The organism is Marivirga sp. (genome assembly GCF_051117495.1).
GTDB lineage: Bacteria > Bacteroidota > Bacteroidia > Cytophagales > Cyclobacteriaceae > Marivirga.
In genome coordinates, this window is sequence record NZ_JBNPEF010000028.1 from 89,675 (window position 1) to 147,345 (window position 57,671).

The window sequence follows — 57,671 nt, forward strand, 5'->3', positions numbered from 1 at the left end:
TACCTTTTAAAACACTTGCTAAGCTGATCTTATCTTTATTGTATTTCGCTAGTAACCAAAAAAACAGAATACTAATAAGTTCCGCTATAATAATGACAAATATAAATATCAGTCCAAAGTTCACTTTAAGTACAATTTAATGAGCTCCTTTGCCACTTTGAATTCCTTCAGATTTAGACTTTTCTCTTTTCTCCACATACTGGAATTATCTTTTTGAAATATTTCAGCTACTGATTTATAGTTTTTTCCTGAAAGAAATTCAAATGCAATTAATTTTTCCGTATCTGACCATTTCTGATAAAAATGATCGTAAAGTAAAAATGATTTATTAAACATTTCATTCTTCAAAGCGCCATATCCAGAAATATTAAATCTTTTCTGTTCCTCTTTTCCATATTGCAGATTTTCCCTTGCCAAAGTCAGCCCCTTACCTAACATACCATGAGCGATATATTCATTTACAGGAGTTTCAATTTCACCTAATTGCAATGCATATCTTAATTGATAATCTGCTTTTAATAATTCTTGGTCAAGATAAAAAACCAGATCAATAGATGTTCTTAAATCTATCACAACTCCCTGAAATTCATCTCCCAAAGTAATAGTCAAAGGAGAAATAATTTGCTCTTCAAATAACTTATTTGCCTTCTTAATTAAAATTTTAAAATTTTCCATCAATTCAGCTCCTGAATAATCAGAACTATTGATGATATCAGCCATTATAACATGATTTTTCATATTGTAAATATATTGCAAAATATACTTTATTGCAATTTTTTTACAATAAACTAGACCTCTGCCAATTCCTCTTCCAAATCTTTCTCCACTCTTAGTTTATCAATTATAAACTGTTGTCTTTCAATGGTATTAGTTCCCATATAGAAAGTTAAGAGGTCTTTTATCTTTGTTTGGTTATTTAAGATTATGGGATCCAACTTTATATTTTCATTGATAAATTCACCAAACTCTTCAGGTGAAATCTCTCCTAACCCCTTAAATCTTGTGATTTCGGCTGATTTACCAATTTTTTCTATAGCTCTTATTCTTTCTTCATCAGAATAACAATAGAGGGTTTCCTTTTTATTTCTCACCCTAAAAAGTGGCGTATCTAAAATATATAAATGACCATCACGGACTAAATCTGGAAAGAACTGTAAGAAAAATGTCATGAGCAGTAACCTAATATGCATGCCGTCCACATCCGCATCAGTTGCGATAATCACTTTTCTATAACGAAGTCCTTCAAGACCTTCTTCTATATTCAAGGCATGTTGCAAAAGGTTGAATTCCTCATTTTCATACACGAGTTTTTTCGTCTTACCATAGCAATTTAGTGGCTTACCTCTCAAACTAAATACAGCTTGTGTCTGTACGTCTCTTGATTTGGTAATAGAACCTGAGGCAGAATCTCCCTCAGTGATGAAAATCATGGTATCATCCTTTCTATCATGCTTATTATCATCATAATGCACGCGGCAATCTCTCAATTTTTTATTGTGGAGATTAGCTTTTTTAGCTCGTTCGTTGGCTAGTTTTTTGATACCCGCCATGTCCTTACGTTCCCTTTCAGACTGCATGATCCTCTTTTGCAATGCCTCTGCAGTTTTAGGATTTCGATGCAAGAAATCATCCAATGCTTTCTTTACAAAATCATTGATGAAGGTCCGCATGGTAGGACCATCTGGCGCCACATTTTGAGAACCTAATTTTGTTTTGGTTTGGGATTCAAAAACGGGTTCCTGAACACGAACAGCCACTGCAGCCACTATGGCCTGTCTAATATCAGAAGGATCATAGTTTTTACCATAAAAATCACGCACGGTTTTTACAATAGCTTCCTTGAAAGCGGTTAAATGCGTACCTCCCTGCGTGGTATTTTGACCATTTACAAAAGAATAATACTCTTCGCCATATTGATTCGCATGGGTCATGGCCATTTCAATATCATCCCCTTTCAAATGAATGATTGGATAGCGATTGGTTTCTTCATCAGATTTTCGATCCAACAAATCCTTCAAGCCATTGGCTGAATGAAATTTTTCTCCATTAAAGTTGATAGTTAAACCTGAATTCAGGAAAGCATAATTCCACATTTGCTCTTCCAAAAAACCCGGAATGAAGTGGTAGTTTTTAAAGACTGTTTCATCAGGCTCAAATGCAATGAGCGTACCATTTCTACCACTGGCTGAAGTCACTTTTGCATCATTGGTCAAAATTCCTTTTTGAAACTCAGCTACTTTGGTTTGCCCTTCACGGAAGGCCTGTACCTTAAAATAATTGGAGAGGGCATTCACCGCTTTGGTACCCACTCCATTTAATCCTACTGATTTTTGGAAAGCTCCCGTGTCGTATTTACCGCCTGTATTGATTTTGGACACACAATCCACTACTTTACCAAGTGGAATGCCTCTTCCGTAATCTCTGACTTCAACTCTTTGGTCGGTAATTTTAATCTCTATTGTTTTACCAAACCCCATCATGTGTTCATCAATGGAGTTATCAATCACTTCTTTCACCAGAACATATATACCGTCATCAGGGGAAGAACCATCTCCTAATTTACCAATATACATACCAGGACGCATACGAATATGCTCCCGCCAATCCAGTGATTTTATACTGTCCTCATCATATTGAAATTCTGCCATCGTATTTATGGATTGAAAAGTTTATGCTTACTCAAATTTTAAAATTACAAAGCTTTTTCTAATTGTAAAGCTTTTTGGATTTTGTGCTATCCGTTTTTAGACACAAAACCATTCCTAAACAGATAAAGTCCTACATCAAGCAAAGCCAATAAAATATTTGAATATGAGTTGATTAAAGTGATTTGAAATTCATTTTAATCAGCAAGAAAAATAATTGAAAAAAATTATTTATTTCTTCTTAAAATAAAAGGCAACCAAAGTACCCAAAAGAAAATCACCAAAAGACTTACTATGATCAAAGGTAAATAACCACTTTGGGTTAAACCTTCTTCATTGTTCACGAAAATAAAAACTGTTAATAAACTGGCAAAAAATAAATTGAATGTTCCAGCCAAGCTTCTAGCCCATGAGGCTAGAGTATTTCTTGCTTTTTCATTTTTGAAATAAAAATTAGGACCAAATGGTTGACTTTTGATAACAATGGCTAAAGCAACACAGATAAGTACAATTATGATGGGGATGATTAAACCAGTATAAAATAATGTATTGTTACTGAATTGGATTTTATTATCTAACAACTTGATTTTCACTACAGATAACTCTGCAAAATATGCATAAGTATAAAATAAAACCGCTAAATAAGCTATGCTTGTACCAATTAAAAAAGCCCTTGAAATCCTTTCCATAATTTTTATTTGCTCGCAAAATTAATCGGATTCATGAGTATTTCAGCATTTTTTCGAGGAAGTTTTTATTCAAAATGTTATATTTCGAAACGAAGCAATATTTATTATTGTTTATTCATAAATAAAACAAGATGGATTTTAACCCAATTATATTATCAATCCCTATTTATTTTGCCCTCATAGGGATTGAATTACTTATTCAAGCTGTAAAAAGATATAGGATTTATAGATTAAATGATGCGATTACCAACATCAGTTGTGGTATAACACAGCAAGTAACTGGTATCTTTTTCAAAATACTGAGTGTAGCGGCCTACCAATGGGTATTTGAAAATTTTGCTTTATTTTCCATTGCTCCCACTTGGTATAATTTAATATTATTATTCATTTTAGCAGATTTCTTTTATTACTGGGCGCATAGAAAAAGTCATGAAATCAACCTCTTTTGGGGTGGTCATGTAGTCCATCACCAAAGTGAGGATTATAACTTCTCAGTAGCACTGAGACAAGGCTCATTTCAAATTATTTGGACATTCTTCTTTTATTTTCCTTTGGCTATTTTAGGTTTTGATACCTTAAGTTTTGTATTGATGTCTGGTTTGGTGACCGTTTATCAATTTTGGATTCATACAGAAACCATTGGGAAAATGGGCGCTTTCGAATGGATTTTCAATACGCCTTCACATCATAGAGTGCACCATGGTAGAAACCCAAAGTACATAGATAAGAATCATGCGGGTGTTTTTATAATCTGGGACAAGATGTTTGGCACATTTCAAGAGGAAGAAGAGCGACCTACCTATGGTATTACCAAACAAACGGCCAGCTGGAATCCTGTTTGGGTGAATTTGCAACATTATGTGGAAATGGGAAAAGGAATCAAGCAAATGAAAGGCTTTAAAAATAAATTGAAATACATTTTCTATCCTCCAGGTTGGCAACCAAAGGAAATGGGAGGTCAATTGGCCATTCCTGAAGTTGATCCTGAAAATGACCAAAAATACGATAAGCAAACTTCCGGGGCATTTAGTTTATATGTATTGGTTCAGTATATCATAATTTTAGGAGGTACTGCCCTATTTCTTTTTAATGCTGATAAATTTAATATTTGGGAACAAGTATTAGCTGTCTCATTAATAATTTTGGGTGTAACCAGCTTGGGTGTGGTTTTGGAAGAAAAGAAATATTCCTTCGGTTTAGAAATATTTAGAGTATTAGTCACACCAATCGTACTAACATTTGTATTGCTTCCTACAATAGGTAAAATATTTATGGTCGCAATATTAGCTTATGGAGTAATTTCATTTGCTTCATTAATATTTATTAAAAAATCTTACTCAACAGTCAAAAAACCTACTACTAAAACAATTTCATGAACTTATATCGCATAATCCCATTTGCATTTTTAATTTTTATTATAGCATGTGGAAAATTACCCGAACTCGAAAATATTGACCAAAAAAAATGGAAAAACGATAAAAATGGCTGTTTAGAATATAGAATTGAAGTTGTAGAGGCATTACTTTCTCAAAAGGAAAAATTAAAAGGCTTGTCACAAAATGAGATGATCAGCCTTTTGGGAACTGCAGATAAGCATCAATTATATGAAAGAAGTCAGAAATTTTTTATCTATTATTTAGAACCTAACGAAAATTGTGACCAATACTCGGAAGGTTATATAAAAGCTTTATATATTCGTTTTAATTCATTGGATCAAGCAATTGATTTTAATATACAAGAAGTAAAATAATTATAAATAGATTTTTTAAACGCAACATTAACAGTTTATCATGGCAAATTGGAGAAGAAAATTGTACGACTGGAAAATTAGAAATTTAGCCTATTCAATGGGCTTGGGCATTTTACTTCTGGCCATCGCTATTTATTTGGTAATATCTCACACGGGTGTAAATCAACAAAGCTTATTGAGAACCAAAACACTAGGGAATTTAGATAATATAAGTCTTCCGTTGGCACCCCAATATTTGGCTGAAAATAAAGAAAATATCAGTTCAAATATCAGGGAGGTAGAAAGAATATTGTTTGCCTATACCAAAGGTGGGCAATTGGGCACTGATAAAATTGAAGTAAAAACGCAAGCTGAGATTAAGTCGGCAGTTGAAGATTTAATAAAATATTGGAGCCCTTTAAAAGAAGAACTCTATAAAATTCAAGATGGTGAAAATTCTATTGATGATGCACGTTCAGAACTCGAGAAAAAATACTCGTTATTCATAAAAGAGTTAGGAAAGGTTGAAAATTTAGTAGAAAGAGTAAATAAGGAAGAAGAAAAGAATGAGACTTTCTACACTATTCTTCTATTTGTTTATATTTTATTATTGAGTTCGTTTATTTATTGGATAGTAAAATATTTAATTCTCAATCCTATTTATAAAATATCATTATCAACAAGGGAATTAGCCAAAGGAAATTTAAGCAAAAAGATTGAGTATAATAGTAAAAATGAATTGGGCTATATAGCTCAGAATATAAACTCAATGGCAGAAATATTAAAAAATGCCACTGATTTTACCACCAAAATTGGAGAAGGCAAACTTGACGCAGAATACCAAGGATTAGATGAAAACCATGATAATTCATTAGCTACTTCCCTACTTCAAATGAGAGGAAAGATGCAGGAATCTGCCAAAGCAGATAAAGAGCGTAGTTGGGTCAATGAAGGCTTGGCGAAATTTGCGGATATCCTGAGAAATAATAATGATAATATTGAAGAACTATCTTACCAAATCATCTCCAATTTGGTGAAATTCATGGAAGCCAACCAAGGCGCTTTATTTGTATTAACAGAGCCTGAAGATGAAAACGAAGAGGTTAAAATCATCTTGGAATCAGCCTATGCTTATGAAAGAAGAAAAAGGATTAAGAAGGAAATTTCCATAGGCGAAGGATTAGTTGGACAATCTGTGCAAGAAGGTGATAAACTGTATTTAACGGAAGTTCCCGAAGATTATGTAGAAATAAAGTCGGGATTGGGGGACACACTACCTAGATGTGTTTTGATTGTTCCGCTTAAAATCAACGATGAAACCAAGGGAGTTGTGGAAATAGCCTCCATACAAGAAATTCCTCCCTATAAAATTGATTTTGTAGAAAAATTAGGGGAAAATATTGCCTCTACCATTGCCAGCACAAAAACCAATGAACGCACTAAAAAGCTTTTAGCTGAATCTCAAGAGATGACTGAGCAAATGCGTTCGCAGGAAGAGGAAATGCGTCAAAATATGGAGGAGATGGAAGCCACCCAGGAAGAAATGGGCAGGGCTCAAACCGAAATGGCTGAAAAAGAGGCTAACCTTAACGCATTAATCAACAACACTACTGATTCTATTATTTTAATCGATACTGATTATAAAATCATTTTGATGAATGATGTCATCAAAAATAGATATAAAGGCACGCAGTATGAAAAAATGAAGGAAGGTAGCAATGCGCTTGAAATGCTAGGTGATGTAAGAGATGAATGGAAAGGCTATTATGATCGTGTTTTCAAAGGTGAATTTCTTTCGTTTACTATTAAAAGTAGTGTTAAAGGAGAAGATTCTTATCGTCATTATGACATACATCCTATCAAACAAAAAGATGGCACCATAACGGGTGCTTCAGTATTCTCTCGGGATATTACCAAAGAGAAACAAATGGAAATGCAAAGGGAAGAAAACGCTAAAAAATTAGCGCAGAGGGAATTTGTATTGAATGGCATGATCAACAATACTGAAGACACCTATTTTGCAATCAATACCAATTATGAAATCCTAGTAGTAAATGATGTGCTCAAAAATAGGTTCAAAGAGTCAGGGGTTGATCTAAAACCTGGCTTGAGCATTTTAAGTATTCTTCCTGAAGACCAATTGGAAAAATGGAAAGCCCGTTACGATAAAGCACTTGCAGGTGAAAAATTAAGAATCGAAGAAGAAAGAGAACTAAAAACGGGGAACTTAACCATAGAAACTCGATGTGAACCTATTCTTGATGATAAAGGACAGGTAATTGGTGTTTCAACTGTTTCAAAGGATATTACCGAACTTAAAAAAGCCCAAGAGGAAAAGGAAAAACTGCAAAAGGAATTGGATAAGCTTAAAGGTAAAAAGTAACTGATTCTTTTATTTCTGATTTTTGCATTTACCAAAACCTGTCAGGTTTGCACATTAAATTAATGATAAAATAATGTTAATATTTTACTTCTTTAATTTTTAAAAACCTGACAGGTTTCTTTCATATTTCAATACTTACAACATTTTTAATATACGATAGATTATCGTATATTTGCTATTGAATCAAACAATAATAAAAATATGAAAGTAACAGCCTTAATTCCAGATGAACTAATTGAAAAAGTGAAAGCTAAAAGTGGTGGTAAAAACATTACTGAAAGTCTGATAATTGCACTTAAAGAGTATCTTAATGAAAAAAAGGTTGATGATCTTATCAATCGAGTTAATGAAGAGCCTATAGCTTGGAACAAAAACTATACAGCAGAAGGTATTCGCAAAATAAACAGAAATAGATGATTATAGTGGACACTTCTGTTTGGATTGAATATTTAAAGGGAAACGAACATTATCGCAATGTCTTACCCAAATATCTGAAAGATAAACATGTAGTGGCCATTAGTGCTGTTTTTGGTGAATTACTGCAAGGGGTAAAAAATAAAAGAGAACATGAAATCATCATGGGTTTTTGGGAGAGTTTACCTAAATTAAATGAAGAGGATTTGTTTATTGAAGCTGGTAAACTTTCTCATGAATATAAGCTTTATAATGCTGGTGTAGGTTTAATTGATACCTATCTACTGGTTGCTGCATTGAAAAATGATTATGCGGTTTGGAGTTTAGATAAGAAATTAAATAAGGCTATTGACATTATAGAACAGCATTAGATTATAAAAGCTAAAATAAAAGACAAAACCCTTAGAAAGTTTTACGCTAAGGGCTATTCAATTTCATTCTATAACAAAATTTTAAGGTTCCATTACTTCTTATCAATTTATGAATATATTGTATATTAATTAATGGATAGAATGGATTTAGATTATGATTACATTATAATAGGAAGTGGTTTTGGGGGATCCGTAAGCGCACTCAGGCTTTCGGAAAAAGGCTATAAGGTATTAGTAATAGAGAAAGGCAAATGGTATCAATCAAAGGATTTCGCTAAAACTAACTGGAATTTTAGAAAATGGTTCTGGATGCCGGCCATCCGCTTTTTCGGAATCATGAAACTTACAGTTTTCAGACATGTAGCAATACTGTCAGGAACTGGAGTAGGAGGAGGATCTTTAGTATATGCAAATACATTACCCATTCCCAAATCTACTTTTTACAAGACAGGGACTTGGGCTAAACTCAATGACTGGGAAAATGTATTGAAACCCTATTATACATTAGCCTATAAAATGTTAGGTGCCACACCAAATCCAGAATTATTCGATGGAGATTTAGCCCTTAAAAAATTAGCTCAAGAAAGAAATATCAGCCATCAATTCGAACCCACAAAAGTAGCAGTCTATTTTGGTGAAGCAGGTGTAGAGGTAGATGACCCTTATTTTGGTGGTAAAGGGCCTAAAAGAACTGGTTGTATTCATTGCGGAGGATGTATGACAGGCTGTAGATACGATGCCAAAAACACTTTGGATAAAAACTACCTTTATTTAGCCCAGCAAGAAGGTGCAAAAATTTTGGCAGAACAAGAGGTAATAGATGTAATGCCAATAGGTGAAAAAGATGGTTCCGATGGCTATCAGGTTGAAATTAAATCGAGTACAAAATTCATTAAAAAGAAGAAAAAGATTAGTGCAAAAGGCATAGTATTTTCTGGAGGTGTAATGGGTACGGTTAAACTTTTATTAAAGCTTAAAAAAACTGGTTCTTTACCATTATTATCAGAAAAAACTGGTGAAGAAATCAGAACCAACAATGAAACCCTGATCAGCGTTTCCAGTCTAAAGAAAGACATCAATGTATCAAAAGGCATCGCCATTGGAAGTATTTTACATGTGGATGAAAATACCCATTTAGAAGTTTGCCGCTATTCGGAAGGTTCTGGTGCATGGAAGCTTTTGCATTTACCATTATCTGAAGGCAATACCATATTTAAAAGGATCGCCAATACAATCATAAAGACGTTGAAATCACCATTACGATATTTCAAAAGTTATTGGCTCAGTAGCTGGTCTAAAAAAACTGTAATTCTCCTTTTCATGCAGTCTGTGGACAGTACTATTAATTTCAAAAGAGGTTGGTTTGGACAAATGGTTTCTAAATTAGGAAAGGGAAAACCGCCAAGTCCTGACATCCCAGAATCAGCTAGTCTTACCAAAGAATATTCAAATATAATTAATGGGAACCCCACGACTTTTGCATTAGAAACATTGGCAGGAATACCATCTACCGCCCATATTTTGGGAGGAGCAGTCATGGCAGAAAATAGTTCGGAAGGAGTTATTGATAAAAATAATAAAGTTTTTGGCTATCAAAATATGATGGTGATTGATGGCGCCATGATATCAGCCAACCCAGGAGTAAATCCTTCTTTGTCCATTACTGCTATTGCCGAACATGCAATGGAGCAAATTCCTGTAAATAATTAACAATTGATTTTTATCTAAATTATTATGTTTATTATGGAGATAATATCACACGGCTTTGTTTAAAGTTATGAATATGACAAAGTAGAGTTAATAGATAAAAATTGAATTATCTCTTGAATATTTAAGTTGTTCCTTGACCCATTATCACCAAAACATTTAAGTAAATTAGAAGTTTCAATGAACCTAAATTATTTATTAATTTTATATAAATAAAAAATAGATTGTATGATTAAAAACACCTCACGCCTATTCATCTTTTCTATATTACTATTGGCTTGTCAACCCAATGAGCAAAAAGAAAGTGCAAGCGAAGAAAAATCTAAACCAGTTCCAAAAGTTGATATAGCAGATATCGAGACAGGAATTAAATCCTATATAGACAATAAAACCAAAGAAGCTGATGGCTATTTTCATGTAAAAGATGAGAATAAGGAATTAAGGTTGAAACTTGTTCGTGTGCATACAGAATATTTATCGAACCTTGGTCCCAATCGCCACTTTGCCTGCGTAGATTTAGCCGATGAAAATGGAGATGTTTATGATGTGGATTTCTTTATGGAAGGAAAACCAGGAGCTATGGATGTTACCGAAACTACGGTTCACAAACTCAATGGTAAGCCATTTTACAGCTGGAAACAAAAAGAAGATAAAACATGGCATAGAGTACCGATTGAATCCGCCTCCAATGAGTTATTAGGAGTGATTGAAGGAGAAGATGAATTTGAGTTTTATTATGAAACCACTTTACCTAAAATTGAAAAGGAAGCCAAGGTATGGATACCCATAGCTCAATCGGATAAATTTCAGGATATTGAAATTAAGCGCATGGAAATTCATGGTGAGGATCAAATGCTATCTGAAAAAGAGTATGGTAATAAAATTTTGTTATTGAATTTAAATAAAGAGGATAGTAAAAAGCCAATAAAAATAACTTACCACGTGAAAAGAAAGGAAAAAAGTGCATATCCAGAGAAAAATGTCGATCTCAATAAATATTTAAGTGGAAATGTATTGATGCCTGTAGGAAATGAACGATTTAAAGAAATAGTAGCAGAAGCTACAGCCGGAAAGGAAAATGATAGTAAATTGATTCAAGCCAGGGCGATATATGATTATATCATTGACAATATGCGATATGCCAAAAATGAAAAATACGGTACAGGTGATGCGGTTTACGCCTGTGATTCCAAAACCGGAAATTGTACTGAGTTTCATTCATTATTTATTTCACTGGCTAGAACTGCCAATATTCCAGCTCGTTTTGCCATTGGAGCAGGTATCCCTTCCGATAGAGATGAAGGAGGCATTGATGGATACCATTGCTGGGCAGAATTTTACGCTGAAGATAAATGGTGGCCCGTTGATATTAGCGAAGGTAATAAATACACTGCTTTAGCAACTTATTATTTCGGGAGACATCCCGCCAACAGAATTGAGTTTACAAAGGGAAGAGATTTACAATTTGAACCATCTCCACAATCTAGCCCAGTGAAATTTATGGCTTATCCTATTTTTGAAGTGGATGGGGAAAGCAAGGTCAGTAATGCTAAATTCAGTTTTCAAAGGATAAAAACAAAAGAGATTTAAAAATTGGCATTAAAAAAACCCGAATTTTTGAAATTCGGGCTCTTTTAATGAGTAATCCGTTAATTAATTTTCAGGATGCTCTCCACCTTCTTCCTCAGAAGGATGTTCCTCTTCAGATGATTCCTCTTCACTAGGATGTTCTGAACCTTCATCATCAGAAGGATGCTCATCACCACCATCGGATGGGTGCTCATCTTTTTTCTTTTCCTCTTTTTCCATTACTTCTTCTGTTGCTTCATCATCAGAAGAAGCTTCTTTCTTTTTATCACCACATGAAATTAATGTAGCTGACAAGAAGAAAATTGCTGCTAAAGCAATCAGACTAAGGGATTTTAATTTTTCTAATACTTTCATAGTTTGTTAGTTGGTTTAAATTCAAATAGCAATTTATGAAAATATGCTTTTAAATCAATTTTTGAATACTTTATTTTTTTATTCAATCGAATCTCGATTTACAGTTAAAAATAATTTTTCTAATTGATTGAATTGTTTTTGGTTCCAAAATCTAATATTTTTCAAGCTTTTATTCTGTTCCTCTAATGCAGTATTTAATAAATTAAAATCATCTTTTAGCTGCTTATTTATTTTATTTTGCTTTTTCCCCTGACTTTGAATTTGATCAGATAATAACCCGATTTTTAGTGATTGTTTTTCTAAATCAGCTCCTATAGCTTCTTGCTTTAACTTTAGTTTATTATGGTCTTCATAGGACTGATAACCTATAGCACCAATAAATAAAAACAATAGCATTAAAATGATACTAGGAATAATGAAATTAATTTTAGACTGCTTAGGTTTTTGATAGAATTGCTCTGAAATATTGGGTACCATAACATACTTCTTTGCTGCAAAATGGAATAATTGAATCAATAAATCTCCATCTGCTATGGTATTTTGTTGATATTCCTCAAAATCAGTATTTCCAATTTGAATAGAGTTATCTTCCAGGGGAGTATAAGAAATGGAATAACAAGCTCCGTTTTTTTCCATTTTCTTTAGAAATACCACTAACTGAAAATACTCGGACAAGGCAGTTTGCATATTATCCCCCACCTGAATGTAGGAAGTTTGCGTATAGGTTGAGATTTGCAATAAACTTTTGGAAATGAAATAAGGTGCAATATCCTTTAAATACAAAACATCCCCTGCCCTTTTTTCGAGTTCATTAATGACGGTTTGTTCGTGTTTTGTAAAATCCATTTCTCCAGTTTATATACTTATTTTACGATTGTTCTTGGTATGGCTGAGGGCAACCTACTTAGCATTTCATTATTTAAAAGTTGAGTTGTATTTGTAAAACTACTTACATTAATCACATTATTTTTTTGTCTGCCAATCAAAACTACCTCATCTCCTACTTTGGCTTCAGGGATATTGGTAATATCCACCATAAAAAGATTCATATTAATTAAACCCACTATGGGCGCTTTTTTTCCGCTAATCAATACATATCCTCTATTCGACAATGCTCTGGGATAACCATTGGAATATCCTAATGGCATCACCGCTATCTTCATTTTATGGCTGGCTTGAAATGCCGTGCCATATCCAATAAAATCACCTTCTGGAACATCCCGAATATCCATGATATCTGTTTTCCAGCTAAAAATTCTTTTTAAAGCACCATCCGATTTTTTATCCGTTTCCGTTAAATGATGATAATAAATATCAGGGCTCGGCCAAAACCCGTATTGTGCTACCCCTACCCTCACTAAATCATAAACGGTATCAGGCATAGCCAAGGCTGCGGCAGAGCAGGCTATATGTCTCAAATTAGGTTCAATTTTCTTTTCTTTACAAACTTTCAAAAAATCTTTATACTTTGCCTTTTGACGGTCAATTTTAAATTGATTACCTAAACTCTCTGCCCCGCCAAAATGCGTACATAAGCCCTGGAAAGTTATATGTTCCTTATTTTTCTTCAAAAATGTTAAAGCCTTAGGAAATTCTTCTTTTGGCATACCCGTTCGATTAGCTCCGGTTTCTACCTCAATATGTACTCTGGCGGGTTTACCCACTTTCTTTGCGGCCGCTAAAGCCACTGGCAGACGGTCATAATTATAAACAAAAAATTCAATATTATTTTCAATGGCCCAGGGAATATCCTCTTCATAAATAATCCCCATAATCATAATTTGGCTTTTTTCATTGCAGGCGTTCAAAACTTCTTCTGCTTCAAAGGAAGAAGCCACCGAAAAGTGATGGACTCCTGCCTTTTCAGCCATAGGTATGAAAGATTCAATACCATGACCATAAGCATTGGCTTTAACTACTGAAGAAAAGATCACGTCCTTTCCGATTTTTTTCCTAATGAAATTTATATTTGCTTTTAAGGCTGATTGTTTCAGCTCTATTCTTGAAGAGTGTTTTACCATTTTTTCTTTGTTTCCAGCCAGGTATATGATTTCCCCCAACTATCTTTTGCTAATTTTTTAACTTTTTCAACTTCTTCCAAGGGCACATTGTCGATCATTTGCGCTGCCTCTAAATCATTAAAATGAAAAGCATAAGTTCTAGCGGCAAATTCATGCAGTGGAAGTGATGATTCCCCATGATATTCGCCATTAACAAAGACCGAAGGTTTTATTTTTTGTCCCCAGTCTTGTCTTCCTTCATTATTTGGGTTCAGAAAATAGGCCCTGTAATTTCCTTTAGGATCTTTATCAACTCTCAATAAAGATACCGCATGAAAACCTAACATATCCCCTTTCGAACTTGTTATAAAAATGCCTACAGGATTTGGATAAATCAATTTATGTCCGTCATTGTATAAAGGATGACACATGGCATAGAAGACTCTTACAAAACCATCAAAATCTACGATGGCATTCGAAAAATAATCGTAGGCAGAAGCAAAGCCGATTTGAATCCATTGCCCATAAAGTGCAGGATTAACCCATTTATGAGGATCTTCTGCCCTTCCTGAACCTCTAATCATCATTTCATTATAGATACGATCCAACATAGGCACCAAAGTCACAGAAACTGCATCCAAATTGTAATCTAAATTCTGAACCAATCCTTGCCCTGTTGTGGAAGCTTTAATTTCCTGCCCTTCAAATCTAAAGGTAATATCATCAGTTACTGCAGCGGTTTGCACCATATTTATCAATTTAGCTGGTGCATGCTGACTCCACATACTAATGCCCCTAGCACTTTGGCAAGTAGGATTGTTTCCTTGTCCGACTCCTAAAGGTTGGCCTAAAATACGGAATAATGCGCCTATCAAATATTGACGCGCACTAACGGCTTGATGTGGATTTCGGGTAGATTTTAAAATCCTTTCTTCCACTTTTGGATGAATTTTGATTCCACTGATATTGGATAAACCCGATCTCACCGATTCTCTAGCAATTGTTCCATTCTCCAACATCTTTGATAATCCATAAATACATTGTGCATTGTAAATGTGGGCGGTCTTTAGGATTAGATCAGCCAAATAATCCGTATGTTCATTCCATCGAGTTTCTCCCACTGGAGTTAAGCCTAAGCAAACAGGAACGGTCTGAAAATATTCGCTGTCAATTAGATATCGCAAGAGAACTGCATGATATTGACTTACTAATCCATATTTTAACATGGACTCTCCCATTTCCTGGGCTTCTACATATAAATCGGAGCTATTCAAACTTTCTAATAAAGCCTGATATTCCGTCACATTTTTTTCATCTGTATTTTTAGTGGGTCTATAAATACATCTTTGAAAACTCAATAGCTTCTGGTCTCCTTCTTTTTTGGGGTCTAATTCAATTTTTTCTTTTACTAAAGCAATAATTTTTCTTTGCTTTTCTGTAACCACTGGTCGTTGTTCACAGATTAGGGTTAACTCCTCTGCTAAAGTTTCTTTTACATCATCCAAATGAATGTGTTCAGAAAGAAATTTAAAAAGATTATGGACTTTATGAAGTTCATGTTCGCTCATGGTAAGACGAGTTTCTTCAACAGGATCATTGAAAACAAACTCTAAATTAGCTACGATTACTTCCTGAATAAAAACTTCTGCTTCTTCCTTGGATATAACATCGGTTTTATAATCACCTTTAGCAATGGCCAATAATCTTAATTCACTTAAAATTTCGATAGTGGAATTGGGATGTCCACTTTTTAAAGTACCGTTCACTAAACCGGCCACTAATTTTGATGGGTCAGCCCAAGGAGAATCATTGAAAATGCCAGCTTCTGATAATTCTCCAATAAGATTGTAAACCAATTTAATACCTTCCAATGAATCGGCTAAGATATCAATTTGCCCCATCAAACGATTGGCTTTTTCTCCTTTAGTCAAAGGAGTGGATGATTTAAATTCATCTAAAAGCTCATTAAGCTTGTTGTTACTATTATCTATTAATGTTTGATCCGACATGGTATTCTAAAAATTTATATGATTCATTGCCAAAATTAAAAAATGACAAGCGTTAATAATATTCAATTTCGCATCAAATAATGCTTAGAATATGAAAGTAAAGAAAATTAGCACAAGTTTTGGCTTGCGCTAATTTTAATTCTATAGTCACAAGCCAGACGCTTGTGTCAGATATTTGTTACTTAATTTGTAACAGACATTTTATTCTTAATGATAGAAGTCCACATTTTCATAATGTAATAATAATTCAGTCATTCTATCAGGATCTTCCCCTTTAAAGTTCACGGTACCAAAATGGTTCCCAAAACCATCTCTGTCACTAATTTTTTGTGTACTCATTGGTGGTACCAAATTATGATCTAGAAAATATGGTTCTTCTTTCAATTCTTCAGGAATTTCCAATTTGGAAATCGAACTTTTATGCGGATAAATCATCACATTTCCATAAAAGTTTTTGGGTCTTGCATCTAAAGGAGGCAAAATTTCATTTAACTCCTCCTCTGATAAATTGGGATCATGGCATAAAACAAATGCCCCTAAAGCATCGAAATCATAAGCTTTACCAGCTAATTCCAAAATATGCCCACCAGGAATTCTGCAAGCCACCTCTCCAAAACTTAAGGTATCATCTTCAGTCAAAAACCACTCTGGATGAATCATCCCATATTCAATACCGAAAAGGTCAACCAGTTTTTGCATTTCCTTCATGATACGATCACGCTTGGTATGCAGTAAATTTCCTTCCGGTATAAAATTGGAATAGCCCAATTTCACATATTCTGTAATATTCAAGAACCTGATTTTGCCTCCGTGAACAAAAGCTTCGCAAGAGAATTCTTGTCCTGGTAAGTGGCTTTCTGCCAAACAAGGAAAATCATCTTCCTCACATTTCTCGTCAATATCTGACATGGAGCGAAGTAATCTGTGACCTACCGTTCCAGCTGAAGCGAAAGGTTTGATATGCACCCAGCTATCCTCTTCACCATCTACTTGTAGATTGGCTTGATTTAACCTTTTCATAAAGGCTTTTACCCCTTCTTTATTATAAACCTCTTCAAATAACCCAACTCTTAGGCCTCCGATTAAAGCTTTTCGCTTCATCATGGCTTTATTTCTAAATAAAAATGCACGATTTAGTACACGTGGATCATCTCTGTAAATTGAATTTAGAGCTCCAGCCCATTCCACAGTTTCCTCAAATAATGGAACTGCCACATCTACATTGAAGGGTTCTAATTTTTCATGCAGATCTAATGAATTGGAAGTATCGCTCCACTCATCAAATTGGTAAGAAACAAAGGGTATATCATTATCTTTTGCGTACTGCTCAAAATCAGGAAATGATACCACTACATAAGGTTTATTGAGTTTTTGCATGCTTTCGATAACAGGTAAACTCCAACCCATAAGTGCAAAACATTTAGCCATAGTTAATATAGTTTAGTTTAAAATTTTAGTAACTACTTAATATAAACTATAAAATTACCAAGTCCGATATAATACTATGATATCTGTAAATATGAACAACATAACATAAATCTCTTTATTGAGTCAATAATTTCAGCTTTACATTTCAAATAATACCATAAATTTTAATTGAAGACTAAAGCAAATATTGTAATTTTGAAAGAATATATAACAGACGAGCTATCTTGATTTAAGATAGGAGATTTTTCAATTCAAAGTTTCAAATGCAGGATATCATTATAATTGGCGGTGGAATAGTGGGTTTAGCTACAGCCCTTAAAATTAAGCAGAAAAATGCTAAACTTTCAGTTCTTTTATTGGAGAAGGAAACTCAATTAGCACAGCATCAAACCGGTAATAATAGTGGGGTTATTCATTCAGGAGTATATTACAAGCCGGGCAGTTTAAAAGCCAAAAACTGCATAGATGGATATAATCAATTAATTAAATTCTGTGATGAGGAAAATGTTCCTTATGAGTTGTGCGGAAAAGTGATAGTCGCGACAGATAAAAGCGAGCTCCCTACTCTTTCTATGATTGAAGAGCGAGGGGCACAAAATGGGTTGAAGAACTTAAAAAGGCTTACTAAAGAGGAAGTAAAAGAACATGAGCCTTATGTAAATGGAATTGCAGGCATTCACGTTCCACAGACTGGAATAATTGACTATACTGCTGTTTCTTTAAAATATGCTGAAAAGTTTCAGGAATTAGGAGGAGAAATCTCTTTAGGTCAGAAAGTCACGAACATTCAAGAAAAGAATGGAGTAACCACAGTTGTTACTAATAAAGGTAGTTTTGAAACTAAATTAGTGGTGAATTGTGCCGGTTTATATTCTGATAAAATAGCTAAGCTAACTTCTGAAAAGCTTGATTTAAAAATTATACCTTTCCGGGGGGAATATTTTATGATTAAGCCCGCAAAACAGTATTTGATCAAGAATTTAGTCTATCCTGTGCCTGATCCAAATTTCCCTTTCTTGGGGGTTCATTTCACCAGAATGATCAAGGGAGGAATAGAAGCCGGACCCAATGCAGTATTGGCATTTAAGCGGGAAGGCTATCGTAAATCATTATTTAATTTAGTTGAATTAGGTGAGTCATTAGCTTGGCCCGGATTTCAAAAAGTAGCAGCTAAATACTGGAAAACAGGCTTTGGAGAAATGTACCGCTCCTTTTCGAAATCAGCTTTTACTACCGCCCTTCAAAAACTATTGCCTGATATTACAGAAAGTGATTTAACTCCGGGTGGAGCAGGCGTTCGTGCTCAAGCATGCGACAGAAATGGAGGATTAATAGATGATTTCTTAATTTTGGAAGAAAGTAATGCTATCAATGTCTGTAATGCACCTTCGCCTGCGGCAACTTCTTCCTTATCTATTGGAGATCATGTGAGTGATTTGGCATTGAAGAGATTTTAAAGTAAGAGAAAAAAGCATTTTAATTCATCTTTTTAATGTTAAATTTATGCCTAAACTTAAATCAGAATTATTCCATTTTCGCCACTCACCGTTGGTATATGAAAATATAATATTTGGACCATTATTTTTATATAATTTAATCGAGGGGTAATATTCATTCACTGTTACTTCTTGATTGGTATTAAAATCTGTTTCCTCTAAACTGATTTTATTCTGCCCAATAATCAATTTTTCAATCCCGATAAAAATCCGTTTTCAGGAATTCTAATATCCAAGTCTTTCACATTAATTTTATGAACTTCTTTTCCAACATTAATTGTTCTAATAATATCGTTAAAATAAAGCAATTTCCCTGGTTTTTGATCCACAGTCGCTTCATAAATTCTAATATTTATTAAACTCTTTATTCTATTTTTCAAGCTTAAATTAATTTTATCTAATTGATATGAGTGAAATTCATCAGCTGCAAAATATTGCGCATTAATAATAGGTTCAGATTTAGTTGTGCTTAGTGAAGCAATTGAAGTCAAATTTTCAAAATCAATACCAATTCTTCCTCTTCTTGGCCCATGCAATTCCTCAGTTAATAATTGCCGATTTTCTTTAAGCCTATTTAAGTAAATATCAAAAACATTAGAATCTGGTTTTAATGTAATTACTTCATACCCAACCTTATTAAAGGTTAAGAATCTACTCGTATCCAATTCATCAAATTTGTAGCGTCCTTCCTCATTTGCTGTAGTACCTAAACTGACTTCATCATTAGAGTACCATATATTAACATAAGATAGTTTTTCTCCATTAGCTTTATCATATATAGAACCAGATAATTGTCCTTTCAAATTATTGGAAACTAGAAGAAAAATCAAAACTACAATTACTCGCATATTTATTAAAGAATTAATTAAATTGAAGCCCAAAGCATAAACATAGCAATTAAAAAATGACCGAAGAAATTATTTCATATTTTGAAGAATATTGGAATATTAACCCTGATATTCAAAGCAAGATTCTATATAGTGCAATAGCTATAATTGTTTTAGTTATTCTTCGTTTTTCCGCTCTAAAATTAGTCTTTAAAAGATTTCACGATGCAAAGGAGCGATATCTATGGAAAAATGGTGTTAAAAACATTTATTATATTTTACTACTAATCATCTTGCTTAATATTTGGATTGATAAAATTGATTCGATTGGTACTTTTCTAGGTTTAGTGAGTGCCGGTTTGGCCATTGCATTGCAAGTACCCATCGTCAATGTTGCAGCTTGGCTTTTTATCATCATACGCAAACCTTTTGAAGTTGGAGACCGCATAGAAATAGGAAATGTTGCAGGAGATGTAATTGATATTCGATTTTTCCAATTTACAATAAATGAAATTGGAAATTGGGTTGGTGCTGATCAAAGTACAGGGAGAATTATTCATGTCCCCAACGGAGAGGTTTTCAAAGTAACTCAAGCAAACTATAACCAAGGATTTAGTCATATTTGGCTCGAAATGCCAGTCTTGGTCACTTTTGAAAGTAATTGGAGAAAAGCAAAGGAGTTATTAGAGAACATTATAAATAATCATGCAGAGGAATTATCTTTTACTGCCAAAAGAAAACTATTGGAAGCTTCTAAAAAATTTATGATTTTCTACAGCAACCTTACTCCCATCATATATACCTCTGTGAAAGACAGTGGTGTTGAACTTACGATTAGATTTCTGTCGGAACCTAAAAAGAGAAGAGTAACAGAAAATGCAGTTTGGGAAGAAATTCTCGATACTTTTGCTGAACAAGATGATATTGATTTCGCATACCCTACGCAAAGGATTTACTATAATCATACAGAGGGGAAGTCCGATACAAGGAATAAATAACAGTTTTTGTGGTTTGAAGAAGCCTTCTAAGTACTATATTTTGATTCCTTATGTCATAATCATAATTAATTTATATTTTTGCCTAAACACAATACAGAAAACTATGTCGAATAACTTATTAGCAGGAAAAAAAGGAATTATCACGGGTGCTTTAGATGAAAACTCTATTGCCTGGAAAGTAGCTTTAAAAGCAAAAGAGCAAGGTGCTCAATTTGTTTTGACAAATGCTCCAGTAGCTTTAAGAATGGGAGGCATCCAAGAATTAGCTAAAGAATGTAATACCGAAGTAATTCCAGCTGATGCTACTTCAGTTGATGATATCACAAAACTATATACTGAATCAAAAGAAATTTTAGGGGGTAATTTTGATTTCCTTTTACATTCAATCGGCATGAGCCCAAATGTGAGAAAAGGAAAAGCTTATAATGACTTAAACTACGATTGGCTACAAAAGACCTACGATATTTCAGCAATATCTTTTCATAAAATGATGCAAACTGCTGATAAAATGGATGTAATGAATGAATACGGATCTATTTTAGGTTTATCTTATATTGCAGCTCAGCGTACCTACCCTTTTTATAATGATATGGCCGATGCTAAAGCATTATTAGAATCCATTGCTCGTAGTTATGGTTATCATTTTGGAAAAAGGAAAAATGTAAGAGTAAATACTATTTCTCAATCCCCTACTCCTACTACAGCCGGTTCAGGAATTAGCGGATTTGATTCTTTCTACAACTTTGCCGAAAAAATGTCTCCATTAGGAAATGCAACGGCAGAGGAATGTGCTGATTATATCATCATGATGTTCTCAGACTTTACTAAAAAAGTGACGATGCAGAATTTATTCCATGATGGTGGTTATTCTTTCACGGGTATTTCCGAAGAGTTGATTGAGGAAATGAAATAATACATTTAATACATATAACCCTGTCAGGTTTTGAGAATTAATGGTTAGTGTGCCACTAACCATGGAGCGAACTCCCTGGTCGGTGGCACACCGACCAGCATATAAATTAATCAAACCTGACAGGCTTTAATTTCCACAAATGCTAACATTCCCCAATGCCAAAATTAATTTAGGACTTAATATCACCGCCAAACGAGCTGACGGCTATCATGATATTGAATCATGCTTCTATCCTATCCCAATGAAGGATGCATTGGAAATTATTTCTTCAAAAAAACTAAATTTCAGCTCTACGGGCATTCCAATTCCTGGGAATACGGAGGATAATTTGGTTATAAAAGCTTATCATTTGATTAAAGCAGATTTTGATATTCCGGCTGTGGAAATTATCCTTCATAAAAACATTCCCATGGGAGCCGGAATGGGTGGTGGTTCCGCAGACGGGGCCTTTATGCTGACTTTGCTTAATGATTATTTTAAACTCAATATTTCCAAAGAAAAATTAGAGGAATATGCCTTAAAACTAGGTAGTGACTGCCCATTTTTTATTGAGAATAAACCAAAATTGGTTAGTGGAAGAGGTGAAATATTTGAAGATTCCAAGCTTGATTTATCTGGCTATTATTTAGCATTAGTTTTTCCTGCTATTCATATTAGTACAGCAGAAGCATATAATGGAATTATACCACTAAAAGCAGAAACCTCCGTATCCGTAAAAGAAACCATTGAAAACCATCCTATTGAGGAATGGAAAATGATTTTAAAAAATGATTTCGAAAAAGGGATTTTCAGAAAACATCCTGAATTACAAGCAATTAAAAATAACTTTTACGATGATGGAGCAGTTTATGCCAGCATGACGGGAAGTGGCTCAACTATTTTTGGATTGTTTGATAAATCTATTGATTTAAATAAAATCCAAGCCGATGAACTCATTGAGCTATAAAATTTCAATAAAAAACCTCGAAAATAATTCCGAGGTTCAGTAATCAAATCAAATATCGAATAAAATTATTTCATTGATGGAGGTAAAATCACTTTATCAATAACGTGAACAACTCCATTTGATGCTTTTACATCCGCTTTTGCCACTTTGGCTCCATTTACTGAAGCACCATATTTTAAGCTGATAGTTACTTCTTCACCTTGAACGGTTTTGGCTTTTTGTCCTTCTTTCAAATCAGAAGACATCACTTCTGCACCAATAACGTGGTAAGTTAATACTGCTACTAATTGGTCTTTATTTTCTGGCTTCAATAAGGACTCTAGAGTTCCTTCCGGTAAAGCTTCAAAAGCTTCATTTGTAGGAGCAAAAACCGTAAAGGGGCCATTTCCACTTAAAGTTTCTACTAATCCAGCTGCTTTTACAGCCGTAACTAAGGTTGATAAAGACTCGGTTCCTGCTGCTAATTCAACGATGTTTTTGTCCTGTGCTTTCACTGAAAAGAATAAACCCACAACTAATACACTTAATACAATTGATTTCAATAACTTTTTCATTTTGTTTTTTTTTGTGAGTTATCGAAATAGTATGTGCTTGATAATGTTTAACTTATAATATAATATATTTTTTACATGAAGTGAGTTAGGTTTTATTCTTAGATCATTATTGATTTATTTTCTTTTAAATCTTATCTATAAAATTCCACCTTAAATTCTCTGCCTTTCCTTTTCTATTGAATTTTCTGACTTTTCGCTGAACATAATTTAATTCCCTATATTGATCTTCCAATCTTCTTAATTCAATTCTTTGCTCAATAAGGGCCTGACGATAAGATTGAACCCTATTAACCAATTCGTTATTCCTTAATTCATCGTCTGTTTCATCTTCTATAGAATAAGTATCCAAATAACTTTTGTTCCGCACAATGGACTTTTCAACATCTTCCAGACGTCCTTTTAAATTAATTACTTTGTTTTCTTGATTAAAGGCCAATGCATTGATACTACTTGTGATCGCCAAAAGTGCACCAGCATAAGGAATGGCCTCATTAGCTATGGTATGATCTTCAAAAAAAGCGCCAGTGGCACTAAAACTACCCAAGAAGAAGGTAGTGAATAGTAAGCCTTTTTTGAGTCTTTGATTCCGCTGCACTCTTAAATCCAATTCTCTTATTTGTTTTCTTAAACCCACCAGCAAAGCATCTGTAGATTTTTGATAATCAATTAATTGGTTGTAAAGCTTATCTGTATTCACCCCTTCATTAACTGTTACATTAAAGAATTTACTATCTGTTGCTCCTTCTGGATCGGTTACAGTAAATAAAACATCATATTGAACCGGTATTCCGTCTGCTTTTACAATATCGAAATCTAAAGTATCACTCATCAAAAACAACCTATCCCCTTCTTGCTGCACATAAAGCCAGTCCGGTTCATTTTCCAAAGAATATTTTAATTCTGAAATTGGGTGATTATTGTCTCGAACAAATACTCTTCTTTTGATATCATAGCCTTCCCTGACACTTAAATTACTCAGTTTTGTAATTAGTGGAGGATCATTCTTCTCACTTTTCAAAATGGTTATCTCTTTTTCCACATAATGTTGGGAATCTTCTGCTTCCTCGGCTTTTAATTTAATTTTTAAAGGGAATATTGAACTGATATTACTCATTTCCATTGAGCTCAATTTCCATGTAAAAATTCCTTTTTCATTAATTGTAGGTGTACCCACAGTTACAGGAATGTCAACTGAATAGACAATAGGATCATTATTAGGGTCATAAACTGAAAAATCAATATCCAATTCCTGATCTGCGGTAATGATGTAGGTGTCATTAACATTATTCCTTAACTGAGGAGGTAATTCCTGACCAATTATCTGAAATCTAAATTTTCTTCTGTTGACTGCATTTGTATTATCAATGGCAATTAAATCCAAATCAAAATATTTCTTACTGGCTTGGCTTTGGCTAGGTATCCACTCCAATAGAAGTCTATTTCCAATTACACGAGTTTCTGCTTGTTCAATTGTGGTCAGGTCCGTATCATTATTCCAAATATAAGTCAATACTACATCATCAGTGTTACGGCTATTTCTTGTCGAAGCAATAAATTCCAAATTGTATTCTTCGCCTTGTAGTAATTTTATAAAAGCCCTACTATCAAGGGAATCAGGTTCCATTTCAATAATAGGAACAGAAGCTCTGGCATTTACTTTAATCAAGGTTTTTGAAGTAGAAATGATTTGATCTGCTGAGTCTTTCAAATAAAAATATGATGAATGAAGTCCGATATCATTATTGGATGTTTCCCAGAAAAACTCTCCCTCTTGATCGTCAAAGTTTGCATCCAGAATATCGCTCTTCCATGTAAGTTTAAGATTAGGATTGTCTTCTTTATTGTACTTCACTAAGAATATTACCCCTTCACCAACCATGGTTTCTACCAATTCAGGTGATTGTAGTAGGTCATCATCTTGAGCATTAATGACAAAAGATGGAAATAATAAAAATATAATTAATACCCTCAAGTTCAACATCATAAATTGAATTATCTTAATATATCACTTTGCAGCGCTCTCCTTTTCATTATTCTATTCACCACAGGGTAGCAAAGCACGGACAGTAGGATAATGGCTGTACCTATATAAAAGCCTAAGCTCATTTGCTCTTCCTCACCAAAAATAAGAAAAGCTAAGATAATTCCATAGATCGGTTCAAGGTTTACTGTAAGGTTTACCACAAAAGCGCTTAATACTTTTTGCACTTTTACGGACATAGAAAAGGCCAACACAGTACAAATTCCTGCCAAAATAATTAAGTAAAGCCAATCGAATTGATTAGGAATAAAATCTATTATTTCTGTATTGAAATATCCTAGGTAAAATGGAATTAGAAGAATCGACCCTAAAAATGCGCCCATCATTTCATAAAAAGTTATGACATAATGATTGTGTCGATGGGTTAGTTTTCCATTGAGTACCGTAAATATACTTGCTAAAATGGCCGATAAAACCGACATAATCAGACCTTCAATATATTGAAATTCCACGCTAAAAATAATATACAAGCCAATCACCACAAGTATTCCCAAAGCCAATTCATAAATTTTAATTTTTCTGCTGCTCATTAGAGGTTCTATCAAGCTAGTCCAAAATGAACAAGTGGCAATACCCACCAAACAAACGGAAGCTGTGGAAACACGGGCCGCAGCAAAAAACAGAATCCAATGAAGTCCGATAATTAGTCCAACCCCTAATATTTTCAGAAATTCCTTAAATCCTACTTTAAAACTAAGCTTCCAAAAATAGAGAATAAAAAAAAGGATGATGGTTGCAAAGGATGTCCGGTAAAAAACTACGGCTACTGCAGATATATTTATGAGGAGTCCCAGAATTGCGGTTAGTCCCCAGATCAGAACTATAAAATGCAACTGCACATAATTTTTTACCTCATTTGTCATCGTGGTACAAATTTGTAAAGAATTAGACCGACTATACTAAAGGTAATATTTGGTAACCAAACTGCCAAAATTGGATTCATGGTGGAATTCTCGGCTATGGCTTTACTCAAAATAAAGAAAATAATGAATATAAATGCAATCACAAAACCCAAAGCAATTTGAAATCCTGTTCCACCTCTTTTCTTTTTGGAAGAAACCACCACGCCAATAAATGTCAATATAACAGCTGCAAAAGGTGCCATAAAGCGAATATAACGCTCAATCAAATAAATTTTCACATTATCAGCACCTCTCTCTTTAAGCAAATCAATATAATCATTAAGTTCGGTTAAAGTGAGGGTTTCTTGCAAACCATAGGTGTTTCCAAAATCTTTTGGAGTAATATTGAGTGTCGTGTCTAATTCCTTGCCTTCTTCATATGTCTCTTCCAGTCCATTAAACTTTCTTAAAGTCCAATCTTTAACTTTCCATTTACTTTTAGCTGAATCCCATTCAATTCTCCTAGCACTTAATTTTTCTTTTAAATTTTTATCTTCAATAAGTTCTAATGTAAATCGATACCCCACATCCCTTTGATTATTGTAGCTTTCCATATAGGCATAGGTCTCAGGAGCAATTTTCAAATGAATATCTCGGTCAGTGAAATAAAAAGGCTTTTTAATGTAAGCCGTTTCAAATGCTATCCTGGTTTTATTGGCATCCGGAATTACATAAGCATTAAGGTAAAAACTCATAATCCCGACCAAACCTGCTCCAATCATATATGGAACCAATAATCTTCTAAAACTCATTCCACTTGCCAACATGGCCACAATCTCCGTGTGACCGGCCATTTTGGAGGTAACAAAAACTGCCGCTATAAATATGGTAATGGGTGTAATTAAATTACCTATCCAGGGAATAAATGCACCGTAATAAGGCAAAATTTCAAGGAAAGTTAAATTATGTTCCATGAAATCATCATTTTTCTCAGTATAGTCAATAACGGTAACTATGGCCAAAATAATGATCACCACGAAAATAAAAGTGGAGAGGAACTTTTTAAGTATATATTTATCGAGTAGCTTCATATCAATTTAAAGACGGGTCATTAATTTTTTGACCATTTTCTCCTTCCATTCATAAAATGTGCCAGATATTATTTGTTCCCTAGCTTGTTCAACCAACCAAAGATAAAAAGTTAAATTATGAATGCTTGCAATTTGGGCTCCGAGAATTTCTTTTGAATGAATAAGATGTCTTAAATAGGCTTTTGTATAAAATGTATCCACATAAGTACCCAAAGCTGGGTCAATAGCAGAAAAATCATCTTCCCACTTTTTATTTCTCATATTAATAATACCTTCAGTTGTAAATAACATTCCATTTCTCGCATTACGGGTAGGCATCACACAATCAAACATATCAATCCCCAACGCAATACATTCTAAAATATTAGCTGGAGTCCCTACTCCCATCAAATAACGGGGTTTGTCCTGAGGAAGAATATCACAAACCAATTCTGTCATCTCATACATGTCTTCTGCTGGCTCACCTACAGATAATCCTCCTATTGCATTCCCTTCTCTATCCTTGGAGGCTATTTCTTCTGCAGAACGTTTTCTTAAATCTTTATAAGTACTTCCTTGGACTATAGGGAATAAAGTCTGCTCATACCCATAATGACCCTCGGTTTTATCAAATTGCTTTATGCATCTATCCAACCAACGGTGGGTCATGTCCATTGATTTTCGTGCATATTCATAGTCACAAGGATATGGAGTACATTCATCAAATGCCATTATGATATCGGCACCAATCTTTCGCTGAATGTCCATCACACCTTCCGGGCTGAAAATGTGAGATGATCCGTCAATATGTGATTTGAATGTAACCCCTTCTTCTTTAATTTTTCTGGTTCCAGATAAACTATAAACCTGATAACCACCGCTATCGGTTAAAATCGGCTTTTCCCAACCATTGAATTTATGAAGCCCACCTGCTTTTTGTAGCACTTCTAGCCCAGGTCTAAGATATAAATGATAGGTATTGCCTAAAATAATTTGGGCTTGAATATCATCCTTCAACTCCCGTTGATGAACTGCTTTAACTGAACCAGCAGTACCAACCGGCATGAAAATAGGCGTTTTAATATTGCCATGAGCAGTGGTCATCTCACCTGCCCTGGCATTGGAATTTTTATCTTTATTTGAAATCGTAAATTGCATAAGAATGCAAAAATATAGCTTCTATAGAATTTATAGTTTTTATTTTCCAATATCTTTGTCAAAAAGCTGAATCATTTTTCATTATGGAGCAAATCCACATTTTAATCATCATTTATATTGCATTTTTCCTGATTCAAGCTTATTTCCAATCTAATTATTTTTTGGCTTTTGTATTTCATAAAAATAAAAGTCACAATCCTATCAATTCAGACAAAACTGTTTCTGTTGTTATTTGCGCTCACAATGAATTATATAATCTCAAAAACCATCTTCCTAAAATCCTCAATCAAGCACATCATAATTATGAAGTCATCATCATAAATGATCGATCTGATGACGGAAGCAAAGAATGGTTGAAGAATCAAGAACATATTTACCCGCATTTAAAGACTTTCCATATCACACAAACTCCTAATAATTACAATCCTAAAAAATACGCTCTCACAAAAGGAATTGAAATGGCCAAAAATGATATTATCTTACTAAGTGATGCAGACTGTGAGCCAGCTTCTCCTTACTGGGTTGACAGAATGTCACATTCATTTAGTGATTCAACTGAAATAGTATTAGGGGCTTCACTATACAAAAAAAGACCCGGATTGCTCAATCAATTCATCAGATATGAAACTTTACAGACGGCCCTGTTCTATTTGTCGTTTGCTTTTAAAGGCGTTCCATATATGGGAGTAGGAAGGAATTTAGCTTATAAAAAATCATTTTTTAATGAGACTGGAGGATTCCAAAACTTTAAATCAATTATGGGAGGTGATGATGATTTGTGGGTAAATAGGCATTCAACTAAAGACAATACTGCTATTTGTACGCATCCGGAAAGTCTTACGTTCTCAAACCCAAAGGAAAGCTGGAGTTCCTTTTTTCAACAAAAAAAAAGGCATTTATCGGTCGGGAAATATTATAAAACCAAAGACAAGATTAGATTAGGATTGTATCATTTCACACAAAGTATGTTATGGATTTTATTTATATTGACTTGTGTGTTGGGAAATCCGAGTGATTGTTTAATTTTAAGTTTTCTTTTCTTAATGCATCTAATAGGACAATATGTCGTGTTTTATAAGCTTAGCATTAAGTTTGGGATTAAATTTATGCATTTTAATTTACCCGTTTTAGAAATCCTATTTATAGGATATTATTGGATTTGGGGAATTTATGCTACACTAACAAAGCATCTTAAATGGAAATAAATAAAAATAGAAGTTTTTCAGAAAAGGCATTAAAGGATTTTAGATTAATTGATCAAGCGGTGATAGCCAAAGACCAAATGGCTTATGCAGAGCTGATGAAAAGATATAAAAAGCCTGTTTATCATATGGTGTTGAAAATGGTAAGGAATGTGGATGATGCAGAGGATTTAACCATAGAGGCATTTTCAAAGGCTTTTAAAAGTCTTCACCGATTCAAAAAAGATTATACTTTCAGTACTTGGTTATTTAGAATTGCCACCAATAATGCAATTGATTTCATTCGAAAAAAGAAATTGAGGACTATTAGCATTCATACTTCCTACAAAGATGATAATGGTGATTCTGTTGAAATAGATGTGGAAGACAAAGGGAATTTAACTCCACAAGATTTAGCCATTAAAGAACAGCGAATTGAATTAATGCGAATGTTCGTGGATAAATTACCAGCAAAATATCAAAGACTGGTGAAGCTGAGGTATTTTCAAGAGTTATCCTATGAAGAAATTGCCACGGAATTGGAAGCGCCATTAGGGACTATCAAAGCGCAACTACATCGCTCTAGGGAATTGATGCGAGAGTTGATTCAAGGTAAAGAAACTCGATTCTAATGGATAGTAGTGCGATAGTGGAAAAATACTTTCCCGAGCTAAATGCCCAACAAAAGGCACAATTTCAAGAATTAGGTAATCTTTATGCTGAATGGAATGAAAAAATCAATGTGATTTCCAGAAAAGACATTGATCACATATATGAAAAGCATATTTTACATGCCTTATCCATCGCTAAGTTTCAGAATTTATCCGGTAAAAAAATATTGGATGTTGGAACAGGTGGTGGACTACCGGGAATTCCACTAGCTATTTTATTTCCAGATGCACAATTTACCTTAGTGGATTCTATTGGTAAAAAGATAAAAGTTGTGCAAGCCATTGTCGATGCCCTTGGGTTAGAAAATGTAAATGCTTATCACCAAAGAGCTGAAAAAACTAAGGGGAAATATGATTTTGTTGTCAGCAGAGCGGTCACTAGAATGAAAGCCTTCATACATTGGGTAAATCCCAAAATACAATCAGATAATCCCAATGACAATAGTGGTATAATTGCACTTAAAGGTGGGGATTTGGAGGACGAAATGGCTGAAATCAAAAGAATGTACCAAGAAGTGCCTATTTCAAAATATTATTCAGAGCCCTTTTTTGAAACCAAAAAAATTGTTTTCGTACCCTTCTAAATTTAATAATTATGAAAATTTTAAAATGGATATTCATAGTGCTATTAGCAATTGGATTGATAGGCTATATAGGGTATTTAATTATAGATGAAGATTTACCACAAGGTGAAAAAGGGGCAAAGGCGGAGCAATTAGCAGACAAAATGTTATCAGCCGTGAATGATTCGGCTTGGAACGAACTTGCAGTTGTGGAATGGGATTTTGCTAGCAAACATCATCTGGTTTGGGATAAAGACCGCCATTGGGCAAAAGTTTCCTGGGAAAATTATGATGTATTCATCAGACTTGATTCCAAAACAGGGGTTGCTTTTGCCAAAGGCAAAAAAATTGAAAGAGATGAAATATTAAACTCACTATTAGAAGAAGCCTATGCAATTTGGGCCAATGATTCTTTTTGGCTAAATCCAATTACCAAAATTAGGGATTCAGGTACAGAAAGACAATATGTACCACAAAAGGAAAATGATGTAGAAGGTTTATTGGTTTCCTACAAAAGCGGAGGAGTTACCCCAGGTGATTCTTACTTATGGTTGGTTGATAAAGAAACGGGAATGCCTGAATTTGTAAAAATGTGGGTGCAAATTATTCCAGTGGGCGGTGTTAAATTTAGTTGGGAAAACTGGCATACTACAACAGCTGGCGCAAAAATTTCGCAGACTCATAAAAGCATATTCACAGTAGAGATTACAGAGCTTGAAACATGGACTCAATTGGAGGATTATCCTGAATTGGATGAATTTAAAGTTTTAGAATAAATAGTGCAGTATTAAGAGATTATCACAATAGAAATTTAATTTATCATTAAATGACTAAATGTGAAGGATTTCCAAAAACCAAACAGAAAATTAATGATTTATATCCAAAATAGATGAAGATTTTAAAATGCTTATACTACCTTTGTATCCCATAAGTACAGCAGGCAATTCAAAATAACTTATGGCATCTCGAAAAAATACTAAATTCATTTTTGTTACTGGTGGTGTAACCTCTTCCTTAGGAAAAGGAATTATCGCAGCCTCTTTGGCTAAGCTATTGCAGTCAAGAGGTTTTTCTGTGACTATCCAAAAATTAGATCCCTATATTAATGTGGATCCTGGTACACTAAATCCATATGAACATGGGGAATGTTTTGTGACAGAAGATGGAGCAGAAACCGATTTGGATTTAGGGCATTACGAAAGGTTTTTAAATATCAACACCTCACAAGAAAATAATGTCACAACAGGCAGGATCTATTATAATGTAATCACCAAAGAACGTGAAGGAGCTTATTTGGGCAAAACTGTTCAAGTAATTCCTCACATCACTGATGAAATCAAAAGAAATATTTATGCCGTAGCTGAGAAAAATGATTATGATATAGTCATAACAGAAATTGGCGGATGTGTAGGTGATATTGAATCCTTACCTTTCATTGAAGCCGTAAGACAAGTGAAATGGGATGTTGGGCCAAATAATTTCTTGGTTATTAATTTGACTCTCATCCCCTATTTGAAAGCTGCCGGTGAATTAAAAACAAAGCCTACACAACATGCTGTAAAGCAATTATTAGAATCTGGTATTCAGCCTGATATATTAGTTTGCCGTACAGAACATAAATTACCTCAAGAAATAAGAAAAAAACTAGCACTTTTCTGCAATGTAAATATCAATTCTGTTATCGAGGCAATGGATGCAGATTCGATTTATGATGTGCCTTTGTTAATGAGAAAGGAAAAATTAGATGAGCGGGTACTGGCAAAGTTAAAACTCTCCCATAAAGTAGAGCCGGAATTGACCCAATGGAAAAATTTCCTTGGGAAATTAAAAAACCCTATCTCTGATATTAATATTGCATTAGTGGGTAAATACATTGAATTACCTGATGCGTATAAATCCATCACGGAAGCGTTCATACATGCGGGAACTGAAAATGAAACCAAAGTGAATGTTAAATGGATACATTCGGAAGAAATTAATTCAGAGAATGTAAAGACATTACTTGAAAACGTTCATGGTGTTTTAGTCGCTCCTGGATTTGGAGAAAGAGGAATTGAAGGTAAAATTGCCACCATAAAATTTTGCCGTGAGGAAAAACTTCCATTCTTTGGTATATGTTTGGGAATGCAATGTGCTGTAGTGGAATTTGCAAGAAATGTATTAGGGTTGAAAGATGCTTCCTCTACTGAAATAGAGGGTAAGACCAAAAATCCTATTATTGATTTAATGCAGGAACAACAAAGTATTACGCAAAAAGGTGGTACTATGCGTTTAGGTTCTTATGCTTGTGAGTTAAAAAAGAACACCAAAGCCTATCAAGCTTACGGAAAAACTAAAATTAATGAGCGTCATAGGCATAGATACGAATTTAATAACAGATATTTGCAGGATATTGAAGCAGCAGGCATGAAAGCTACGGGGATTAATCCTAAAACAGGCTTAGTGGAAATAGTAGAAATTCCGGATCATCCTTGGTTTGTGGGGACCCAATTTCATCCTGAGCTAAAAAGTACTGTTTTAAATCCACATCCTTTATTTGTGAGATTTGTAAAAGCAAGTTTAGAACATAAAATTTTATCAGAATCGAATTAATTAGAATTTAGATGGACAAAAATCAAGCAACAGGACTTATCCTGATTTCTATTTTAATGATTGCCTATTTTTGGTTTTTTGCAGACGCACCGCAACAACCGGAAAATATTGAAGGCAATCAACAAGTAGAACAAAACGATCAAAAGCAAGAAGAGACATCAGCCTCTCAAAAACAAGATGCAGTTGAATATGAAAATGATTCTACCTTAAATCAATCCCTAATTAATCAATTCGGGGCTTTTGCTAGTGTTGCGAAAGGGGAATCAAATATTTCGACTTTCAATACTGAAACACTCGCTATTCAATTTAATTCAAAGGGTGGTAGGATTAAAAGTGTTGAACTAAAAGATTTTAAGACTTTTGATGGGCAACCACTTATCATCACTAACCAAGAGGATGAGGATAAGCAATTGTTGTTCAATACTGCTGTGGGTGAAGTTAATTTATATGACCTCTATTTTGAAATGGAAGGTTCTCCGAAAAGAGAATTGAGTAACGGAGATACAATCCAGATCAAATTTGTAGCCAATATCGGGCCTAATAAAAGCATAGAACAGATTTATACACTATCAGGCAATCAATATCAAGTTGGTTACAATCTAGCGTTTAATGGATTTACCAATGAAATATTGGGAGATCAATTGACTCTTCGTTGGAATAAGAAAATGCGCAAGTTCGAAAAAGATCTTGAGCAAAGTAGAACCAAAGTAACCATGAACTATTATTCTGAGGAAGAAGGAATGGATGGTTTAAGTGAGCGTTCAGATGATGACAGTGAGGAAGTAGCTGAACCGGTAAAATGGTTCTCCTTTAAGCAAAACTTCTTTATGGAGGCTTTGATCACGGATATCCCAATGAAAAGAGCTGAGTTTGCTACCGATATTGAAGATTTATCCTCTGATTATGTTAAAAGAGGAAAAGCCAAAGTGGAGATTCCATTAGCTGAGGTGACCAATAAAGCCGGTGAATTCAAATATTACTTTGGACCTAATAATTATAAAACATTACAAAAAGTAGCGCCTGATTTTGAGGAGAACGTATATTTAGGCTGGTTCCCGATCAGTTTGGTTAACAAGTACATTATTATCAATGTTTTTTATGTGCTGGAAAAATACATCAGCAGTTACGGCTGGATCATCATCATTTTGGTGCTATTGATAAAATTAGCCCTATCCCCTCTTTCCTATAAGTCTTATGTTTCCATGGCCAAGACTAAAGTGTTAAAGCCACAATTGGATGAGATTAAGGAAAAGCATGGTGGAGATATGCAGAAAGCACAAGCTGATCAAATGGAACTGTATCGAAAAGTGGGCGTAAATCCACTTTCCGGTTGTATCCCACTATTGCTACAAATGCCAATACTTTTTGCCATGTTCTATTTCTTTCCTAGTTCAATCGAACTAAGACAAGAATCATTCTTATGGGCCACAGATTTGTCAACTTACGATAGTGTATTAAGCCTTCCATTTGAAATACCATTTTATGGTGATCATGTGAGTTTGTTCACCATTCTAATGACCTTATCTACCTTATTGATCACTTGGTCACAAGGTCAAGTGAGCTCAGTGCAAGGGCCAATGAAGAACATACAGTATTTCATGCCTGTAATCTTCATGTTTGTTTTAAACAGCTTCCCCGCAGCTTTAAGTTTCTATTATTTAATTGCCAACTTAATCACTTTTGGTCAGCAGACTTTAATTAGAAGGATGATTGATGAGGATAAAATTATTGCGATATTAGAAGAAAACAAGAAAAAGAATGCCAATAAAAAGACATCTAAATTCCAACAGAGACTTCAAGAGGCAATGAAAGCAAGTGAAGAGGCTAAAAAAGAAAAGGGAAAAAATAAAAAGAAGAAAAAATAATTTACTCCATTCCCATAAATAAAAAGGTGAGTCAGAAAACGGCTCACCTTTTTTTTGATTACAATTTTGTAATTAGGGCTTGCTTAAAGACAGCTAACTTAAAAAATATAATGAATATAGTATTTTAGAGATGATTATTGGAACATAGTTTTTAAGCATGCATAAGACTTTTTGTGGTAAATACTCATTTCTATTAAGCAGACCCTAATTATTGATTTTTAAAAAGCTTAAATTTTAAGGAAAATATACAGCTTTATAGGTATTGTTTTCTAATTTAAAAATTAAAATAATTGTTGTATGAAAAGATACTTCTGTTTAAGCTTTATTTTTCTATTTTCACTTCATTTTTTGCAAGGGCAAAAATTCCCAATTGAATTTAGGCACATCAATAAAAATATGGGCTTAGATCAACCTTTTCCTTACAGTATTATTCAAGATAAAGAAGGTTTTATTTGGATTGGTGGAGAAAACGGACTTTGGAGATATAGCGGTAGTGAGTTCAAACATTATTATCATAAGGTAAAAGATTCAAATTCATTGGCTTATGATTTTGTTTGGACCCTTTTCGAGGATTCCAAGGGTAATATTTGGGCAGGTACTTATGGTGGCGGATTGTCTAAATTTAATCCGAAGCTTAATCAGTTTACAAATTATATTCACAATAAAAACGATGATAACACCATCAGCGATAATAAAATTAGAGGAATAGCTGAAGATAGTAATGGCAATATATGGATCGGAACTAATAAAGGCCTCAACAAATTAAATCCAAACTCAGGTAAATTTAAGCATTACAATGGAGCTGACGGACTGGCTGATTTCACAGTAAGAACTATTAAATTATCCTTAGATCAAGAAAAACTATTTATAAGCACTGCCCAAGGTGTTAATATTTTTGATTTGAAAAATGAAGAATTTTCATTAATCGGAAAGGCTACTGACACCAGTAAAGGACTTAGGCATCCGTATATCTATGACTTATTGGAAACCGATGACCAAAAACTATGGGTGGCTACAGGAGATGGCGTTGATGTTATCAATTTAGAAAACATGGAAATTGAGCAAATCCCCAATAGCCCTGATAATGGCCTTGGATTAAGTCACAAAGTTTGTTTTTCAATTTATGAAAACCCTAAAAATCCCGGAAGGATATGGTTTGGCACCATGAATGGAATCAATTTTTATGATCGGGAAAAGAATAAATTCTACTGGGTAAAGGCCCATCAAAAGAATGAAGACAACATAGGGGGAAATAATATATACAATGTATTTGAAGACAATATCGGTGGACTATGGAGTGCCGTCAATAATGGCGGTGTTTACCATTCTCACCCTGTTTTTAATAAATTCAAGCTTTATTCATTTTTGCCTAAAACCACTGACAAGTATTTAAATCGATATACAAGTTTCATAAAGCACGATGAGGACGAACTATTAATTACAAGCTATTCAGGTTTGATAGTAAAAAATGAAAACCATAATGATGTTGACATTTACAAATTCAAAAGTGGAGATCCATCTACCGTTAATAGATTAACCCAAATAACGAGATGGAACGAAAATGAATACCTTATTTCAGTCTGGGGCAATTTCATTTACCATTGGGATCACGAAAATAAAAAATTGACGCAGTTAAAAAACGACCTACAAGATTCAGACTTAAATTTTAACCTTAGGATATATATTGATCATAAAAAAAGAATATGGTTAGGTAATAGTTTAAAGGGGCTGTATCGATATTATCTAGATAAACAAGAATTAAAGCCGTTTCCTGTAAGTGATTTAAGTAATGCTGAAAATAGTGGTGATGAGTATGTGAAATTCATTACTGAAGATCAAAAAAACAGATTATGGGTAGGAACAGCCGATGGTTTGCATTTGTATGATGAGAAAAACAATAAATTTATCAAATTTGAATCTTCGACAAAAGAAGGATATCTAAGCAATGGAAATATAAACCATATCTCCCAAAGCAGAGAAAACGGACTTTGGATCAGTACTGAAGTTGGATTAAATTTTTTCAATTTTAAAGACAGTAGTTTCACTCGGTATTTTAAAAATGACGGGCTTCCCTCTAATGTAATAAGCAGTGCATTGGAAGATGAAAGTGGTGATTTATGGATAGCCACCGCATCAGGACTGTCTAAAATGAACAAAGCGGGCAAATTCTCCAATTATGATCAAAACGATGGTTTAAGGGAAGAATACTTCATTTTTGGTTCTGCCTATAGAGATCAAAAAGGGATTTTAAATTTTGGTACTTCCAGGGAAATAGTTCATTTCAATCCAAGTGAAATTCAATATAATAAAGTACCTCCGAAAGTTTATTTTAATCAATTAAGTATCAATAATCAGCCAATAAATGCCCAAGAAAGACCAAAAATTTTAAAAAAATCATTGTCCCAGACTAAATCCATTGTACTTAATCCACAAGATTTTTTAGTCAATATTGATTTTGATGCATTGAACCTTATTAATGGTCAGAAAAATAAATATACTTTGTTTATGGAAGGCTTGGATGAATCATGGAGACCTGCTTCCAATAAAAAGTCAATTACCTTTAGCAATTTAAAACCAGGTGATTATAATCTAAGATTAAAAGCTTTTAATGATGAAAATATATGGGGCAAAGAGGAAGCCTCTTTAGCCATCACCGTTTTACCTTATTGGTATAAATCTATTTGGTTTAGGGCCTTATTGAGCATCACCATAATTTTATTTGTAGGACTGGTTTTGCATTGGCGGTTTAATCAAATCAAAAATAGAAATAAAATTTTAGAGGATTTGGTCAGTAACCGAACTGAAGAAGTACTGGCTCAAAAAGAAGAGATTGAAAGCCAAAATGAAAAGTTACTTTTCAGAAATGAAAGGATTGAACTTTTATTAAGAGAACTCAACCACCGCATCAAGAATAATTTACAGCTTATTTCAAGTATATTGAACCTTCACAGTAGAAGTACAGATAACATAGATGCTAAAATGGCGCTTACTGAAGGTAAGCTCAGAATGCAATCGCTCTCCCTATTACATCAAAAATTGTATATGACGGAAAAATATACAGAAGTGGATTGCAAAGAATATATAAAGGAGCTTATTGATTATCTTTCCATAGCCTTCAAAAGCAATTATTCTGATGTTCGCTTCAACTTGGATATAGATGAATTCCGGTTAAACTTAGATCAGGCAGTTCCATTGGGATTAATTCTTAACGAACTGGTAACCAATTCTTTAAAACATAGTGGTAAAGATAATTTGGTGATAGATTTTACGGCTAAAAAGTATCAAGACCAAATAACTATCAAGTTGAAAGACAATGGGAAAGGCATTTCTAAATCCCAATTCGAAAATAGTAGTTCTTTTGGCATCAGCATAATCAAATCATTGATTGACCAATTAGATGGGAAAATAAGTGTTGAATGTGATGACGGTAATCACTTCAAAATTTCATTTTTAAGTAAATAAACTAAATGATAATATGGAAGGACATAAAAACATATTAGTAATAGAAGATGAATTGCTGATTGCACAAGACCTCTCCTATTTATTGGAAGATTTAGGTTTCAATTGTATCGGAATTGCAAAAAATTATGAAAGGGCCATGTTTTTATTCAATACCAATAAAGTACATTTAATTCTCTGTGATATAAATATTGAAGGTGAAAAAGATGGGATCGAAACTGCCTATGAACTCAATAAAATTAAAAAGACGCCCATTATATATCTATCAGCTTATTCCGATCAAGATTTAATTTCTAGAACTTCCGATACATCTACTTACGGTTATTTGGTAAAGCCATATAATGAAAGAAATTTAGATGTGGCTATTAAATTGGCATTGAATAAATTTTACCAAAAAGAAAATGAGATTGTTAATGAAGATTTTTTATCTAATTTCACTACAAGGGAAGTTGAGATAATCAAATTACTGGCCTCTGGAAAAACTAGTTCTGATATAGCGGAAATTCTGTTCATAAGTCCTCAGACAGTTTCCAAGCACAGAAGCAATATCCTTAAAAAATCGGGTTGTAAAAGTTCTACAGAGTTATTACATCAATACTACAGATAATATCCCCAATTTTTAACATAGTGATTTACAATAAGTTTATCGAAAAAAAAGTAAAGAAATAATTGAATAGTACCATTCTTAAAAATATTTCTTTAACTTATCATCTGAACCATAGTATTAAATCATGTCAATATGAGATTATATACTCATCCAAAATTAAGAATCACTGTTGAAGAAATAAATAATATTCCTTATATCAAGGAGGTCTGGAGAGGTATTTTAAACCCAGTTGTTTTTCGAGATCTAATTGATAATTCATTAGATATATACAAAAGAGAAATATCGAAACATAAAATTACCGGCCAAGACAAATTCCTTTTATTTGCCGATGTAACGGAACTTGAAATGATTAGGAAGGAAGAAATTACTTGGTTGGAAACAGACATTAACCCACAATATGAAAAATTAGGATTCACTCATCAAGCGGTCTTATCTCCAATAACTCAAATTGCCTCCAATAAAGTAGATGAATATCATTCTGATGAAGAAAATGCCCCATTTATCACAAAAGTTTTTAAAGACCATAAAAAGGCCTTGAAATGGTTTTTGGATGATTTTAAATAAGCATAATATCTCTTAGAACAATTTCACATCTTCTATTATTTCCGGAGTCACATTAAAAAATTCTTTATGGATATTAAATTCAGGTTCGCCATTCGTCTCCAATTCTTTGTAATAACTATCTTCGTTCATTTCATAAGCATTGACATTATCCATCAAATTAAATCTGAGAATATTCATGACTTGCTTCTTTAGTGTTTCATCCACTACTAAAAACAAAGACTCCAATCTTCTTTCAAATGAACGCACCATCATATCGGCACTTCCGCCATATACTTTTGGCTCACCGTTATTATGAAAATAGTAAATTCGGGAATGTTCCAAATAATCGCCCACAATAGAACGGACAGTAATATTTTCACTCAATCCCTTTCTCCCAGGCCTCAAACAGCAAATCCCCCTTACAATCAACTTAATTCTTACCCCTGCCTGAGAGGCGGCATAAAGTTCTTCAATGGTTTCCTTATCTTCCAATGAATTAATCTTAATACAAATTCCTGATGGCAATCCTGCCTTCGCATTTTCGGCCTCCTGTTGTATCAGATTAATTAACCTAGTTCGCATATCTTTTGGCGCAGTGATTAAACGTTCATATTCATGCGGCAAGCTATGACCGGTAATAACATTGAAAAATTCAGAAATATCTTGTGCATATATTTCATCAGTCGTCATTAAACCTATATCTGTATATAATCTTGCTGTATCTTCATTATAATTCCCACTGGCCATATGTAAATAGCGCGTTACTTTTTCTTTTTCCTTGCGGACAATCATTAAAAGCTTTGTATGCGTTTTATAACGGCTGATGCCATAAATAACAAAGCATCCCGCTTTTTGCAGTCTTTTAGCTTCCCGGATATTGTTTTCCTCATCGAAACGTGCCTTTACTTCAAAAAGAACTGAAACGTGAATCCCATTTTCAGCCGCTTTAAGCAAGGCATTTGTGATCCTTGAATCTTCCGCTAACCGATAAATGGTTAGTTTTATAGATAAGACTTTTGGATCCTCTGCCGCCTTTTCCAGCATATCTATTACTGGCTCAATATTATTATATGGATGGTGCAATAAGATATCACGGTCTTTCAATATTTCAAAAATATTATCGGAATCGGATTTATGCTCCGGAAATGCCAAGGGAGGTACTGGATCAGGAGTAGCAGGAATTTTATCTTTGAACTCTGTATGTTTTATAATCTGCCATAGGGCACTATAATCTACTAAATCTCCTTTTTTGAATTTGAAGATATTATCCTTGTCAATTTCCCATCTATCACAAAGGATTTTCATCATCCATTTGTCATAATCCTTATCGATTTCAATGCGGACTACCCTTCCCGTTTTTCGAGTTTTCAATTTTTTACGCATCTCCTCCAAGAAATTCGCTTCTATATCATCACTTTCCTCTAAAGTGAAATCCCCATTTCGAGTAATTCTAAAAAGGTTGACCGAAAGGATTTCAATATTCCTGAATAGTTTGTCAATATTGGCCTTAACTAATTCCTCAATTGGGATAAAAAGCATTTTATCATCACGCTCCACTTCATAAAATCTTTGAATATTCTGTGGAATTTGAATAAAGGAAAGTTTTTTATTATCCTTTTTCTCACCAAAAGAACGGGTCACTACCGAAAAAATCAGCAGTTTGTTCATCAGAATGGGGAAAGTGTGATAATTATCATAAACCATGGGCGTAAGCATTGGGAATATGATTTTATCAAAAAAGCTATTGGCTTTCTTAAGCTCATTTGCAGATAAATCACTTAGTTCCGCTATTTTAAAGTTATTTTCCTCAAAAATTGGCTCTAACTCATCCTCAAAAAGCTTGTTTTGAGATTTCACAAAATTTTGACACTCTGTCAACAGCTTTTTACGGAAAGGTAATTCACGCAAGCCAGAATAATCTATACGTTCTCTTCCATAATCTATATAATTATAAAGTGAACCTACCCGTATCATGAAAAACTCATCCAAATTGGATGCAGTAATGGCCAAAAATTTAAGCCTTTCGAATATGGTACGGTTCGGCTTTCGGGCCAAATCCAGTACTCTATAATTGAATTGCAACCAGCTTAAATCCCTGCTTACTAAATTACTTTTATTAATTAATGAAGATATTCTATCTATTGCCATGGAAAATGATTCAATTTCTAAATTTAAAAAAGCTTTTGGCTTTTTTGTTCGATAAAGAAGAAAATTTTAGTTTGGGGTTTGAACTTAACCTTAAACAACAAATTAACGAAAATGCGCCTAATTCTAAGCTTAATTTCCATTAATCTATTGTTAATCTGCCAAACTCAGGCACAAAAGAAAACGAAAATTAAGTTTTCAACAAATGAATGGCAAAATGAAACGCTGATTTTGGAAAAAACTCATCAGCATTTTATTCCAGAATATTATGCTTTTAATGAGATTAAACCCCAAAGTGATGAATATGTTTTTGAATTGGAAACTGCTGATTTTTATAATTTAAAAGTTTCCGATAATACTTATGGAATTTATTTACAGCCAGGATTTATTTATGATTTAGGATTAGAAAACGGGAAGTTAAAAGTAGAATCAGAAGATTCCTTGAACTATTTACTTAGAGAGATTCAAAAAGAGTTTGAAGATTTTCAAAAACAGAACACAAATTTATTAGGGAATCGAAAGAGAAATTATGATTCAAATTATGAAAAATATATTGAAGAAATTAAGAATTTAGTAGAGTCGAACGAGCTAACAGAATATGCCGAACAAATTCTATTCTATGAATTAAAACAATTACATTTTAATACTCTAGAAAGTTCTAAAGAATTCAAGGAATTTGAAGGAGAAGTTATTGATAAAGGACTTCCATTTAAAAACAAGGCTTTTATTGTTTTTGTAAAAGAAATTTACCCCATAAAAATTAATAAACTTAAATTTAGAGACAGTAACATCCCCCCTTCTAAACCTACACTTTATTTTTTGGATGACGCAAAATACGTCCCTGATGATACACTGCAACAGTTCGTGGAATTAGCTATGATCAACGAATTACTTTACGGTTCTTTTTCTTTTGAACCGAATGATAGTTTGATTAACCACACGTTGAGGAAAATACTAAATGGCCCAGTAAATCCTACTATTCTAAAATTTGCTCAATTACTAGAAGGTAAAATGAATCAATTATTGAAAGGAGAAACAGTACCAGACTTTAAATTTGATTTAATAAACCAGCCAGCAAAGAAATTATCTGATTATAAAGGCCAATATCTATTGCTTGATTTTTGGTTTTCTGGCTGCACTCCTTGTCTCAAAGCTGTACCCCAACTAAACAGTTTAGATAATGAGAATGAAAATCTCAGTATAATAGGAATTGATCCAGTTGATACAGAAGAAAGATTTTTGAATGCAATTGATAAATTTAAAAAAGAGTATGCCCAAACTTTAGTGGATGGAAATTCTGAACTGCCCTCCTATTTTAATGTTGGTGGATATCCAACTTATGTGCTAATTGACCCTGCAGGTAAATATGTAAAAGAATTTAATAGTACTAACCTAGAAGAGATTCACAAATATTTAAAATAAATAGGTATTACTAATTGGAAACAAAAGGGAAAAGCATACCAGAAACAAGTTGATAGCTTAATTCAGCAATCAATAAACCTATTATTATAAGCAGAACAAACCTTATGTATTTTCTCATAATCGATAGTTTTCAATAAATAAGTTTAAATATAATAGCTTCTAATCGTAATCCAAATCTGTTTAAAACCATTCTATATCATTTTTCCCAACTGTATTCATTCTATAATACCAAATAAATTAACATTTTATTTTGATACATCATATTTTGATGTATATTTGTACTATGTATTCAAAAGAACTATTAAAAGGCACGTTGGGAGTTATCATTTTAAAACTCCTGGAAGAAAACGGAAAAATGTACGGCTATGAAATCTGCCAGAAGGTAAAGGATATTTCAGATGGTAAAATTCTTATTAAAGATGGGAGCCTTTACCCTACTCTACACAAACTTTTAAAAGATGGCATATTAACCACCGAAGAAGTGAAAATCAGAAAACGAATAAGAAAATACTACACACTTACTCCTAAAGGTAAAGGAGAGAAAAAACTGGTAGTGAAAGAATTAGAAGATTTCATGGAGACGTTGAATAAAATAGTTTTTACAGATAACAAACCTACTCCTGCACTATGATTTCTGATGAGCAATTTTCTTTTATCAGCAAAAAAATTCAAAATAGTGAGATTTCTCAAAAGGAAGTTCAGGACGACCTAATTGACCATTTTTGTTGTCTAGTTGAATTAGAAATGCAAGAAGGAAAATCCTTTGATGAAGCCTACCATGTAGCCTATCAGCAAACTACTCCCAATGGATTTGAAGAAATACAATACGAAACTTTCTTTTTATTAAACCATAAAAAACTAATACTTATGAAACAGTTCACTTACATTTCGGGCTATTTATTTGCCCTTTCGACAACTGCGGGAGCATTTTTCAAAATAATGCATTTCCCAGGAGCAGCACTTTTGTTGTTAATAGGTTTAATGGGAATATCATTTATATTCTTGCCGTTATTGCTATTTAATAAATTTAAAGACAAGGTTTTTAAACTTATGTCAGAAAAATTAAAATGGATATTTGGTACACTAAGCTTAATGTTAATTTTAGTTGGAAGTTGTTTTAAAGTACTTCACCTTCCTGGTGCAATGGTATTATTAGGATTGGGGATGATTATATTTGGAATTCTATTTTTACCTTTCCTATTTTTCAGAATGTTTAAATCAAGTCAAGAAGAGGCTACAAGCCAATGAGGAGTATGAAAAAAATCATTCAAATTTCAGCCTGGCTATTTAGTTTTATATTTATGTTAGGGTTTTTCTTCTTTACATTGAAAATTCCCTATTCATACGTATTGCTCTACTCAGGAGGAACTATAGTTGGGCTGATTTGTATTCCTTTAATATTTCTTTATCAGTGGAAAGAGCATAAATTGATAAAGAATAGAATTCTATTCCAGTGGATTTTTGGACAGTCAGCACTGGTCATTTTCATCATATCAACCTGGATAAGGTTCATCGATACTTTTTCAGCTAATATTAGCTTAGGAATTTCATTTTCGATTTTAGCATTTACTTTCTTTCCTTTATTATTTTATAATATGTATAAACAGTCACTTGAAGAGATTTGAAATTAATGATTAGTCCAGTACAAATATCATGCAGTGCTGCCAAGGAAGATTATCAATATTCTTTTGCAACCTAAAACCAGATGCCTCAAATTCTTTAACCGCCTGTTCCTCGCTCATCTTGTGTAATCGCTTTATTGGAACACTATCATCCTCTGCCCTATATTCTATCAGAAAAATTTTTCCATTTGTTTTTAATGATTTCTTAATGGATGCCAACATTTCAACTGGGTAACTAAACTCATGATAAACATCCACCATCAATACCTTATCAATTGAATTATCCGGCAAATTCACGCTTTTATCAGTTCCTTTTACTAACTTGATGTTATTGAGACCTACTTCAGAATTCTTTTCTCTAATTGCTTGAAGCATCTCTTCTTGAATATCTATAGCATAGACCAGTCCATTTTTGGCTTTAGGAGCCATCTTAAAAACATGATAGCCTGAACCAGCCCCAATATCTGCAATGATATCATCTGGCTGAATATCCATATTCTTCAATAGTCTTGTGGTGTTTTCTTCCTGTTCTCTTTCAGATCGTTCCAGCCAATTGATACCCTGATAACCCATCACATAAGCAATTTCCCTGCCCATATACCATTTTCCGGTTCCAAATCGATCTCCGGATTTATATGTATAATTTTGATCGGATTCAACAGTTTGTGCTGTACATCCAAAAAAATACATGAAGAAGAAAATAGATAATGATAGCTTTTTCATAACTAGCTTTTGGTATTGAAACCGACAGAAGATCAAATGGTTTTTTGGAATTCTCTTAAATAAAAAAAGGACTGCCAAAACAGTCCTTTTTAAATCAATCCATTAAATCAAATTATCAATTATAAATCTTTCTTAACATCCCATTTTTCTAAGTAATCAGCTACTCTTCTCACCACCATTCCTCCTAATGAGCCATCTACTACTCTATGGTCATAAGAGTGGGATAGGAACATTTTATGCCTAACTGCAATCACATCTCCTTGAGGAGTTTCCAGAACAGCAGGCTTCTTAACAATGGCTCCCAAAGCTAAAATCCCGACTTGTGGTTGCATGATAATTGGTGTACCCATTACATTACCGAATGATCCTACATTGGAAATGGTAAATGTTCCACCTTCGAGTTCTTCAGCCTTTAATTTGCCATCCCGTGCCCTTCTGGCCAAATCATTCACTTTATTGGCCAATCCTCTAATGTTCAACTGATCAGCATCTCTAATCACCGGTACAATCAAATTACCGCTTGGCAGGGCTACAGCCATTCCAATATTGATGTGCTTCTTTTTAATAATTTTATCACCATCCACCTGAATATTGATCATTGGATAATCTTTAATGGCTTTTACAACTGCCTCAATGAAAATTGGGGTGAAGGTTAGATTTCCATTTTCTTGCTCTTTGAAAGTGTTTTTGTGTTTGTTTCTCCACTGAACAACGCTGGTCATATCTGCTTCAACAAAGGAAGTCACATGCGGAGAAATACGCTTAGAATCTACCATTCTGCCGGCAATCATCTTACGCATTCTATCCATCTCTATGATTTCATCATCACCAGAAATACTTACAGGAACACCTTGCGGAGCTGGTTGAGCTGCAGGCTGTGAGCTTGGTGCTGATTGAGTAGCACTTTGCGCTGGTTGGCTAGGCGTTTGAGCAGGAGCCTCACCTCTATTATCTAAATATGATAAAATATCTTTTTTGGTAACCCTACCATCTTTTCCCGTACCGGAAATTGATTCCAATTCAGCCATTTGGATGTTTTCTTCCTTGGCAATGTTTCTTACCAGAGGAGAATAGAATCGGCCTGACTCTGATCTTGCCGCTATGTCATGTCCATTAGTTGAAGTTGCTAAAGAAGTACTCTTTTCAGCGGATGCAGGTGCAGCTTCCTCTTTTTCTTCAGTTTTTGTAGTAGCACCATTATCGGCAGCAGCAGATCCGCCCTCAGTTTCAATAATGGCAATTGGTTTACCAACTGCTACTATGTCACCTTCCTGAACCAATATTTGTTTTAAGACACCTGCTTCTAAGGCAGGAACTTCAGTATCCACCTTATCCGTGGCTACTTCCAATACTGATTCATCTTCTTCAATAGTGTCACCTTCTTTTTTCAACCAAGTGAGCACTGTTGCTTCCATTATACTTTCGCCCATTTTGGGCATTACCATTTCTACCGTTGCCATGTAATAATTAGTCGTTTATTGAAATGAAAAAACTTTTCGTAATTTAATTATATTTTGTCTTACTACCCAATCATCGCCAAGAGCTGTGTCTGAACAGCTAGGAACAAATCAAGAGCATTGAAATACAATCAATCTTCAAAGGACGTTTTCCTTTTTCGAACCTATAAAAACCTGTCAGGTTTATCTTGTTTGATTCAAACAAATAGTTTTAGTATTTGCTTCAGTGTAAAATTAAAAAACTTGACAGGTTTGCCCACATAACAAAACCAAATCAAATTTGTACAAAATTAGCATTTATAAACTTTTTCTCAATTATTTTGAGCTTAAAGTTTGTCGAACCAAATTTAATAATGAATTAGATGTTATCTCGATATTACTTTGCCTATCAAACTGAAAATGATACAATTTCGTTTGGGTATTCTTTCCATCTGCCAAAGCAACCCAAGTTGTACCCACTGGTTTGTCCTTTGTTGCACCTGTTGGACCGGCTATTCCACTTGTGGAAATACCTATATCAGCACCAAAAAGTTCACGAACGCACTCGGCCATCTCAATTACCGTTTCCTCACTAACAGCACCATACTGTTCAATAGTTTCTTTTTTCACCCCTAGAACATTAATTTTCAAATCATTATGATATGGATTAATTCCTCCTCTGTAATATTCAGAGCTTCCGGAATTGGAAGTGATCAAATGAGCTATATATCCGCCAGTACAACTTTCAGCACAAGCCAAGGTCAACTTTTTCTCATTCAACAACTCCCCTATTTTACTTGCTAAATTGCTTTCATCAGTACCATAAATATATTTACCAACTTGTTCATACAGCTTATCTACTTCCTGATCTATTAATTTCTGAAGGTATTTTTCATCCTCACCTGATGCAGTCAATCTCATTTTCACCTGATTTAATCCAGGTAAATAGGCCAATTTAATTTCATTGGGGAGATTATTTTCCCATTCTTCCAATCTTTCTGCCAATATACTTTCCGGAATCCCTACTGTTTTGACCATTTTATGAATAAGCACCGGTGTTTTAAAAATCTCCTTAAATTTTGGCAATACAGTGTCCTCCATCATGTATTTCATTTCCTTGGGAACACCGGGCATTGAAATAAAAACCTTCCCTTCCTTCTCAAACCACATCCCAGGAGCAGTGCCATATTTATTTTCAATTGGGGTGCATTTCTCAGGTAATTCGGCCTGACCTTTATTTAATTCATTAAGTTCCCTACCTCTTTTAGCAAATCGTTTTCTTAAATCCTCCAAAATATCCTCATGAAGTTTCATGCCGGAATCAAAATATTTCGCCAACAGGGGTTTGGTCAGATCATCTTTGGTAGGGCCTAGTCCTCCGGTAATGATGATGATATCAGCATTATCCTCAGCTTCTTTAAAAGCACGCATCATTGCTTCTTGATTATCGGCTACCGTAACTTTTCTTTTTACCCGAATGCCCAATTTATCTAACTCAGCACTTATAAAATACGAGTTTGTGTCTAAAGTTTGACCATATAAAATCTCATCCCCTACAGAGATTAATTCTGCATATATATCCTTCATGTTTACAAATACTTTTAACGGCTTATAACAAATAAAAATGAAGCCTCTTGTTTTCCTTTTCTAATAATCAAATAATAAGGGCCTTGTTTTAATTCCGATACATCTATAATTTCAGTTTGCAAAAGGGGTAAATCATTTTTTGATTTCATCACTTCTTTGCCTTTTGTATCGATAACACTGTAGGAATCAAATTTGAATTGATTTTTTCCTGTTAAGTGCACTAATTTGTCAGCAGGATTGGGATAAATTGAAAAATATGATTTTAACTCATTCTTATTTCCCAATAAAGGATCATTAAAAACCACAATTTGTCTCTTGCTTGTTTCCTCACATCCCAAAGTATCGCTAACAGACAATTGAATATCAAATACACCTGCTTCAGAAAGTTGATGTTTAATTACTGGATTCTGACCTATCGATTGATTATTGATTTTCCAAGTCCATGAATCTGCAGATTCTGAAATTGATTTCAATTGAATTTCATTCTCAAAAGCTAAGTTTATTGTATCATGCGATAAAGTAAATTCAGCGGTTAAATCACTAACAAAAATCGGCACTTCCACTACTTCAGACGGATGAATATTTTCAACATTTATAGCAAATACACTCATATTGCCATCCACAGACTCAATATTTACTTCGGCTCCTTTTCCTATCAATTGGTTCAATTCCTCATCTTCAAAATAGTAAATATTATCTGAATTTAAGGCAGATAATACTACACTTTCACTTTGGCATAAATAATAATTCTCAAATTCAGGATTTGGACTGGCGGAAGTCTCAAAGAGTGTAGAATCCACACAACCAGACTCGGATATTGCAAATAATTTCAGAACCCCGTCCTTAAGTTTCAGTAAATCAAAATAAATTTCATTATCAGTGCCTATTGTGTCATCCTTTATCATCCAAACCAATTCCTTCGCTAACTCGCTCTTGCTTTTGGCCACTCCTCTCATTTCTTGATTATCCGATTCCATATCAAGACTGACTTCCATTTTTGCCTTAAGTTGAATTACTGAAGCCTCAAATTTTATGGGTTTTGAAGGATATTCTCCTGATTCATTTCTTATATAGAGAATAGTGTCATTCATGATACTTTCAATCACCATTTCAGATCCTTTGAATAATTGATTTTCCAAAAGGCTGTCTGCATAAACAGTAATTTCATCAATATCCGGATGATGAACTACTAAATCATCCTTCATACAAATTTCTACATCCTTGATATTTGGCTTTACGGCTCTTTGAAAAACTTCAAATGACTTTACTAAAGTATCCTTGCAACCAATACTGTTAGTAATGATTAATTCTGCACTATAAATCCCTGCTGAATCAAATACTATATTTGGATTTTGCTTAGTGGAAGTAAAACCATTGCTAAAACTCCAATGCCAACTTTCAGCATCTTCACTTTGATCGGTAAATTTAAAACTATTGGTCTCTTCCGCATCAAGTAAAATCGGTTCATTAGGCAATAAGAATGAGGCAGTAGGCTTTCGAATGGAAATAACAAACCTTTTTCTTATACTTCTAACTCCAAGGGAATCTCTTTCCGATATGTAAAAGGTAGTGTCATTGGAGATTGTTCCGACTTCAAATTCTGTTCCAGAATAAAGCACGGTGTCAACAGTTGCAGATGCATAAACATCATATTCAGATTTTTCAGGAGAAGTAATAACAGGACTTTCATCTTTGCAGATAAAATATTGTTTGCCAAAAGGAGGCAATGTATAACTTAATGAATCCTTATCTTTGGCTTTTTGAACAAGTGCCTTTAAATCATCTAAATTCTCTGCTCTCATAACCGCAAAAGAAACCGTTTGTAAACTAGCCGCATTGAAATTTGGAATTAGAATTCCATGCAGACTTCCGATATTGTTTCCTCCCGATAAATCACCAGCTTTTTGCTTTGAAAATGAGTTCGTCAATGCATTTCTGATAATATTTTGTTTTAGGCTGTCATTTTCCAAATCACTCTGATGCCCATTTTCAGCCCCTAAATCAAAGGCATAAAAAACAGAGTCTTGTTCAGATAATAAACTTAGCCCAACATATTCATTTTCTGAATCATCATAAGCATAGGAAAGTTGTAATGCACTATCATATTCTAATGAATTATTTATTTTATCTCCTAATGCATAGTCTGTGAAAAGCGCAAAATAAACAGAATCATAATTATTATCGCTTCTGTTCTCTACTCGATACTGATGAATTAATAAGTTTCCCTCGTCTTCCCATCCTAAAAATCTTTGATCAATGTAAATATCTAAAGGATTACTGATTTCATCATGTTCTTTAAAAATGCTTCTTACATCGAAATCCGCTGTTATGTCATCATAACGTTTTAATGATTGAAAACTTTGATAATCATCCAAATATTGAAATGAATTGGCATTGACCAATGTATTTCTTCTTAAACTGTCCTCTCCTGCATAGAGTACGAGCCCCATATGATCAATGAGTTTATTGCCATTATACCGCACTGCATAATTATCAAATGGAGTCTCGCTGCTCCTACCTAAATTTCCGGTTGCCGTAAATCCAAAGTTCCAATCTTTAAACTGAAATAGCTTTATTTTAGGACTGCTCTGAATTTGAAAGGATTGATAATCTTCATAAAATTCGCCATTAAATAGAATCCTGAAATTTAACGCTTCATTTTCCGGTAAATCATCGGAAAGCACTACTTTAAATTTATTATTCTGATTATTGATTTTCTCAAAAGTATCTAATGATTTAATTTTGAAATTATCTTGCAAAATAGTGACATAAGGACTAGAGCTGGTCAACAGGACTTCCACATTTTCAGTAGCCTCCAAAAAATTAGTGAATTCCACGACTATATCCAATGTATCACCAAAATAGGCCGCTTCTTCCAAGCCATTCGTAAAACTGACATCACTTATTCTAATAGAAGGTTTGTCGAAATCAGCCAACGATTTGAATACATTCAACCTTCCTTTACCAAATTTGTATTGAAAGTCGCTATTGTTTCCCACATCATTAATATCATCACTGCTTACCCTTAATTGTTCCATCACTTGTTGTGCATTCCATTCCGGGAAAACAGCCCTAATTAATGCAGCCGCTCCGGCTACCATGGGTGCCGCATAGGAAGAACCACTGTTATTATTATAGGTATCATCATTTTCAGTGGTATAAATCCCAACACCTGGAGCCACCAGATCAATAAAATCACTATAGGTGGCATTGGCATTTCTGCTGTCATCCGCATTTACATAGCCTACTGAAAGCACATTATCATAGGAAGCAGGGAAAAAATCGAGCTCAGCATTCGTATTTCCTGCTGCGGCCACTACAACCACATCATTTTCCATTACCGCATAATTAATAATGTCCTGAGCAAATTGAGAGTATCTGCCTGTACTGCCCCATGAAAGATTAATGACATCACAACCTTGATCAGCTGCATAAATAATAGCCTCATAGCTATTGCGGGAAAAATTATCCTCTGTTTTAAAAATCTTAATCGGCATAAACTTAGTATTAAAGCCTATGCCGGCTATGCCAGTGTTGTTATCAGTTGCAGCGGCCGCTATTCCAGCAACTCCGGTACCGTGTGTACTACCATCTGCTTCAGGAGCATTATCATTATCGGCAAAATCCCATCCAAAATAATTATCGATATAACCGTCATTATCATTATCAACCCCATCTATTGGATCTGCAGTATTCAAATATAAATTCCCCTCCAAATCTTCATGGTCTAAATCCGCCCCAGTGTCAATCACCCCTATAACAATCTCCTCATTTCCTTGTGTTATATTCCATGCGTCATAAACATTAATTTGATCCAAGTGGAACTGTGCTTGACCGAATTGGGCTTCCGGATCATTGGGTACATAGAGTGGTTTTACGTTTGGATATTGTTCAGCATATTCAATATTATCAAAACTGTTTAAGAAGTTGATGTAGGATTCTTCAGAAATGTTTTTGTCAATCTCTAATTTGTATAAATTATCCAATCGACTTTTAGTCTTGGATCTCTCACTGGTTTTATTTCGATTTTCAAATCCTTTTATTTGAAGGACTTTTTCATCTTTTCGAAGATTATCAATGTTTATTAAATTAGATGGCCTTGATCTAGCCAACTGCTCATCATCCTTTAATTTGACCACCAAAACACCAGGGACAAAATCCTGAGCCATGCTTTGATTAAAAATAAAAATACTGAGCAGTAGCGGTAAAATGTACTTCATAGGTTGATTTTTGGTGTTGTTTTTCTAAAAAACTTTTCCTTCCACAGAAAAGCATTTTCTCGCTTCAAATCTTAAATGTATATTTAGGCTTTGAGAATATAACACAAATTTAAAAATATTATCCATGAGTTTATACGAAAAGCACAAAGACACTTTAAAAAAGGCCATAGATGCTGTTCATGATCGATCTTTTTATGCACAATATCCGGAACACCCGTCCCCAAAAATATACGGAGAAACTGCAGATAAAGATGGTCAGGAAAAATTCAAGGCTAGTTTGGACAAAAAATTTGAAGATTTACTTCAAACGGATCCTGAAGCATGGGTTGGGCAAGAAGAATCACCTTATTTACAAAAACCATTGGGTATATTATATCCATCATTCAGTGCTGAAACTTTGATTGATAGAAGCCAAAAAGCTTGGACCCAGTGGAGAAATACTTCAATTGATGACAGAGCGGCTATTTTAGTAGAAAGCTTGGATAGGTTTAAGGAACGATTTTTTGAAAATGCTTATGCTACCATGCACACTACCGGACAAGGTTATATGATGGCATTTCAAGCATCGGGGCCACATGCCGCTGACCGGGCAATGGAGGCTATTGCCTTTGGATATGATGAATTAAAAAGATTTCCTGAAAAGAAATTTTGGGATAAACCAATGGGCAAATTCAATGTACAGTTGAATAAAAGCTGGAAACCTATGCCAAAAGGATTGAGCATGGTAGTGGGTTGTAGCACCTTCCCTACATGGAATTCAGTTTCTGGTGTTTATGCTTCGCTAATTACAGGAAACCCTGTAATTGCCAAGCCTCATCCAGGAGCGATTTTACCAATGGCCATAGTAGTATCAGAAATTCAAAAAGTATTAAAGGAAAATGGAATTGACCCGAATGTCTGTCAATTGGCTCCCGATACTTATGACAATATGATTACTAAGGATTTAGCAGAACATAAAGCTATAAAATTAATTGATTATACTGGAAGTGCCACATTTGGCAACTATTTGGAAGGTTTAGAAGGAAAAATTGTTTTCACTGAAAAAACCGGTGTCAATTCAGTGATTTTAGATTCTGCTGAAAATATTGACAAAGTAGCTCAAAATTTAGCCTTCTCGGTTTGTTTATATTCAGGTCAGATGTGTACATGTCCACAAAACTTTTTTATTCCAGAAACAGGCATCAATACTCCTGATGGCAAAGTAAGCTTTGAAGACTTCGCACAAAAATTAGCAGATAACATCAACGGTTTAGTGGATAACCCTAAGGCAGGGCCATTTGTATTAGGAGCCATTCAAAATCCAAATACTTTAAGCCATACTGAAGAAGCCAAGAAACTGGGCGGCAAAGTTTGGTTGGAAAGCAGGACGATTGCTAATCCAATGTTTGAAAAAGCAAGAACAGCCACTCCGATTGTGGTTGAAATGGATGCATCTGATGAAGACAAATTCACTAAAGAATTATTTGGACCTGTAGTATTATTAATTAAAACTAAGGATACCAATCAATCAGTAGATTTAGCTTCTAGTTTGGCTGAAAACCATGGTGCCATATCATGTGCGGCTTACACAACAGATGAGAACATTAAAAACCTGATAATGGATGAAATGGGAATGGCGGCTACTTCAGTTAGCTTTAACCTTACCGGAGCGATTCATGTAAATCAGAATGCCGGTTTCTCCGATTTCCATGTTTCAGGTGGCAATCCTGCAGGAAATGCTTCCCTGACTAATCCTGAATATGTAATCAAAAGATTTACTTGGATTGGTTTTAGAGAACCTGCTGAAGCATAAATTATAATTAGCTAGAGATTTGTAAAACCTGAGCTGAGAGGCTTGGGTTTTATTTTTTTCCGACATTACTTTTATTTCAGCTACACAAAAAATTATATCATATATTCATAGTCTGCATCATTCTGAGCCAAAAGTTGATAATTATACTTTTTACAAGTTATTCTAAATAAAAATGATTATCTATATTACTATTGATTGCAAACGAGATCTTTAAGATTTGTCTGCTTTTTAACTCGAACCAAAGATGGCAAGAAGCTTATTTTAGATACTTTAAATGGAGCGATTTTGTCAATTTTCTCCTACCTCTAAACTATTATATTATAAGGTCAACCCGATAATTACAATAATCATAATAAAACCTTAAAATTTCTAAACCAAAGTATTCTTAAAGGTTTTGTCTAATAATTTGTGATTTATTATATAGCAAAAATACCAACTTTTTGGTATTGCAATGACCTTATTAAAATTATAATATTACAAAATAATATTATAATTATGGGACATCATATTCAAAAAATTAATAAGAGGTATAAATCAAAGCTGACCAAGCAACTCCTGTTTTTTGCATTGGTCTTTACAATAAACCATTACACTGTACTCGCACAAGTAAATGAAACTGACTCTCTAGCTCTTGTGGCTCTATATAATGCAACTGGAGGCACTAACTGGTTCAATAACAACGAATGGCTTGAAGGACCTGTAGAAAACTGGTTTGGTGTGACAGTAAGTAACGGAAATGTTTCCGAATTGATTTTAAATTTTAATAATTTAGATGGTACTATTCCTTCAGAGCTCGGAAACCTTTCAAATTTGAATAAATTGTATCTTAATAACAACCATCTCACAGGGGTGATTCCCGAGGAACTGGGCAACCTAACGAAATTAGAGGAATTGCAACTTAATATAAATTTTGTTTGGGGTCCAATTCCAATTGAACTTGGTAACCTTGAAAATCTCACTAGTTTGAAACTAAATGATACTCGGTTACAAAAATGGGTACCAATGAATTTCACTGGTCTAACAAATCTTGTAAGTTTTAACATATCCGAAACAGACTTATGTGAACCTTCTAATTCTTCCTACACTAACTGGGTGTCAGGAATCGCAAATTATACTAGTTCTAGTATTATTTGTGATAGCGAACCTATTACCGTCTCTGACTCACTGGCTCTTGTTGCTCTCTACAATGCTACAAACGGAACTAATTGGAATAACAATACCAACTGGCTAAAAGGCTCTGTAAAGAACTGGTTTGGAGTGTGGGTGAGTGGCGAAAATGTTACTGAATTGAATTTAAATTCAAATAATTTAGTCGGCACTATCCCTATGGAATTAGGTGACTTGACGAATTTAATTAATTTATCTATCAGTAATAACCAACTAACATCTACAATTCCTGGAGAACTGGGCAATCTATCAAATTTAAATAATTTAAACCTTTCTGAAAATGAACTAACAGGTTCTATTCCCATAGAACTAGGCAACTTATCAAATTTAAATAGTTTGGGACTTAGCAATAATCAGCTTAATGGGCTAATCCCAATAGAACTGAGCAATCTATCAAATTTAATTGGGTTATCTCTTTCTCATAACCAAATTACAGGTACAATTCCTATTGAATTAGGTAATCTTACCAATTTAGAATATTTAAATCTTGACGATAACGAATTAACTGGTTCAATTCCTATTGAGATTGGTAATATATTGTCTTTGAGAAATTTAAGGCTTGATGGTAACAAATTAACTGGTTCAATTCCTTCAACGCTAGGAAACCTGCAGAATTTATTTTATTTGGAGCTTGATCGTAACCAACTGAGTGGCACTATCCCGCTTGAACTGGGAAACCTATCAAATTTAGGAATATTAAGGCTTTCAGATAATAATCTAACAGGTCCAGTACCTTTATCATATACCAATCTTATTAATCTTTCAGGTTTTAACATTTCCGAAACAAGCCTATGTGAACCTTCAGATCCTTCCTATACAAGCTGGGTTTCAGGAATCTCAAATTACACTAGTTCCGGGCTTTCATGTACTACTCAATCCGTAGCTGAATCTGATTCTCTGGCACTAGTTTCCCTTTACAATGCTACTGACGGTCCTAATTGGAACAACAACACCAATTGGCTCGCAGGGCCAGTACAAAACTGGTTTGGCGTGACTGTAAGTAGCGGAAACGTTACTGAATTGGATTTAAAATCAAATAATTTAGTCGGTACTATTCCTTCGCAACTCGGCGATTTATCTAATTTAACTAGATTAGTACTTTACGATAACCAACTGACTGGCACTATCCCGCCCGAATTAGGAAACATTACAAATTTAAGTGTAATGTTACTTTATTTTAACCAACTTATGGGTACAATTCCTTCGGAACTGGGCAACTTATCAAATTTATCTATATTAGACCTTGATGGTAATCAACTCAGTGGTACTATTCCGCCAGAGTTGGGTAATCTATCAAATTTAAATGTCTTGTGGCTTGCTAATAACCAACTTACGGGTACGATTCCTGTTGAATTGGGTAATCTATCCAATTTGATTGAACTGTATATTCACGGTAACCAAATTACAGGAAGTATTCCTGCGGAACTGGGCAATCTGTCCAATTTGACTTATTTATGGCTCCAAGAAAATCAACTAGGCGGTTCTATCCCTCCAGAAATAGGGAACCTGTCGAACCTGACTACTTTGTATCTAAATAGCAACCAGCTCACAGGCACTATCCCCGCTGAGCTTGGCAATTTAATCAATTTGACTAATTTGATACTTTTCGGTAATCAACTTACGGGTATTATTCCATCAGAATTTAGTAATCTGTCTAATTTGAATGTTTTATCTCTTTCCTACAACGAATTAACAGGTAATATCCCAATCGAACTAGGTAACCTTTTAAATTTGAATAAATTGATTCTTAATGTTAATCAACTGTCAGGAGTCATTCCGGTGGAATTGACTAACCTGACCAATTTGACTGAATTGTATCTCTGGGACAATCAACTTTCAGGTGATATTCCCAAAGATCTTGATAAACTTACTAATTTGAATTTATTATGGCTCCAAGAAAACCAACTCACAG

45 protein-coding genes (2 of these 45 running past the window's edge) are annotated in these 57,671 nt (G+C 34.0%); 25 read left to right on the forward strand and 20 right to left on the reverse strand.

Going from position 1 to position 57,671, the window contains the following annotated elements; translation table 11 throughout:
- From ACFE0M_RS14970 to ACFE0M_RS14985, 4 genes are all read right to left on the reverse strand, one after another.
- Nucleotides 1–124: the 5' portion of a hypothetical protein gene (locus ACFE0M_RS14970; RefSeq protein WP_434546588.1), read on the reverse strand. It extends 206 nt beyond the left edge of the window; the window shows 124 of its 330 coding nt (coding positions 1–124); the start codon lies at nt 122–124; the stop codon falls past the left edge of the window.
- Entirely contained in the window at nt 121–738 is a 618-nt protein-coding gene (locus ACFE0M_RS14975) for a SatD family protein (RefSeq protein WP_434546589.1), read from the reverse strand. The genes ACFE0M_RS14970 and ACFE0M_RS14975 overlap by 4 nt, the downstream gene beginning before the upstream one ends.
- Before the next feature lie 50 nt (nt 739–788).
- Entirely contained in the window at nt 789–2,648 is a 1,860-nt protein-coding gene (locus ACFE0M_RS14980) for a DNA topoisomerase IV subunit B (RefSeq protein WP_434546590.1), read from the reverse strand.
- 224 nt (nt 2,649–2,872) lie between these two features.
- A complete protein-coding gene (locus tag ACFE0M_RS14985; protein WP_434546591.1) occupies nt 2,873–3,334 on the reverse strand; it encodes a hypothetical protein in 462 nt (153 codons plus the stop codon).
- 131 nt (nt 3,335–3,465) lie between these two features.
- On the opposite strand from ACFE0M_RS14985, the gene ACFE0M_RS14990 reads away from it, so the two are divergent.
- The 7 genes from ACFE0M_RS14990 (at nt 3,466) to ACFE0M_RS15020 (ending at nt 11,528) form a co-directional block, all read left to right on the forward strand.
- Complete coding sequence (locus ACFE0M_RS14990) at nt 3,466–4,710, forward strand: sterol desaturase family protein (protein ID WP_434546592.1); 1,245 nt, start codon at nt 3,466–3,468, stop codon at nt 4,708–4,710.
- Nucleotides 4,707–5,084, forward strand: coding sequence for a hypothetical protein (locus ACFE0M_RS14995; protein WP_434546593.1), 378 nt, complete (start codon nt 4,707–4,709; stop codon nt 5,082–5,084). The genes ACFE0M_RS14990 and ACFE0M_RS14995 overlap by 4 nt, the downstream gene beginning before the upstream one ends.
- A 40-nt stretch (nt 5,085–5,124) precedes the next feature.
- Nucleotides 5,125–7,446 (forward strand): PAS domain S-box protein, encoded by a 2,322-nt coding sequence (locus ACFE0M_RS15000; RefSeq protein WP_434546594.1) that lies wholly within the window; start codon nt 5,125–5,127, stop codon nt 7,444–7,446.
- Between the two features lie 201 nt (nt 7,447–7,647).
- Nucleotides 7,648–7,863: a DUF2191 domain-containing protein gene (locus ACFE0M_RS15005; RefSeq protein ID WP_434546595.1), complete on the forward strand. Its 216-nt coding sequence runs from the start codon at nt 7,648–7,650 to the stop codon at nt 7,861–7,863.
- Entirely contained in the window at nt 7,860–8,231 is a 372-nt protein-coding gene (locus tag ACFE0M_RS15010) for a PIN domain-containing protein (RefSeq protein WP_434546596.1), read from the forward strand. Before ACFE0M_RS15005 ends, ACFE0M_RS15010 begins: the two co-directional genes overlap by 4 nt.
- A 141-nt stretch (nt 8,232–8,372) precedes the next feature.
- Nucleotides 8,373–9,941: a GMC oxidoreductase gene (locus ACFE0M_RS15015; RefSeq protein WP_434546597.1), complete on the forward strand. Its 1,569-nt coding sequence runs from the start codon at nt 8,373–8,375 to the stop codon at nt 9,939–9,941.
- Between the two features lie 225 nt (nt 9,942–10,166).
- The gene (locus tag ACFE0M_RS15020; RefSeq protein ID WP_434546598.1) at nt 10,167–11,528 is read left to right on the forward strand and encodes a transglutaminase-like domain-containing protein; all 1,362 of its coding nucleotides are present in this window, start codon (nt 10,167–10,169) and stop codon (nt 11,526–11,528) included.
- A 63-nt stretch (nt 11,529–11,591) separates the two neighbouring features.
- Here ACFE0M_RS15020 and ACFE0M_RS15025 read toward each other — a convergent pair whose 3' ends face one another.
- The 5 genes from ACFE0M_RS15025 to ACFE0M_RS15045 form a co-directional block, all read right to left on the reverse strand.
- A complete protein-coding gene (locus tag ACFE0M_RS15025) occupies nt 11,592–11,882 on the reverse strand; it encodes a hypothetical protein (protein WP_434546599.1) in 291 nt (96 codons plus the stop codon).
- A gap of 78 nt (nt 11,883–11,960) precedes the next feature.
- The gene (locus ACFE0M_RS15030; protein ID WP_434546600.1) at nt 11,961–12,728 is read right to left on the reverse strand and encodes a hypothetical protein; all 768 of its coding nucleotides are present in this window, start codon (nt 12,726–12,728) and stop codon (nt 11,961–11,963) included.
- A gap of 17 nt (nt 12,729–12,745) precedes the next feature.
- Nucleotides 12,746–13,903, reverse strand: a complete 1,158-nt coding sequence (gene alr, locus ACFE0M_RS15035; RefSeq protein ID WP_434546601.1) for an alanine racemase — start codon at nt 13,901–13,903, stop codon at nt 12,746–12,748.
- Nucleotides 13,897–15,891: a hypothetical protein gene (locus ACFE0M_RS15040; protein ID WP_434546602.1), complete on the reverse strand. Its 1,995-nt coding sequence runs from the start codon at nt 15,889–15,891 to the stop codon at nt 13,897–13,899. The genes alr and ACFE0M_RS15040 overlap by 7 nt, the downstream gene beginning before the upstream one ends.
- 207 nt (nt 15,892–16,098) lie before the next feature.
- Nucleotides 16,099–17,319, reverse strand: coding sequence for an ATP-grasp domain-containing protein (locus ACFE0M_RS15045; protein WP_434546603.1), 1,221 nt, complete (start codon nt 17,317–17,319; stop codon nt 16,099–16,101).
- 263 nt (nt 17,320–17,582) lie between these two features.
- Between ACFE0M_RS15045 and lhgO the strand changes: the two genes are divergently transcribed.
- Entirely contained in the window at nt 17,583–18,776 is a 1,194-nt protein-coding gene (lhgO, locus tag ACFE0M_RS15050) for an L-2-hydroxyglutarate oxidase (protein ID WP_434546604.1), read from the forward strand.
- Between the two features lie 224 nt (nt 18,777–19,000).
- Here lhgO and ACFE0M_RS15055 read toward each other — a convergent pair whose 3' ends face one another.
- Nucleotides 19,001–19,663, reverse strand: coding sequence for a carboxypeptidase-like regulatory domain-containing protein (locus ACFE0M_RS15055; RefSeq protein ID WP_434546605.1), 663 nt, complete (start codon nt 19,661–19,663; stop codon nt 19,001–19,003).
- 56 nt (nt 19,664–19,719) lie between these two features.
- Between ACFE0M_RS15055 and ACFE0M_RS15060 the strand changes: the two genes are divergently transcribed.
- The 3 genes from ACFE0M_RS15060 (at nt 19,720) to ispE (ending at nt 22,499) form a co-directional block, all read left to right on the forward strand.
- Nucleotides 19,720–20,640 (forward strand): mechanosensitive ion channel family protein, encoded by a 921-nt coding sequence (locus tag ACFE0M_RS15060; RefSeq protein WP_434546606.1) that lies wholly within the window; start codon nt 19,720–19,722, stop codon nt 20,638–20,640.
- A 103-nt stretch (nt 20,641–20,743) separates the two neighbouring features.
- Nucleotides 20,744–21,553 (forward strand): enoyl-ACP reductase FabI, encoded by an 810-nt coding sequence (locus ACFE0M_RS15065; RefSeq protein ID WP_434546607.1) that lies wholly within the window; start codon nt 20,744–20,746, stop codon nt 21,551–21,553.
- Between the two features lie 139 nt (nt 21,554–21,692).
- Nucleotides 21,693–22,499 carry a 4-(cytidine 5'-diphospho)-2-C-methyl-D-erythritol kinase gene (gene ispE / locus ACFE0M_RS15070; RefSeq protein ID WP_434546608.1) on the forward strand — a complete coding sequence of 269 codons (807 nt, stop codon included), beginning with the start codon at nt 21,693–21,695 and terminating at the stop codon, nt 22,497–22,499.
- A gap of 65 nt (nt 22,500–22,564) precedes the next feature.
- Here the strand turns inward: ispE and ACFE0M_RS15075 are convergent, their stop codons facing one another.
- The 5 genes from ACFE0M_RS15075 to tgt all read right to left on the reverse strand — a co-directional run bounded on the left by ACFE0M_RS15075 (nt 22,565) and on the right by tgt (nt 28,164).
- On the reverse strand, nt 22,565–23,053 hold the full coding sequence (locus ACFE0M_RS15075; protein WP_434546609.1) for a fasciclin domain-containing protein: 489 nt from the start codon (nt 23,051–23,053) through the stop codon (nt 22,565–22,567).
- A 124-nt stretch (nt 23,054–23,177) separates the two neighbouring features.
- Entirely contained in the window at nt 23,178–25,037 is a 1,860-nt protein-coding gene (locus ACFE0M_RS15080; RefSeq protein ID WP_434546610.1) for a hypothetical protein, read from the reverse strand.
- 8 nt (nt 25,038–25,045) lie between these two features.
- On the reverse strand, nt 25,046–25,957 hold the full coding sequence (locus ACFE0M_RS15085; protein WP_434546611.1) for a DMT family transporter: 912 nt from the start codon (nt 25,955–25,957) through the stop codon (nt 25,046–25,048).
- Entirely contained in the window at nt 25,954–27,027 is a 1,074-nt protein-coding gene (locus ACFE0M_RS15090; protein WP_434546612.1) for an LptF/LptG family permease, read from the reverse strand. Before ACFE0M_RS15090 ends, ACFE0M_RS15085 begins: the two co-directional genes overlap by 4 nt.
- A 6-nt stretch (nt 27,028–27,033) precedes the next feature.
- Nucleotides 27,034–28,164, reverse strand: coding sequence for a tRNA guanosine(34) transglycosylase Tgt (gene tgt, locus ACFE0M_RS15095; RefSeq protein ID WP_434546613.1), 1,131 nt, complete (start codon nt 28,162–28,164; stop codon nt 27,034–27,036).
- Between the two features lie 83 nt (nt 28,165–28,247).
- On the opposite strand from tgt, the gene ACFE0M_RS15100 reads away from it, so the two are divergent.
- The 9 genes from ACFE0M_RS15100 to ACFE0M_RS15140 all read left to right on the forward strand — a co-directional run bounded on the left by ACFE0M_RS15100 (nt 28,248) and on the right by ACFE0M_RS15140 (nt 39,666).
- Nucleotides 28,248–29,369 carry a glycosyltransferase gene (locus ACFE0M_RS15100; RefSeq protein ID WP_434546614.1) on the forward strand — a complete coding sequence of 374 codons (1,122 nt, stop codon included), beginning with the start codon at nt 28,248–28,250 and terminating at the stop codon, nt 29,367–29,369.
- Nucleotides 29,360–29,977 carry an RNA polymerase sigma factor gene (locus ACFE0M_RS15105; RefSeq protein ID WP_434546615.1) on the forward strand — a complete coding sequence of 206 codons (618 nt, stop codon included), beginning with the start codon at nt 29,360–29,362 and terminating at the stop codon, nt 29,975–29,977. Before ACFE0M_RS15100 ends, ACFE0M_RS15105 begins: the two co-directional genes overlap by 10 nt.
- On the forward strand, nt 29,977–30,600 hold the full coding sequence (gene rsmG / locus ACFE0M_RS15110; protein WP_434546616.1) for a 16S rRNA (guanine(527)-N(7))-methyltransferase RsmG: 624 nt from the start codon (nt 29,977–29,979) through the stop codon (nt 30,598–30,600). The genes ACFE0M_RS15105 and rsmG overlap by 1 nt, the downstream gene beginning before the upstream one ends.
- Nucleotides 30,601–30,611: 11 nt before the next feature.
- Complete coding sequence (locus ACFE0M_RS15115) at nt 30,612–31,355, forward strand: hypothetical protein (RefSeq protein WP_434546617.1); 744 nt, start codon at nt 30,612–30,614, stop codon at nt 31,353–31,355.
- 181 nt (nt 31,356–31,536) lie between these two features.
- Nucleotides 31,537–33,171, forward strand: a complete 1,635-nt coding sequence (locus ACFE0M_RS15120) for a CTP synthase (RefSeq protein ID WP_434546618.1) — start codon at nt 31,537–31,539, stop codon at nt 33,169–33,171.
- A gap of 11 nt (nt 33,172–33,182) precedes the next feature.
- A complete protein-coding gene (gene yidC / locus ACFE0M_RS15125; RefSeq protein ID WP_434546619.1) occupies nt 33,183–35,036 on the forward strand; it encodes a membrane protein insertase YidC in 1,854 nt (617 codons plus the stop codon).
- A gap of 297 nt (nt 35,037–35,333) precedes the next feature.
- The gene (locus tag ACFE0M_RS15130; RefSeq protein WP_434546620.1) at nt 35,334–38,498 is read left to right on the forward strand and encodes a two-component regulator propeller domain-containing protein; all 3,165 of its coding nucleotides are present in this window, start codon (nt 35,334–35,336) and stop codon (nt 38,496–38,498) included.
- A 13-nt stretch (nt 38,499–38,511) separates the two neighbouring features.
- The gene (locus ACFE0M_RS15135; protein WP_434546621.1) at nt 38,512–39,102 is read left to right on the forward strand and encodes a response regulator; all 591 of its coding nucleotides are present in this window, start codon (nt 38,512–38,514) and stop codon (nt 39,100–39,102) included.
- Nucleotides 39,103–39,234: 132 nt separating this feature from the next.
- Nucleotides 39,235–39,666: a hypothetical protein gene (locus tag ACFE0M_RS15140; RefSeq protein WP_434546622.1), complete on the forward strand. Its 432-nt coding sequence runs from the start codon at nt 39,235–39,237 to the stop codon at nt 39,664–39,666.
- A 12-nt stretch (nt 39,667–39,678) separates the two neighbouring features.
- Here ACFE0M_RS15140 and ppk1 read toward each other — a convergent pair whose 3' ends face one another.
- Nucleotides 39,679–41,793, reverse strand: coding sequence for a polyphosphate kinase 1 (gene ppk1 / locus ACFE0M_RS15145; RefSeq protein WP_434546623.1), 2,115 nt, complete (start codon nt 41,791–41,793; stop codon nt 39,679–39,681).
- Nucleotides 41,794–41,904: 111 nt separating this feature from the next.
- Between ppk1 and ACFE0M_RS15150 the strand changes: the two genes are divergently transcribed.
- From ACFE0M_RS15150 to ACFE0M_RS15160, 3 genes are all read left to right on the forward strand, one after another.
- Entirely contained in the window at nt 41,905–43,212 is a 1,308-nt protein-coding gene (locus ACFE0M_RS15150; protein ID WP_434546624.1) for a TlpA family protein disulfide reductase, read from the forward strand.
- A gap of 283 nt (nt 43,213–43,495) precedes the next feature.
- Entirely contained in the window at nt 43,496–43,843 is a 348-nt protein-coding gene (locus ACFE0M_RS15155; RefSeq protein WP_434546625.1) for a PadR family transcriptional regulator, read from the forward strand.
- 113 nt (nt 43,844–43,956) lie between these two features.
- Entirely contained in the window at nt 43,957–44,460 is a 504-nt protein-coding gene (locus ACFE0M_RS15160) for a GldL-related protein (RefSeq protein WP_434546626.1), read from the forward strand.
- A gap of 386 nt (nt 44,461–44,846) precedes the next feature.
- Here ACFE0M_RS15160 and ACFE0M_RS15165 read toward each other — a convergent pair whose 3' ends face one another.
- From ACFE0M_RS15165 to ACFE0M_RS15180, 4 genes are all read right to left on the reverse strand, one after another.
- Complete coding sequence (locus tag ACFE0M_RS15165) at nt 44,847–45,557, reverse strand: class I SAM-dependent methyltransferase (protein WP_434546627.1); 711 nt, start codon at nt 45,555–45,557, stop codon at nt 44,847–44,849.
- Nucleotides 45,558–45,676: 119 nt separating this feature from the next.
- Nucleotides 45,677–47,017: a dihydrolipoamide acetyltransferase family protein gene (locus ACFE0M_RS15170; RefSeq protein WP_434546628.1), complete on the reverse strand. Its 1,341-nt coding sequence runs from the start codon at nt 47,015–47,017 to the stop codon at nt 45,677–45,679.
- 312 nt (nt 47,018–47,329) lie between these two features.
- The gene (locus tag ACFE0M_RS15175) at nt 47,330–48,580 is read right to left on the reverse strand and encodes a competence/damage-inducible protein A (protein WP_434546629.1); all 1,251 of its coding nucleotides are present in this window, start codon (nt 48,578–48,580) and stop codon (nt 47,330–47,332) included.
- Nucleotides 48,581–48,594: 14 nt separating this feature from the next.
- Nucleotides 48,595–52,800 carry a S8 family serine peptidase gene (locus ACFE0M_RS15180; protein WP_434546630.1) on the reverse strand — a complete coding sequence of 1,402 codons (4,206 nt, stop codon included), beginning with the start codon at nt 52,798–52,800 and terminating at the stop codon, nt 48,595–48,597.
- A 124-nt stretch (nt 52,801–52,924) separates the two neighbouring features.
- Here ACFE0M_RS15180 and paaN point away from each other — a divergent pair, with 124 nt between their 5' ends.
- Both paaN and ACFE0M_RS15190 read left to right on the forward strand, forming a co-directional pair.
- A complete protein-coding gene (paaN, locus tag ACFE0M_RS15185) occupies nt 52,925–54,592 on the forward strand; it encodes a phenylacetic acid degradation protein PaaN (protein ID WP_434546631.1) in 1,668 nt (555 codons plus the stop codon).
- Between the two features lie 495 nt (nt 54,593–55,087).
- Nucleotides 55,088–57,671: part of a leucine-rich repeat domain-containing protein coding region (locus ACFE0M_RS15190; RefSeq protein WP_434546632.1), annotated on the forward strand (this coding region is incomplete at its 3' end). 2,337 nt of the annotated region lie beyond the right edge of the window; the window shows 2,584 of its 4,921 annotated nt.

Coding starts and splice junctions, on each gene's coding strand:
- ACFE0M_RS14975 (WP_434546589.1), bottom strand. CDS start 738: ATGAAAAATCATGTTATAATGGCTGATATCATCAATAGTTCTGATTAT.
- ACFE0M_RS14980 (WP_434546590.1), bottom strand. CDS start 2,648: ATGGCAGAATTTCAATATGATGAGGACAGTATAAAATCACTGGATTGG.
- ACFE0M_RS14985 (WP_434546591.1), bottom strand. CDS start 3,334: ATGGAAAGGATTTCAAGGGCTTTTTTAATTGGTACAAGCATAGCTTAT.
- ACFE0M_RS14990 (WP_434546592.1), top strand. CDS start 3,466: ATGGATTTTAACCCAATTATATTATCAATCCCTATTTATTTTGCCCTC.
- ACFE0M_RS14995 (WP_434546593.1), top strand. CDS start 4,707: ATGAACTTATATCGCATAATCCCATTTGCATTTTTAATTTTTATTATA.
- ACFE0M_RS15000 (WP_434546594.1), top strand. CDS start 5,125: ATGGCAAATTGGAGAAGAAAATTGTACGACTGGAAAATTAGAAATTTA.
- ACFE0M_RS15005 (WP_434546595.1), top strand. CDS start 7,648: ATGAAAGTAACAGCCTTAATTCCAGATGAACTAATTGAAAAAGTGAAA.
- ACFE0M_RS15010 (WP_434546596.1), top strand. CDS start 7,860: ATGATTATAGTGGACACTTCTGTTTGGATTGAATATTTAAAGGGAAAC.
- ACFE0M_RS15015 (WP_434546597.1), top strand. CDS start 8,373: ATGGATTTAGATTATGATTACATTATAATAGGAAGTGGTTTTGGGGGA.
- ACFE0M_RS15020 (WP_434546598.1), top strand. CDS start 10,167: ATGATTAAAAACACCTCACGCCTATTCATCTTTTCTATATTACTATTG.
- ACFE0M_RS15025 (WP_434546599.1), bottom strand. CDS start 11,882: ATGAAAGTATTAGAAAAATTAAAATCCCTTAGTCTGATTGCTTTAGCA.
- ACFE0M_RS15030 (WP_434546600.1), bottom strand. CDS start 12,728: ATGGATTTTACAAAACACGAACAAACCGTCATTAATGAACTCGAAAAA.
- alr (WP_434546601.1), bottom strand. CDS start 13,903: ATGGTAAAACACTCTTCAAGAATAGAGCTGAAACAATCAGCCTTAAAA.
- ACFE0M_RS15040 (WP_434546602.1), bottom strand. CDS start 15,891: ATGTCGGATCAAACATTAATAGATAATAGTAACAACAAGCTTAATGAG.
- ACFE0M_RS15045 (WP_434546603.1), bottom strand. CDS start 17,319: ATGGCTAAATGTTTTGCACTTATGGGTTGGAGTTTACCTGTTATCGAA.
- lhgO (WP_434546604.1), top strand. CDS start 17,583: ATGCAGGATATCATTATAATTGGCGGTGGAATAGTGGGTTTAGCTACA.
- ACFE0M_RS15055 (WP_434546605.1), bottom strand. CDS start 19,663: ATGCGAGTAATTGTAGTTTTGATTTTTCTTCTAGTTTCCAATAATTTG.
- ACFE0M_RS15060 (WP_434546606.1), top strand. CDS start 19,720: ATGACCGAAGAAATTATTTCATATTTTGAAGAATATTGGAATATTAAC.
- ACFE0M_RS15065 (WP_434546607.1), top strand. CDS start 20,744: ATGTCGAATAACTTATTAGCAGGAAAAAAAGGAATTATCACGGGTGCT.
- ispE (WP_434546608.1), top strand. CDS start 21,693: ATGCTAACATTCCCCAATGCCAAAATTAATTTAGGACTTAATATCACC.
- ACFE0M_RS15075 (WP_434546609.1), bottom strand. CDS start 23,053: ATGAAAAAGTTATTGAAATCAATTGTATTAAGTGTATTAGTTGTGGGT.
- ACFE0M_RS15080 (WP_434546610.1), bottom strand. CDS start 25,037: ATGATGTTGAACTTGAGGGTATTAATTATATTTTTATTATTTCCATCT.
- ACFE0M_RS15085 (WP_434546611.1), bottom strand. CDS start 25,957: ATGACAAATGAGGTAAAAAATTATGTGCAGTTGCATTTTATAGTTCTG.
- ACFE0M_RS15090 (WP_434546612.1), bottom strand. CDS start 27,027: ATGAAGCTACTCGATAAATATATACTTAAAAAGTTCCTCTCCACTTTT.
- tgt (WP_434546613.1), bottom strand. CDS start 28,164: ATGCAATTTACGATTTCAAATAAAGATAAAAATTCCAATGCCAGGGCA.
- ACFE0M_RS15100 (WP_434546614.1), top strand. CDS start 28,248: ATGGAGCAAATCCACATTTTAATCATCATTTATATTGCATTTTTCCTG.
- ACFE0M_RS15105 (WP_434546615.1), top strand. CDS start 29,360: ATGGAAATAAATAAAAATAGAAGTTTTTCAGAAAAGGCATTAAAGGAT.
- rsmG (WP_434546616.1), top strand. CDS start 29,977: ATGGATAGTAGTGCGATAGTGGAAAAATACTTTCCCGAGCTAAATGCC.
- ACFE0M_RS15115 (WP_434546617.1), top strand. CDS start 30,612: ATGAAAATTTTAAAATGGATATTCATAGTGCTATTAGCAATTGGATTG.
- ACFE0M_RS15120 (WP_434546618.1), top strand. CDS start 31,537: ATGGCATCTCGAAAAAATACTAAATTCATTTTTGTTACTGGTGGTGTA.
- yidC (WP_434546619.1), top strand. CDS start 33,183: ATGGACAAAAATCAAGCAACAGGACTTATCCTGATTTCTATTTTAATG.
- ACFE0M_RS15130 (WP_434546620.1), top strand. CDS start 35,334: ATGAAAAGATACTTCTGTTTAAGCTTTATTTTTCTATTTTCACTTCAT.
- ACFE0M_RS15135 (WP_434546621.1), top strand. CDS start 38,512: ATGGAAGGACATAAAAACATATTAGTAATAGAAGATGAATTGCTGATT.
- ACFE0M_RS15140 (WP_434546622.1), top strand. CDS start 39,235: ATGAGATTATATACTCATCCAAAATTAAGAATCACTGTTGAAGAAATA.
- ppk1 (WP_434546623.1), bottom strand. CDS start 41,793: ATGGCAATAGATAGAATATCTTCATTAATTAATAAAAGTAATTTAGTA.
- ACFE0M_RS15150 (WP_434546624.1), top strand. CDS start 41,905: ATGCGCCTAATTCTAAGCTTAATTTCCATTAATCTATTGTTAATCTGC.
- ACFE0M_RS15155 (WP_434546625.1), top strand. CDS start 43,496: ATGTATTCAAAAGAACTATTAAAAGGCACGTTGGGAGTTATCATTTTA.
- ACFE0M_RS15160 (WP_434546626.1), top strand. CDS start 43,957: ATGCAAGAAGGAAAATCCTTTGATGAAGCCTACCATGTAGCCTATCAG.
- ACFE0M_RS15165 (WP_434546627.1), bottom strand. CDS start 45,557: ATGAAAAAGCTATCATTATCTATTTTCTTCTTCATGTATTTTTTTGGA.
- ACFE0M_RS15170 (WP_434546628.1), bottom strand. CDS start 47,017: ATGGCAACGGTAGAAATGGTAATGCCCAAAATGGGCGAAAGTATAATG.
- ACFE0M_RS15175 (WP_434546629.1), bottom strand. CDS start 48,580: ATGAAGGATATATATGCAGAATTAATCTCTGTAGGGGATGAGATTTTA.
- ACFE0M_RS15180 (WP_434546630.1), bottom strand. CDS start 52,800: ATGAAGTACATTTTACCGCTACTGCTCAGTATTTTTATTTTTAATCAA.
- paaN (WP_434546631.1), top strand. CDS start 52,925: ATGAGTTTATACGAAAAGCACAAAGACACTTTAAAAAAGGCCATAGAT.